The sequence below is a fragment of the Campylobacter sp. RKI_CA19_01121 genome, assembly GCF_025771295.1.
Classification (GTDB): Bacteria; Campylobacterota; Campylobacteria; order Campylobacterales; family Campylobacteraceae; genus Campylobacter_D.
This window is the reverse complement of sequence record NZ_JAKMQA010000008.1, coordinates 57,672-106,360: the sequence shown is the minus strand read 5'-3', so window position 1 is coordinate 106,360 and position 48,689 is coordinate 57,672. Positions and strand designations below refer to the sequence as shown.

The 48,689-nt window shown below is 29.0% G+C and carries 48 protein-coding genes and 5 tRNA genes (1 of these 53 only partly in view); 14 read left to right on the top strand and 39 right to left on the bottom strand.

Annotated features, from left to right (window positions below; all coding sequences use genetic code 11):
• Positions 1 to 61: 61 nt before the first annotated feature.
• From mnmC to L8T90_RS05725, 13 genes are read right to left on the bottom strand one after another with little or no spacing between them, the layout of a single operon-like run.
• Positions 62 to 1,897, bottom strand: a complete 1,836-nt coding sequence (gene mnmC / locus L8T90_RS05785) for a bifunctional tRNA (5-methylaminomethyl-2-thiouridine)(34)-methyltransferase MnmD/FAD-dependent 5-carboxymethylaminomethyl-2-thiouridine(34) oxidoreductase MnmC (RefSeq protein WP_263736966.1) — start codon at positions 1,895 to 1,897, stop codon at positions 62 to 64.
• A complete protein-coding gene (locus L8T90_RS05780; RefSeq protein WP_263736965.1) occupies positions 1,894 to 3,789 on the bottom strand; it encodes an N-acetylmuramoyl-L-alanine amidase family protein in 1,896 nt (631 codons plus the stop codon). Before L8T90_RS05780 ends, mnmC begins: the two co-directional genes overlap by 4 nt.
• Positions 3,782 to 4,879: a nitronate monooxygenase gene (locus tag L8T90_RS05775; protein ID WP_039628221.1), complete on the bottom strand. Its 1,098-nt coding sequence runs from the start codon at positions 4,877 to 4,879 to the stop codon at positions 3,782 to 3,784. Before L8T90_RS05775 ends, L8T90_RS05780 begins: the two co-directional genes overlap by 8 nt.
• Complete coding sequence (gene tyrS / locus L8T90_RS05770; RefSeq protein WP_263682967.1) at positions 4,879 to 6,081, bottom strand: tyrosine--tRNA ligase; 1,203 nt, start codon at positions 6,079 to 6,081, stop codon at positions 4,879 to 4,881. The genes L8T90_RS05775 and tyrS overlap by 1 nt, the downstream gene beginning before the upstream one ends.
• Before the next feature lie 12 nt (positions 6,082 to 6,093).
• Positions 6,094 to 8,283 carry a RelA/SpoT family protein gene (locus L8T90_RS05765; RefSeq protein ID WP_263736964.1) on the bottom strand — a complete coding sequence of 730 codons (2,190 nt, stop codon included), beginning with the start codon at positions 8,281 to 8,283 and terminating at the stop codon, positions 6,094 to 6,096.
• On the bottom strand, positions 8,267 to 8,485 hold the full coding sequence (locus tag L8T90_RS05760) for a DNA-directed RNA polymerase subunit omega (RefSeq protein ID WP_039618002.1): 219 nt from the start codon (positions 8,483 to 8,485) through the stop codon (positions 8,267 to 8,269). Before L8T90_RS05760 ends, L8T90_RS05765 begins: the two co-directional genes overlap by 17 nt.
• An 8-nt stretch (positions 8,486 to 8,493) precedes the next feature.
• Entirely contained in the window at positions 8,494 to 9,219 is a 726-nt protein-coding gene (pyrH, locus tag L8T90_RS05755; protein ID WP_263736963.1) for a UMP kinase, read from the bottom strand.
• A 55-nt stretch (positions 9,220 to 9,274) separates the two neighbouring features.
• Positions 9,275 to 10,450 (bottom strand): murein hydrolase activator EnvC family protein, encoded by a 1,176-nt coding sequence (locus L8T90_RS05750; protein WP_263736962.1) that lies wholly within the window; start codon positions 10,448 to 10,450, stop codon positions 9,275 to 9,277.
• Positions 10,447 to 11,253 carry an ABC transporter permease gene (locus L8T90_RS05745; protein WP_263682972.1) on the bottom strand — a complete coding sequence of 269 codons (807 nt, stop codon included), beginning with the start codon at positions 11,251 to 11,253 and terminating at the stop codon, positions 10,447 to 10,449. The genes L8T90_RS05750 and L8T90_RS05745 overlap by 4 nt, the downstream gene beginning before the upstream one ends.
• Positions 11,240 to 11,896 carry a cell division ATP-binding protein FtsE gene (locus L8T90_RS05740; protein ID WP_039625813.1) on the bottom strand — a complete coding sequence of 219 codons (657 nt, stop codon included), beginning with the start codon at positions 11,894 to 11,896 and terminating at the stop codon, positions 11,240 to 11,242. The genes L8T90_RS05745 and L8T90_RS05740 overlap by 14 nt, the downstream gene beginning before the upstream one ends.
• A gap of 31 nt (positions 11,897 to 11,927) precedes the next feature.
• Positions 11,928 to 13,118, bottom strand: coding sequence for a tRNA (guanosine(46)-N7)-methyltransferase TrmB (gene trmB / locus L8T90_RS05735; RefSeq protein ID WP_263736961.1), 1,191 nt, complete (start codon positions 13,116 to 13,118; stop codon positions 11,928 to 11,930).
• Entirely contained in the window at positions 13,118 to 14,332 is a 1,215-nt protein-coding gene (locus L8T90_RS05730; protein WP_214126385.1) for a fibronectin type III domain-containing protein, read from the bottom strand. The genes trmB and L8T90_RS05730 overlap by 1 nt, the downstream gene beginning before the upstream one ends.
• Complete coding sequence (locus L8T90_RS05725; RefSeq protein WP_263736960.1) at positions 14,286 to 15,248, bottom strand: RluA family pseudouridine synthase; 963 nt, start codon at positions 15,246 to 15,248, stop codon at positions 14,286 to 14,288. Before L8T90_RS05725 ends, L8T90_RS05730 begins: the two co-directional genes overlap by 47 nt.
• 71 nt (positions 15,249 to 15,319) lie before the next feature.
• Here L8T90_RS05725 and L8T90_RS05720 point away from each other — a divergent pair, with 71 nt between their 5' ends.
• Both L8T90_RS05720 and L8T90_RS05715 read left to right on the top strand, forming a co-directional pair.
• Positions 15,320 to 16,429, top strand: a complete 1,110-nt coding sequence (locus L8T90_RS05720) for an FtsW/RodA/SpoVE family cell cycle protein (RefSeq protein WP_263724024.1) — start codon at positions 15,320 to 15,322, stop codon at positions 16,427 to 16,429.
• A gap of 52 nt (positions 16,430 to 16,481) precedes the next feature.
• Positions 16,482 to 16,558, top strand: a tRNA-Ile gene (locus L8T90_RS05715).
• A gap of 623 nt (positions 16,559 to 17,181) precedes the next feature.
• On the opposite strand, the gene L8T90_RS05710 is transcribed toward L8T90_RS05715, so the two are convergent.
• The 5 genes from L8T90_RS05710 to L8T90_RS05690 form a co-directional block, all read right to left on the bottom strand.
• Positions 17,182 to 17,934 carry a hypothetical protein gene (locus L8T90_RS05710; RefSeq protein WP_263736959.1) on the bottom strand — a complete coding sequence of 251 codons (753 nt, stop codon included), beginning with the start codon at positions 17,932 to 17,934 and terminating at the stop codon, positions 17,182 to 17,184.
• A gap of 272 nt (positions 17,935 to 18,206) precedes the next feature.
• Entirely contained in the window at positions 18,207 to 18,449 is a 243-nt protein-coding gene (locus L8T90_RS05705; protein WP_263736969.1) for a hypothetical protein, read from the bottom strand.
• Positions 18,450 to 18,502: 53 nt separating this feature from the next.
• On the bottom strand, positions 18,503 to 18,700 hold the full coding sequence (traN, locus tag L8T90_RS05700) for a conjugal transfer protein TraN (RefSeq protein ID WP_263736968.1): 198 nt from the start codon (positions 18,698 to 18,700) through the stop codon (positions 18,503 to 18,505).
• Positions 18,701 to 19,595: 895 nt separating this feature from the next.
• A tRNA-Met gene (locus L8T90_RS05695) sits at positions 19,596 to 19,671 on the bottom strand.
• Positions 19,672 to 19,684: 13 nt separating this feature from the next.
• Positions 19,685 to 19,759 (bottom strand) — tRNA-Gln (locus L8T90_RS05690).
• Positions 19,760 to 19,869: 110 nt separating this feature from the next.
• On the opposite strand from L8T90_RS05690, the gene L8T90_RS05685 reads away from it, so the two are divergent.
• Positions 19,870 to 20,892: a bifunctional 3,4-dihydroxy-2-butanone 4-phosphate synthase/GTP cyclohydrolase II gene (locus L8T90_RS05685; RefSeq protein ID WP_263736958.1), complete on the top strand. Its 1,023-nt coding sequence runs from the start codon at positions 19,870 to 19,872 to the stop codon at positions 20,890 to 20,892.
• On the opposite strand, the gene L8T90_RS05680 is transcribed toward L8T90_RS05685, so the two are convergent.
• The 5 genes from L8T90_RS05680 to L8T90_RS05660 are packed head-to-tail and all read right to left on the bottom strand — an operon-like array spanning position 20,882 to position 26,249.
• Positions 20,882 to 21,832, bottom strand: a complete 951-nt coding sequence (locus tag L8T90_RS05680; protein WP_318529937.1) for an SAM-dependent methyltransferase — start codon at positions 21,830 to 21,832, stop codon at positions 20,882 to 20,884. The genes L8T90_RS05685 and L8T90_RS05680 overlap by 11 nt on opposite strands.
• A gap of 2 nt (positions 21,833 to 21,834) precedes the next feature.
• Positions 21,835 to 22,641: a M23 family metallopeptidase gene (locus L8T90_RS05675; protein WP_263736956.1), complete on the bottom strand. Its 807-nt coding sequence runs from the start codon at positions 22,639 to 22,641 to the stop codon at positions 21,835 to 21,837.
• Positions 22,638 to 24,632 carry a glycine--tRNA ligase subunit beta gene (gene glyS, locus L8T90_RS05670; protein WP_263736955.1) on the bottom strand — a complete coding sequence of 665 codons (1,995 nt, stop codon included), beginning with the start codon at positions 24,630 to 24,632 and terminating at the stop codon, positions 22,638 to 22,640. Before glyS ends, L8T90_RS05675 begins: the two co-directional genes overlap by 4 nt.
• A 34-nt stretch (positions 24,633 to 24,666) precedes the next feature.
• Positions 24,667 to 24,807, bottom strand: a complete 141-nt coding sequence (locus L8T90_RS05665) for a hypothetical protein (RefSeq protein ID WP_164717489.1) — start codon at positions 24,805 to 24,807, stop codon at positions 24,667 to 24,669.
• Positions 24,807 to 26,249, bottom strand: a complete 1,443-nt coding sequence (locus L8T90_RS05660; protein ID WP_214100050.1) for an alanine/glycine:cation symporter family protein — start codon at positions 26,247 to 26,249, stop codon at positions 24,807 to 24,809. Before L8T90_RS05660 ends, L8T90_RS05665 begins: the two co-directional genes overlap by 1 nt.
• A gap of 222 nt (positions 26,250 to 26,471) precedes the next feature.
• On the opposite strand from L8T90_RS05660, the gene L8T90_RS05655 reads away from it, so the two are divergent.
• Entirely contained in the window at positions 26,472 to 27,224 is a 753-nt protein-coding gene (locus L8T90_RS05655; RefSeq protein WP_263682985.1) for an amino acid ABC transporter permease, read from the top strand.
• The gene (locus L8T90_RS05650; RefSeq protein WP_047208169.1) at positions 27,217 to 27,945 is read left to right on the top strand and encodes an amino acid ABC transporter ATP-binding protein; all 729 of its coding nucleotides are present in this window, start codon (positions 27,217 to 27,219) and stop codon (positions 27,943 to 27,945) included. The genes L8T90_RS05655 and L8T90_RS05650 overlap by 8 nt, the downstream gene beginning before the upstream one ends.
• Here L8T90_RS05650 and L8T90_RS05645 read toward each other — a convergent pair.
• From L8T90_RS05645 to L8T90_RS05630, 4 genes are all read right to left on the bottom strand, one after another.
• Complete coding sequence (locus L8T90_RS05645; RefSeq protein WP_263678963.1) at positions 27,942 to 28,409, bottom strand: tRNA (cytidine(34)-2'-O)-methyltransferase; 468 nt, start codon at positions 28,407 to 28,409, stop codon at positions 27,942 to 27,944. The two genes, L8T90_RS05650 and L8T90_RS05645, sit on opposite strands and share 4 nt — an antisense overlap.
• 13 nt (positions 28,410 to 28,422) lie before the next feature.
• Positions 28,423 to 28,499: transfer RNA gene (locus tag L8T90_RS05640), tRNA-Arg, on the bottom strand.
• Positions 28,500 to 28,542: 43 nt separating this feature from the next.
• Entirely contained in the window at positions 28,543 to 29,559 is a 1,017-nt protein-coding gene (locus L8T90_RS05635) for a sensor histidine kinase (protein WP_263736954.1), read from the bottom strand.
• Positions 29,560 to 29,561: 2 nt separating this feature from the next.
• Positions 29,562 to 30,413: a DUF234 domain-containing protein gene (locus L8T90_RS05630; protein ID WP_263736953.1), complete on the bottom strand. Its 852-nt coding sequence runs from the start codon at positions 30,411 to 30,413 to the stop codon at positions 29,562 to 29,564.
• A gap of 57 nt (positions 30,414 to 30,470) precedes the next feature.
• On the opposite strand from L8T90_RS05630, the gene L8T90_RS05625 reads away from it, so the two are divergent.
• Complete coding sequence (locus L8T90_RS05625; protein ID WP_214115083.1) at positions 30,471 to 31,736, top strand: aminotransferase class V-fold PLP-dependent enzyme; 1,266 nt, start codon at positions 30,471 to 30,473, stop codon at positions 31,734 to 31,736.
• On the opposite strand, the gene L8T90_RS05620 is transcribed toward L8T90_RS05625, so the two are convergent.
• The 6 genes from L8T90_RS05620 to L8T90_RS05595 all read right to left on the bottom strand — a co-directional run bounded on the left by L8T90_RS05620 (position 31,737) and on the right by L8T90_RS05595 (position 37,165).
• A complete protein-coding gene (locus L8T90_RS05620) occupies positions 31,737 to 32,495 on the bottom strand; it encodes a basic amino acid ABC transporter substrate-binding protein (protein WP_263663955.1) in 759 nt (252 codons plus the stop codon). It abuts the gene before it with no gap.
• A gap of 192 nt (positions 32,496 to 32,687) precedes the next feature.
• Positions 32,688 to 33,851 (bottom strand): putative lipid II flippase FtsW, encoded by a 1,164-nt coding sequence (gene ftsW, locus L8T90_RS05615; RefSeq protein ID WP_257397039.1) that lies wholly within the window; start codon positions 33,849 to 33,851, stop codon positions 32,688 to 32,690.
• 70 nt (positions 33,852 to 33,921) lie between these two features.
• Positions 33,922 to 34,728, bottom strand: a complete 807-nt coding sequence (locus L8T90_RS05610; RefSeq protein WP_263736952.1) for an adenylosuccinate lyase — start codon at positions 34,726 to 34,728, stop codon at positions 33,922 to 33,924.
• An 18-nt stretch (positions 34,729 to 34,746) separates the two neighbouring features.
• Positions 34,747 to 35,466 carry an arginyltransferase gene (locus L8T90_RS05605; protein ID WP_263736951.1) on the bottom strand — a complete coding sequence of 240 codons (720 nt, stop codon included), beginning with the start codon at positions 35,464 to 35,466 and terminating at the stop codon, positions 34,747 to 34,749.
• The gene (locus L8T90_RS05600) at positions 35,466 to 35,726 is read right to left on the bottom strand and encodes a hypothetical protein (protein ID WP_263678907.1); all 261 of its coding nucleotides are present in this window, start codon (positions 35,724 to 35,726) and stop codon (positions 35,466 to 35,468) included. The genes L8T90_RS05605 and L8T90_RS05600 overlap by 1 nt, the downstream gene beginning before the upstream one ends.
• The gene (locus tag L8T90_RS05595; RefSeq protein ID WP_263736950.1) at positions 35,723 to 37,165 is read right to left on the bottom strand and encodes an acetyl-CoA carboxylase subunit A; all 1,443 of its coding nucleotides are present in this window, start codon (positions 37,163 to 37,165) and stop codon (positions 35,723 to 35,725) included. Before L8T90_RS05595 ends, L8T90_RS05600 begins: the two co-directional genes overlap by 4 nt.
• 120 nt (positions 37,166 to 37,285) lie before the next feature.
• Between L8T90_RS05595 and L8T90_RS05590 the strand changes: the two genes are divergently transcribed.
• A tRNA-Arg gene (locus tag L8T90_RS05590) sits at positions 37,286 to 37,362 on the top strand.
• A gap of 6 nt (positions 37,363 to 37,368) precedes the next feature.
• Here the strand turns inward: L8T90_RS05590 and tgt are convergent.
• The 4 genes from tgt to folD form a co-directional block, all read right to left on the bottom strand.
• Positions 37,369 to 38,487, bottom strand: a complete 1,119-nt coding sequence (gene tgt / locus L8T90_RS05585; protein WP_263736949.1) for a tRNA guanosine(34) transglycosylase Tgt — start codon at positions 38,485 to 38,487, stop codon at positions 37,369 to 37,371.
• Between the two features lie 90 nt (positions 38,488 to 38,577).
• Positions 38,578 to 39,744, bottom strand: coding sequence for a pyridoxal phosphate-dependent aminotransferase (locus L8T90_RS05580; RefSeq protein WP_263707064.1), 1,167 nt, complete (start codon positions 39,742 to 39,744; stop codon positions 38,578 to 38,580).
• Positions 39,745 to 39,908: 164 nt separating this feature from the next.
• Entirely contained in the window at positions 39,909 to 40,757 is an 849-nt protein-coding gene (gene lepB / locus L8T90_RS05575) for a signal peptidase I (RefSeq protein ID WP_263736948.1), read from the bottom strand.
• Entirely contained in the window at positions 40,754 to 41,602 is an 849-nt protein-coding gene (gene folD, locus L8T90_RS05570; protein ID WP_263736947.1) for a bifunctional methylenetetrahydrofolate dehydrogenase/methenyltetrahydrofolate cyclohydrolase FolD, read from the bottom strand. Before folD ends, lepB begins: the two co-directional genes overlap by 4 nt.
• Positions 41,603 to 41,682: 80 nt before the next feature.
• Here folD and L8T90_RS05565 point away from each other — a divergent pair, with 80 nt between their 5' ends.
• From L8T90_RS05565 to L8T90_RS05535, 7 genes are read left to right on the top strand one after another with little or no spacing between them, the layout of a single operon-like run.
• A complete protein-coding gene (locus L8T90_RS05565; RefSeq protein WP_012661297.1) occupies positions 41,683 to 42,027 on the top strand; it encodes a c-type cytochrome in 345 nt (114 codons plus the stop codon).
• Complete coding sequence (gene hemL / locus L8T90_RS05560; protein WP_039617944.1) at positions 42,024 to 43,301, top strand: glutamate-1-semialdehyde 2,1-aminomutase; 1,278 nt, start codon at positions 42,024 to 42,026, stop codon at positions 43,299 to 43,301. Before L8T90_RS05565 ends, hemL begins: the two co-directional genes overlap by 4 nt.
• A complete protein-coding gene (locus L8T90_RS05555; protein WP_263736946.1) occupies positions 43,298 to 43,576 on the top strand; it encodes an AtpZ/AtpI family protein in 279 nt (92 codons plus the stop codon). Before hemL ends, L8T90_RS05555 begins: the two co-directional genes overlap by 4 nt.
• On the top strand, positions 43,560 to 44,045 hold the full coding sequence (locus L8T90_RS05550) for a hypothetical protein (RefSeq protein ID WP_263736945.1): 486 nt from the start codon (positions 43,560 to 43,562) through the stop codon (positions 44,043 to 44,045). The genes L8T90_RS05555 and L8T90_RS05550 overlap by 17 nt, the downstream gene beginning before the upstream one ends.
• Entirely contained in the window at positions 44,042 to 45,235 is a 1,194-nt protein-coding gene (locus L8T90_RS05545) for an MFS transporter (protein WP_250325593.1), read from the top strand. The genes L8T90_RS05550 and L8T90_RS05545 overlap by 4 nt, the downstream gene beginning before the upstream one ends.
• Entirely contained in the window at positions 45,225 to 47,186 is a 1,962-nt protein-coding gene (locus L8T90_RS05540; RefSeq protein WP_263736944.1) for a flagellar hook-length control protein FliK, read from the top strand. Before L8T90_RS05545 ends, L8T90_RS05540 begins: the two co-directional genes overlap by 11 nt.
• A 2-nt stretch (positions 47,187 to 47,188) precedes the next feature.
• Positions 47,189 to 47,479, top strand: coding sequence for a FlhB-like flagellar biosynthesis protein (locus tag L8T90_RS05535; RefSeq protein WP_039617937.1), 291 nt, complete (start codon positions 47,189 to 47,191; stop codon positions 47,477 to 47,479).
• On the opposite strand, the gene L8T90_RS05530 is transcribed toward L8T90_RS05535, so the two are convergent.
• A complete protein-coding gene (locus tag L8T90_RS05530; RefSeq protein ID WP_263678897.1) occupies positions 47,454 to 48,263 on the bottom strand; it encodes a phosphatidylserine decarboxylase in 810 nt (269 codons plus the stop codon). The two genes, L8T90_RS05535 and L8T90_RS05530, sit on opposite strands and share 26 nt — an antisense overlap.
• Positions 48,264 to 48,689, bottom strand: partial view of a metallophosphoesterase gene (locus tag L8T90_RS05525; protein WP_263736943.1) — the 3' end only. 705 nt of this gene lie beyond the right edge of the window; the window shows 426 of its 1,131 coding nt (coding positions 706-1,131); its start codon lies off the right edge, out of view — the gene reads right to left on this strand; the stop codon is at positions 48,264 to 48,266. It abuts the gene before it with no gap.

Sequence of the window (48,689 nt, the reverse complement as noted above, 5' to 3'; positions counted from 1 at the left end):
GGTATTATGAACGTTTGAATGTGTTGGATAATAGGTGTTTGAAGCATTTAAACACTTAAATTTAATTTTTTCCTTTTCTTAACATTCTAATTAAAAATCTTGCAGGATGAGTAGCATGTAAAAAATCTTTTTCTATTTTTGGCTCATCAAAGATTAATGCGCTAAGTATTCTAGCTCCAATAATAGCACTAGCAAAAGCCCTAGATCCATGAGCAATAGAAAAATACAAAGGAATAAAATCATTTGGCGCTACTTGACTTTTATTTTTATGCCATAAAAGTGCCTTATAATTTTGCATATAAAAATTTTCATCATAGGCTTGACCTATTATGGCAAATCTATCACTAGAATATGATCTAAATCCTACTTTACCACCCATAATTTCTAAATTTTCACCTTGTAAAAATTCTTTTATATTTTCAACATTTTGCAAATCATCATTTTTCAAAAGCGTTGTATCTTGATTAAGTCTATCATAACTTGCACCAATAAGTTGTAAATTTAATTCTTCATTAATAGGACAAATATAGCCTTTTGAAGATAAAGCATGAGAATTTTTTAAAAATGGTTTTAAATGAGTGCATTGTCCTCTAACACTGCTTAATTTCATATGTTTATACTCTAAAAAATTCTTAACATCAGCACCTTGAGCATAAATTAACACATCATAATCTTTCAATGTTTTTTGATTATTAAATTGCAAAGAAAATTTTTCATTTTCATAAGAATAATCTTTAAATTCATGCTCAAAAAATACTCTAGCCTTGCTTTTTTGCAAAAGTGTTTTCACAAGCTCTTGGGGCTTTATACATGTTCCATCTTTTAAAAAAGCTTGATTGTTAATAATTTCAAATAAAACATTATCTTTTTGACTATCAAAACGCTCTTGCATAAGTTCATTATGAGCAAATTCATAAACCCCTTGTGGAATTAAATTTAAAATTTGCCTATAAAATCTACTAGCCTCTAAAAAAGCATATTGTGAAAACTCACCCAATAAAACATCAGGTTTTAAAATCAAAGAGCTTAAAATTCCATTGATATTTCCAGAAGCACCTTTTCCTAATGAATTTTCTTTTTCAAAAACATCTACTTGAACATTTCTTAAAGAAAGCTCATAAGCTATACTAGCTCCGGCTATACCTGCTCCGATGATGGCTATTTTTTGTATCTCTTTTTTCAAACACGGAGTGTTAAAATAAGCAAACTTATCTTCAAATTCAAGGCCATTAAAAACAGCCTGTATCATTTCCCTTTTTCTAAAACCTTTGATTTTTTGTACTTGAAAATTATTATTAATTAAAGCTTTTTTTAAAATGCTTGCAGAGGAAAAGGTTAAAACCTTGGCATTTATTTTTGAATTTTTAGCAACTTTGTTTATAATATCCTCATCAAACATCTCTTGATTTTTAGCAGGGGTAAAACCATCTAAATACCAAATATCGGCTTTAAAATCTAAATTTTGCAACTTTTCTTTAGCATCGCCAAATATCAAATCTAAAAAACAATCTTGAAAATAAAATCTATAAACTCCATCTTTACATGGAGGATAAAATTTTAAAAACTGTTCTAAAAGCTCTTTAAATTCCTCATAAAAACCAAGATTTTTATAAATTTCTCTTAATTTATCTTTTTCTATATAAAAATTTTCAAAACTAAGATAAAATAGTCTTTGATTTTCTTTTTTTTCTTTTATAAAACGCTTTAAAGTAAGGAAAAAATTTAAACCTATACCAAAACCAAGCTCTGCAATGATAGTTTGTTTTGTTTGAAATTCAAAAGCATTAGTGTAGATAAATTCACTCTCGCTTAAACCATCGCTAGAATTAAAATAATAATCATCAAAATCTAAAGAAAAAGGTGCATTGTTTTTAATGATAATATTTGCTTTTTTCATTGATTTTTATAAAAATAACTCTCTATGCCATTAGCAATACCAATAGCTAATAATTCTTGGAAATTTTTATTTGTTAATCTATTCCTTTCACTAGGATGACTAATGTAACCTGTCTCAATCAATATAGCAGGCATTTGCGCACCCACTAAAACCCAAAATGGAGCTTCTCTAACTCCACCATCCACAACTTTATATTTTTTTCTTACATTACTTAAAATCTTTTTTTGAACATCAATAGCTAATTTATTTGAAGCAACGATTTTTTCACGGTTTAAAAAATTTAAAAAGGTTTGTTTAGAAAAATAATTCATCTCTTCAAAATCGGATTGATTTTCCAACTCAGCAGCTTTTTTACTTCTTTCGCTTCTTGCAGGCGATAAAAAGAAGGTTTCAATACCTTGTAAAGTTTTAGCTCTTTGTTTATTTGGAGCTGCATTTGCATGGATAGAAATAAATAAATCCGCCATTTTTTCATTAGCCATAGAGGTTCTATCTCTTAAGTTTATAAATTTATCTGTACTTCTAGTATAATAAATTCTATATCCACGTTTTTTAAGCTCATTACCAAGTTTTAAAGCCACGCTTAAAACTACATCTTTTTCTCTAACACCCTTATCACCCAAAGTACCTGGATCTTTACCTCCATGACCTGGGTCAATTACTATGATTTTACCTGATTTTTTAATGGTAGCTTTTGCCGTTTTTGAAGTAGTTTTTGCCGGTGCTTTCTTAATCTTTTTTTCAAAGCCTATAAATAATTCCTCATCATCTAAATCAAGATTAGTTTTAAAATCACTAGTAGAATTTAAAACAACTCTTACTGTAGTTTTATTAAACTGCACTATTGTGATGGATTGATTTTTATTGATATCGATTTTTTTTCTATCGCCTTCTAAAATAGCTTCAAAGCTTACAATAGAACGATATGTTTTACCATCTTTAAAAGAATTGATTTTAATATCTTCAATATCAATATCATTGTTTAATTTTAAATTAACACCATTTTTATCTTTACTTGATTTTAAAATATATAAAGGCTCATTTTTAACAACTTCTTTTTTTACTTCTGTTTTTTTAATTTCATTTTGTTTTTTAACTATAGGTTTGAGTTCTTCTTTTTTTTCTACTTTTTCAAGCCCCATAAAAAGACTTTGATCTTTAAGCTCTATTTTGATCTTTAATTCTTTTTTTGAACTTAAGACCAAACGCATACTTGTTGGGTTAAATTGCGATACGATAATATCAAAATCTTTAAATTCAAAAGTTCTCTTAGGTCCTTTTAAAATCCCATCAAAATCTGCAACATAACGGAAATTCTTATCGCCTTTGAGAGTAAAGTTTTTAATGTCTTTTTGGCTGATTTTTTCACTTAAATCAAGCAAGATACCATTGTCTGATTTCTTTACATCAAGCACAAAAAGCTCTTTTTGCACCGGAGCTTTTTTATCTTCTTTTTTATCTTCTTTTTTATCTTCTTTTTTATCTTCTTTTTTATCTTCTTTTTTATCTTCTTTTTTATTAATAGGTGATGTGGTATTGGTTTCAATTTTTGTTTGTTCTTTTTTTATTTTTTGATCTTGTATAACTTTTAAAGCATTTTTTAAACGTGAAATTTCTTCTTCACTTACTCCGCTTTCTTTAAGCTCTTGCACATAAGCTTTATCATCAAAGCCTAAAGAATTTGAACTTATGATTAATCTTTTTAAAATCTCATTTTTTTCTTCATTATTATCATTAATCACACTTTGTATATACAAAGATTTTAACTGCTGGTGTAATTGTAGTTTTTCTTCTGAATTAGAAGTTAAAAAATTTTGATCAAATTTCTTAACTTCTGCATTAGCAAAAACACTAAAACAAAATAATAAAAAAATAAAAAATATTCTAAGCATCTTCGCCATTAACTAATTTTTTCATTAGCTCTTCTACACTAATAAGCTTATCTAGTCTATATCCATTAGCCCCTGTAAAAAATAAGCCTGTTTCTTTTTTACCGCTCCAAGCATCATATAATCTATCTGCTATACAATAACCTACCTTAGTAGCTTCCTTGCCTCTACCGCATGGTGCAACACAATTGCTCACACAAGAAATTTTTGGCCCCATTCTTTTATCTACTAAATTTAAAAGATTAGTTCTTACCCCTCTTGCAGGATAGCCAACTGGAGATTTTAAAAGCTCAATATCTTCTTTTTTACAATCTAGCAATACTTGTTTAAAATCATCACTCGCATCGCATTCAAAAGTTCCTATAAAACGAGTTCCCATTTGAACACCACTTGCTCCTAAAGACATCATTTTTTCTATATCTTGCTTATCCCAAATTCCACCCGCGGCGATTAATGGTATATCTCCCCAGTTTTTAATTTCTTGCGCAACTTGTGGTACTACATTTTCCAATTGATATTCATCCATTAAACATTGCTCATAAGTAAAACCCTGATGTCCACCGCTTTTTGGTCCTTCAACTATAACCGCATCAGGCAAGCGATTGTATCTGCTTTGCCATCTTTTGCAGATAATTTTTAAAGCCTTAGCTGATGATACAATAGGTACCAAAGCAACATCAGGATAATCTTGTGTAAATTCAGGCAAATTTGTAGGAAGCCCTGCTCCTGAAACTATCACATTAAAACCAACCTCACAAGCATTACGAGCAATTTGCGCATAATTATTACTTGCATATAAAATATTACAGCCTAAAGGCGCATCTTTACAAACCTTTCTAGCATTATCTATCAAAGCTTTTAAACCTGCTTTTGAGTAAAAATTATCACTACCATAAGGCTTTGCATTGAACTCTTTATCTATATGCGTTCTATTTTCATAATATCCAGTTCCTACCGAAGAAATAATCCCTAATCCACCATTTAAAGAAACTGCAGAAGCAAGTTTGTCCCAACTTATACCAAGTCCCATGCCACCTTGAAAAATAGGATATTTTATCTCATGCTTTCCAATTTTTAAAGCTTTAAAACTCATCATATTACCTTTAATTTTGCAAATTTTCTTTTTCCAACTTGTAAAATATATTCACCGCTTTCTAGTTGGAATTGTTCATCTTGAACTTTTTCTCCATTAACACTTACTGCATTTGAATTAATCAATCTTCTAGCAGCTGAAGTAGAACTTTCCATTTTGCACTCTACTATAGCTTTTGCAAGCCAAATACTACCTTCTAAAGTAAAACTTGGCATATCACTAGGAAGTTCTTTTGCACTATGGACTTTGTCAAATTCTTCCTTGGCTTTTAAAGCACACTCGCTTGAGTGAAAACGCGCAGTAATTTCTAAAGCTAAATTTTCTTTAGCTTTTTTAGGATGCAATGAGCCATTTTTAATATCATCTTTTATTTGTGAAATTTCATTTAAGCTTTTTTCACTTAAAAGTTCATAATATCTAAACATCAATTCATCACTAATACTCAAAACTTTAGCATACATATCTTTGGCATTTTCAGTTACACCAATATAATTTCCCAAGCTTTTACTCATTTTATTTACACCATCAAGGCCTTCAAGCAATGGCATCATCATCACCGCTTGTTCTTTTTGGCAATTATATACTCTTTGAAGCTGTCTACCCATTAAAAGATTAAACTTTTGATCCGTACCGCCCATTTCTATATCACTTTTTAATGCAACACTGTCATAACCTTGCAAAAGCGGATATAAAAACTCACAAATTGATATAGGGCTTTGTTCTTTGAAACGCTTAGTAAAATCATCTCTCTCAAGCATTCTAGCAACACTAAAAGTCGAAGTAAGCTCTACTATACCAGCAGCACCAAGCTCATTTAGCCATTTAGAATTAAAATGAATTTGAGTTTTATTTGGATCTAAAATCTTAAAAACTTGTTCTTCATAAGTTTTAGCATTTTTAAGTACTTCTTCTTTGTCAAGTTTTTTTCTTGTAGCACTTTTTCCTGTTGGATCTCCAATTTGAGCAGTAAAATCGCCTATTAAAAACTGCACTATAGCCCCATGCTTTTGAAGCAAAGCCATTTTGCTCAAAACCACAGTATGACCCAAATGCAAATCAGCAGCCGTAGGATCAAAACCAGCCTTTACAAAAAAATTTTCACCTTTTTCATAGTAATTTTTTACTAAAGAAACTAATCTTTCTTCATCAATAATTTCTGCTATTCCTCGTTTAATTTCTTTAATAATTTCATTAATATCCATAAAAAACCTTTTTTAGTGATTATTATATGCATCATTTAAAGATGTAAAATCTAAAATTTTATATCTAGATTTTAATCTTTCTTTTGCATTCTCAAGATCTATATTATTAGGTAACTCAACTTGTACTTCAAAATAATTTGCAACGACTGGCTCTGAATCAGCTGAGTTAATACTTAAAACATTAATCTGCATTTTAGCTAAAGTAGTTAGAAAATCTGCTAAAGAACCTTTTTTATTTTCTATAGAAACGATGATTTTGTAACTTTTTATCGAACTATCATTCCAAAAAACAAAAACCATTTCTTTGTTATCTTCTATCATTTTCATTGCTTGTTCACAAAGCTTATGGTGTATCGTTGCTCCAGTTGAATGTCTAAAAGCAATGATTTCATCTCCTCTTTTAGGCCTACAACAATAATCAAAATTAATCGTGGTTATTTTATAATTAGAACCAATCACTATGCTTTCAAATTTTTGCTCATTTTGTTCAAATTTAGCTGCTTGATTTTGCCCCATATATTTTCTTAGAGCAATAATTACATCTTTAAAATAATTAAAATCCAAAGCAATTTGTCTTAGCTTTTTATTAAAATTTTCTTTTTCAAGCCATTCTTCTATAAGTTTAGAATCTTTATTAAAAACAGTAGATAAAAGATTAACAGCAATTTTGTTATTTAATTCTTTTTTCTTTTGCTTGCAAAAATCTCTTATACTAGCTCTAGCCTTTCCTGTTTTAACGCTATCTATCCATGAACATCTAAAAAATTCTTCTTCGGAAGTTTCAATGCTAACTATATCTCCATTTTTAAGCACGGTTAAAAGTGGTACTCTCATGCGGTTAACAAACGCAGTTTTTGCATGAAGTCCTACTTTGGTGTGAACTTCATAAGCAAAGTCCAAAGCCGTAGCCCCGCGCGGCAAAGTAAAAATTTCACCCTTTGGAGAATATACTGCTATATCTTCTATATATAAACTATCTTTTGCATATTCATAAAGTTCGATAGCATCACAATCTTGCACAGCATTGCCATCTTCTTTACCATGCATAGAAATATCTGCAAGCCAATCTAAATTTGGTGTTGTTATATTTCCTTCTTTATATTTCCAATGCGCTGCCACACCAAATTCAGCAGTCTTATGCATATCAAAGGTGCGAATTTGAGCTTCTATGATATTTTTTGCATCAAAAAGCGTTGTATGTAAGGTTTGATAACCATTTTGTTTTGGCAAAGCTATATAATCTTTAAATCTTGAAATTAAAGGATTAAAATGTGTATGTAAAATTCCTAAAGCCAAATAACAATCATAAACTTTTTCAACCAAAATTCTTACACCCAAAAGGTCTAAAACTTCATCAAGTCCTACACCTTTTCTTTGCATTTTTAAATAAATAGAATAATTATGTTTAATTCTTTTGTGTATAACAAAATTACCTTGTCTAAACCCATTTTCCAAAAATAACATTTCTATTTTTGAGATAAATTCATTAAATCCAAGTTGAATTTGTTGATCTTTTGCATTTATATAATTATCAATTTGTGCATATTCATCAGGTAATAAAAACTTAAAACTTAAATCCTCAAGCAAATTTTTTATACTTGAAATTCCAAGTCTATGAGCTATAGGTGCATATACCACCAAGGTTTCTTCGCTGATTCTTTTTTGTTTATCTTCTCTTAAAAAATTTAAAGTAAGCATATTGTGCAATCTATCACAAAGCTTTATTACAAGCACGCTCACATCTTCAACACCAGCTAAAAGCATATTTCTAAAAGTCAAAGCAGATTTTGCAAGCTTTTCATTAGAATTAGAGCGTGTAAGATGATCTTCTCTAATACTGACTATTTTGGTTAAGCCTTGAACTAATTTGGTGACTTCTTCACCAAAATTTAAACTCAATTCTTCTTCATTGCAATTTGTATCTTCTAACACATCATGCAATAATGCAGCGATAATCATAGACTGTACAGGGCTTAAAAATGCCACAAAAGAAGCCACTAATATAGGGTGAACCGCATATGGTTCTCCGCTTTTTCTAAATTGTCCTTCGTGTTTTTGGATACAAAAATCTACTGCTTTTTCTAAAACAGCAGATTGTGGGAAGACCATAAAAAGGATTTCTTTTGCTCTTTGTAAATCCTTACAATTTTTAACATCATCAACAAGTTTATCTAACAATAACTCATCATTTACTAGCTTCAATAAATCCCTCTAAAACGATTTTATCTTCTGCTATTTCATGTAAAGCAATGTCGGTATATTTGTATTTATTTTTATCTAAATTTACCAAAGGTTCTGCACCATTTGCAAGCTCTTCAGCTCTTTTAGCTACTACAAGAGCTAGTTTATATCTATCATCTTTTAGTTTTTTTAATGCTTTTGCAGCTATTTGTTCTACTCTCATTTTTATCCTTAATCTTGATTTTTAACAATAGAGCATAAACTCATATCGCCTTGGATGATTTTTAATAAATTTCCTTCTTTAAACATATTACATACCACAATAGGTAAAGCATTATCTTTAGCTAAGGCTATTGCAGTATCATCCATAACTTTAATATTATCATGCAAAGCTCTTTCATAACTTAGCTCATTAAGCATAATTGCATCATCATATTTTTTAGGATCTTTATCATAAATTCCATCTACCTTAGTTGCTTTAATGATCATATCTGCTTGAATTTCCACTGCTCTTAAAGTCGCAGCAGTATCTGTAGTAAAATAAGGATTGCCTGTGCCACAAGCAAAGATAACTATACGTCCTTTTTCTAAGTGTCTATGTGCTCTTCTCATGATATAAGTTTCACAGAATGCTTCCATTTGAATAGCGCTTTGAACCCTTACATCAAGCCCAGTGCTTTCTAATGCTTCTTGCATAGCTATAGAATTAATCACAGTAGCAAGCATACCCATATGATCGCCACTTGTTCTTTTTATAAGTCCATCTCTTGCAGCAGATACCCCTCTAATGATATTTCCACCACCTATTACTATACCTACTTCAACATTTTCATTAATCAAGCTTTTTATTTCAGAAGCTATGTATTTTAAAATAGAATTTTCTATACCAAACCCATTTTCTCCAGCCAAAGCTTCTCCAGAAAATTTAACCAATACTCTTTTTCTTTTATTGTTCATTAAATTTCTCCTTTGATTTGAAACTATATCAAAATTCGCATTAAAAAAAACTAATTTATTTAATCATCTCTAAAGGATTGATATGAAAATTCTTTTGTGTTACTTCAAAAGTTAAATCACTTTCAACCCTACCTATAATATAACCTTTTTTGATATTTCTACCCACTTTAACCCCAGGTGCAATTTTATCTAAATGCGCATAAATAGTATGTATACCATCTTTATTTTCAACAATCACAACTTGTTTTAAAGTTGGAGTTGCTTTTGCAAAAACTACTTTACCATCTAAGACATTTCTTACTGCAGCATTAGCACTGTCACTTTTTAAAACCACATTTTCATTATAAATTTTAATATTATAAATAGGATCAATATAATTTCCAAATTTTTGCTTTACCGTGTAAGATTCTAAAGGAGCGATTGTCTTAGGACCGCTATAGCGCTTAACACTGCTTGTCTGATAACTTGAGCCTACTTGTTTAACATTTGAGCTTGGTTTTTTGTCTTCTTTTTTTTGTGCTAATTTTTCTTCTTCTTTTTCTTTAATAATTTTTAATTTATTAAGTGTTTTTCTCAATTCTTGTTGTTGGGCTTGTAAATTAGAAAGTTTTCTAGTATAAATTTCTTTATCTGTTTTTTGCTTAGCTATTTCTTGTTCTTGCTTTTTTCTAAGATTTTTAAGCTCATCGATTTGATCTTTATAGGCTTTTAAATTATTATTGATTGCGGTAATTTGAGTTTGTTTTTCTTCTATTTTTTTACTTATATTTTCATAATCTTTTGAAATTTGATAAAATTCTTCTTTGAAAATTTTATCCAAAACTCCAACTAATTCTAAAGCTATGATACTATCTTCACTTTCAATATAATTTTTAGGAATTGCTAAATCATAAGCAAAATCTTTAGCAATTAAATCAATAATCTTCCCTTCTATTTTGTTTTTATTTTGCAAAAGATCTTTATTTTGTGCATTGAGTTGCTCTAGCGCTTTTATTTGAGTTTTTACTGAACTTTCAAGTTTAGAAGTTTTTGAAGTTAAAGTGCTAATTTCTGAAGCAATTTTTTTTAGATTTTTTTCATTATCTAAAATTTCACTAGCTAAATCCTCTAACTTTTTAGAAAGTTGCTTTACTATGCGCTCATTTTCTTTAATATCTTTTTGTTTTTGTGCAATTTCATTTGCAAATAAAACAGAAAAAGAAAACAAAAAAAGCAAAAAGCATTTTTTCATTTTCTAACCTTAAACATTACAAAATTCACACAAGCAAAACAAACACAAAGCATTGCTAAAAAAATCAAAAACAAATGTGTGAAAATACTTATTTTAGGTAAGCTAATGTCCACACTTTGTAAAGCTAGCTTGATAGACTCAAGATCGTAAACTTGGGTAAAAAATAATACAAGCAATAAAAATGCTATAAAACAATCAATAAAAACAATCTTATAAAGCATAAAAGATCTAAACCAAAACGGAGCTCCAAGTAAACACATGATTTCTACTCTTTGAGTATGCTCAAAAAGCCAAATTTTCATTTGCTTAAGCAATAATACAAAGCTAAGCAATATTATAATAAACAAGAAAAACCATAATAAAAATTTCACTAAAACCAAAAGTTTGTAAATTTTTGTATGCGTTTTAGCAAAAGTCTCCACTCTAGTAATATTAGGATTTTTTAAAAGCTTATCTTTTAAAGTATTTAGCTCATCTTCTGATAAAAGTTTATTGAGTTTTAAAGTATAAAATTTTGGCAATGTAGCCTTTAAAACTTCTATATTTTTAGCTGATATATCATTTTTAAGTCTATCTATCATTTCATTTGGATTTAAAATTTCTAAAGACTGAAAATGATTTACCTGATCTTCTATGCCTTTTTTATCTAAATGAGTTTTACCTACTAAAATAATATTATAATCTTTATTTAAAAGTTTTTCATAATGCTCTATAGTTTTGTTTGTAATGATTAAAAACTCAAAAGCAAACATCATTACCATTAAAGCAAATATCAAAGAAAGATGATTTTTAAAAGATTTCATTCATTCTCCCATTTTCAATATTAAAACGACGATAATCAAGTCTTAAATTAGTAGGAATTCTATGCGTAACAACTACCACACAAGTTCCAAGTATTTCTCTAGCTGATTTTAATAAAGTCCATATAATATCTGAAGAATACTCATCCAAATTTCCCGTTGGCTCATCGCATAAGAGTAATTTTGGATTATGTGCTAAAGCTCTTGCCATAGCCACGCGTTGTTGCTCTCCACCTGAAAGCTGAGCTGGCTTCTTATCAGCTTTGAAAGTTAAATTTACATGCTTTAAAAGCTTTGCGGCTTGTTCTTTGCATACATTCTTACTATAACCTTTAATCATCAAAGGTAGCATTACATTTTTTTCTACACTAAATTCTTGAACTAAACGATAATCTTGAAAAATAATTCCTATTTTTTGCCTAAGCTGTAAAAGCTCAGCATTAGAAATATCCACTAAATCATTATTGCAAACTTTTAAATTCCCACTTATTGGTTCCAAATCTCCATAAAAAGATTTTAACAAAGTTGACTTTCCACTACCACTTTTTCCTGTAATAAAAACAAAATCATTATCTTTTAGCGAAAAACTAGCATTTTCTATAACAAGTTCATCATAACCAAGACAAAGCTTTTTAGCTTCTATCATCACTGCTTTTCCTTATTTGTTTTATAAATGATTATTTGATATAAGAATACAATATTTCTCTTAATTTTTCTATAGCTTTTAAATTTTCTTTAGTTTTAAAAGGCTGTTCAAAAATAAATTCTATCTTTTGCGCGTTTAAAGCTATATAAACATGCTCAGGCTTATAAAAAGCACCAAAAGCTATTTTAATGATAAGCTCGTCATCCTTAATATACATTTTTTCAAAATGCAAGAAAAAATCCTCACCTTTAAAAACTTCATTTTTAAAATTCTTTTTTATACAAGCTAATTCTTCTGCGTTTAATCTTAAATCTTCAATGACAAATTTTTGATCTTTGCTTAAACTTTCACTCTTGCTAAAACCACTAATGATTAAATCATATATATCTTTATTTTGTCTTTTCCAGCGATCTTCATATTTGCTTGAAATTTCTAAATTTTCATTTTTTTTGATTAAAGCTTTTAAATGCGAAAAAGTTAAAAAAGTTTCTAAAGTAAAATCAAAATACAAAAAACTATCTGTTCTAAGTTCAAATTGCCCATTTTCTTTTAAAACCCTAGCGCATTCATTTGCAAAATTTAACCCCACTACCCTACGATGAGGCTTTTTATCCCAAGGAACAGGAAAATGCAAAAAGATTTTATCTATCAAGTTAGACTCAAGTACGCTTAGCAATAATCTTGCATCAGTTTCTATTAATAAAACATTATTTAAGTTTTCACTTAAGGCAAGTTTAGCTACTTGCTCTAACGCAGGGGTGTAAATTTCTATACCTATAATCAAAACATCAGGATTTAATCTTGCTTGATAAAGCAAATGCCTACCACTTCCAAAACCTATTTCAATAAAAATTTGCTTTTTGTTTTTTATTTGCTCTAGTAATTCTTTTAAATCATTAGCAATTAAAGGTGTTTTTTGGATTAACCTTGTATGTTTTAATGCTACAGCTTCACAAACTACATCTTGAGTAAAGTTTTCTTTAAACACAAGTAAAGCTTTTTGCAAATATCCAATTTGCGAAGGCTTAGTGTGTTTTTCACCCTTAATAAGCCATTCTTGTTTTTTTTCATCTTTTTTAATCTGCAAAAAAAAGTTTTCTTGCTTTATGCGCGTAAAAAGTAAGTCTACATTTTCACCTTTAGCAAGCCATAAAAATTCAACCCCATCTTTTTCAAAAGGAAGTTGAATTTCTTTTAGAATTTTACACTTAAAATTTGGCATTATTTCACCGCTGTAAATTTATCAGAAGCTTTTGATTCTATACCATTTGCATCAATAGCTATAACTTCATAACTATATACTTTTCCAGGAACAGCTGTGATATCTTTTAATTGTTTAGATTTAATCTCTTTAAACACAGCATTACTTCCACCTCCACTTCGTTTAACTATGTATTCTTTAGCTCTATCGTCATTATCAACCCATTCAACTCTAATACCATCATCTTCAACAGCACATAAAATAATACTTGGTGCTAATGGTGCCCCTAAGGTAATACCTTCTACAGGCTCACTTGCTATAGGACTTTCTAAGCCATCTTTATCGACCATACTCACTTTATAATATCTTTTTTCAGCCACGCCTTTAACCACATCTTCATAAGTATTTTCAGAAGTTTTAGCTACCACGCTAAAAGGTAAAAAGGTAGTTGAACTAGAATAAATTTTATAATAAGCAAAATCAGCATAATCAATTTTATCCCAAGTTAAAATGATTTTTCTTGGCGCGTCTTTACTTGCTTGTAAATTACTTACCATAGGAGGAAGTGCTTTGGTGGTTGATTCTACTATTTTACTTGGAGTACTTTTAATACCATCATAAGTTAAAGCTATGATTCTATATTGAAAACTCTCATCAGGCTTTAGTGAATCATCTATATATTCAGCACTTAAGCGATTTTTAACCCTAGTTAATTCTTTAAATTTCATATCTTTCATATTTGCACGCTCAATGATGTATGAATTTACTCTTACATCAGGGTGTGGTCTCCAAACTATTTTTACACGATTTGGCAAACCCACAATAGCTTGCACAAAAGGCACTGGATCAATCACTCTATTGGTAAAAGCTTCTATGCTTACACCATCTTGAGAAACTTGCCCAAGCTCATTAAAAGTTTTCATAGAATAATAATATCTTGTATTTGGCTCTAAATTTGTATCAGTATAATGAGTTTGAAATTTATTTTTAATTTTTGCTATAAGCTCCATAGGTGCACCAGCTGCATTTGCCCTATAAATATAATAGCCTGCTATATTTTGATCATACAATGGTTCCCATTCAAAAGCTATACTTGTAATATCACTTATACTTTTAATATTTGAAATTTTTGGTAAAGTATCATTTACTTGAGCAATTTGAGGCGAACTCATAGTTGTACTACAAGCACTAAAAGCCAAAGCAGAACTTAAGATAATCCAGTGAAGTTTTTTCATCTATCTCTCCTTGTGTAAAATTTTCTTTTAAAATTTGATAAAAATCATCAAACATAGGAGCTTTTATAAACATTAACTCTTTAGTCCTAGGATGAATAAAATAAATCAAATACGCATGAAGCATTACTCTATTATACTTTATTTTTCCTTTATATCCGTATAATTCATCTCCTAAAATATAGCGATTAAAATCTGCTAAATGCACCCTGATTTGATGGGTTCTTCCTGTATATAATTTAGCAGCTATTAAAGAGCAGTTTTTAGCACTTAATAAATTTATAAAATCTGTTTTTGCATATTTTGCTAAAGGATTTTTGGTATTTGTAGTAATTTTTTTAAGCCTATTATTAGGACAACGCATAATAGCTTTTTCATTGCTCATTTTATCATTTTTCAAAGGCAATTCACTCAAAGCAAGGTAAAATCTACCCATACTTTTATCTAAAAGCTGATTTGCTAAAAATTGATGTGCTTGATTGTTTTTAGCTATGATGATAGCTCCGCTTGTGCCTTTATCAAGTCTATGCACAAGCCCTGCTCTATGCTCTCCATTTAAATTTGATAAAGCATAGCCCTTATGCAAAAGCCAATCCACCAAAGTCGCTTCTTTAACACTACTTGCACCATGTACGACAACATTAGGAGCTTTGTTTAAAACTAAAACATCATCATCTTCATATAAAATTTCTATATCAAACTCAGGCGTGTAGCTTTCTTTAGCTTCTTTTACTAAAGGTAAAAAAATACTTATTTCATCTTTTTGTTTTATTTTTTTAGAACTTTTATTTTCTAATTTTTCATTAATATATATGCAATTTTCTTTGATAAGTTTAGCAACTTGCGAACGACTTTGTTTAAGTATATCTGATAAAAAAATATCCAATCTTTCTTCACAAAGTGATGAAATTTTTAGCATATTATATTTCCTTGTGATAAAATTTGCAATTTTAGCATATAATTACACAATATTTTGTAAAAAGGTTAGCTTTGATAAAACTTGATAGAAGAATTCTAACGCATTTTGATTTTGTTCAACCTCTTTTAGTGTTACCTATCATAGCTATATCTTTTCTTTTAATTTATGAAGCAAATACACGCTTAGCCGAAAAGCAATTTATCTATACTTTAGTAGGTTTTACAGGCTTTGCATTTTTTTTCTTTTTACCTTTAAGAAGATTGATGTGGCTTATACCTGTACTATATTGGATTAATATAGCTTTACTTTTGAGTGTGGATATTTTTGGTGTTGAAAAACTTGGGGCTAGAAGATGGCTTGAGATACCTTTTACACATTTTACCATACAACCTTCTGAAATTTTTAAGCCTTCTTTTATTTTAATGTTAGCTTATTTGATTTATCAAAACCCACCACCTCATAATGGCTATGGTTTAAAACAATTTTTAAAGCTAAGTTTTTATATTTTACTTCCATTTTTACTTATAGCAGGAGAACCTGATTTAGGAACAGCTTTAGTGCTTTTAATAGTGGGTTTTGGAACGCTTTTTATCATAGGAGTAAATTATAAAATTTGGCTTAGTATTTTTTTAGCTATAGCTATAGCTTCGCCTATTATTTATAGTGATTTTTTAAAACCTTATCAAAAACAAAGAATTCATGATTTCTTAGCTGAAGAACCAAGTTACCATGTAAAACAATCCATCATTGCAATAGGAAGTGGTGGTTTGAGCGGAAAAAAGGCTGATGAAGCCACACAAACACATTTTAAATTTTTACCTATTTCTACAAGTGATTTTATCTTTGCATATTTGTCTGAAAGATTTGGTTTTATCGGTGCGGTTGTAATCATATTACTTTATACCTTACTCATTTTTCATTTATTGAGTTTAAATTATAAGCTCAAAGATGATTATTTTACAAGAGTAGTGACAAATTGCATTGCTTTATTTATTTTCATATATGTAGCAGTAAATATATCGATGACCATAGGTTTTGCTCCTGTTGTTGGCATACCTATGCCATTTTTTAGTCATGGGGGAAGTTCTTTTGCTACCTTTATGATTTTCTTTGGAATTTTACAAAATTTAATAACTTTTAGATATTTAGCAATAGAAAAAGCAGTAAAAATAAAATTCTAAATTTAAATTAAGGAAATAAAGATATAATAACATTTTTATTTTAACTTCTGGCGGATTTATAGCTCAGTTGGTTAGAGCAACCGGCTCATAACCGGTTGGTCGCAGGTTCGAGTCCTGCTAAATCCACCATTTATTTTTTACTCCCGAGTGTTTTTTGGCAAATTATATTCAAAATATTAAAAAAGAGTTTTTATATTTTCAAAAATAGCTTTTTGTATATTATATAAACAACCATAATAATAATTTATTTTACACCTAAATTATATATTAGGTATAAATCTTTTTCATAGATAAAACTAATTATACTTATCATACTTTATAATATTTTCTAAAGCTTTGAAAAATCACTAGGAATTTTGATAATCAAATTTTCATTTTTTAAGTTTAATTTCTTAAATGATAGGTTTTATTATCATAGTAAAAACTTTGGTTTAAAAATACTTTTTTAAAAAATACATAGTCTTTATAAAAAAGCTTCTTGGTAAATTTTATTTAAAATTTATATCCAGATTGATATAAACCTTTATATCAATCTATGTTATTGATTTAATATCATCATATAAAACTTCATCTTGTGAATTTGGATTTGTAAAACCTTGTTTTAAAAGCATATATCTATTAAACCTAGTTACATTACCCAAATTCTTTAAAACATCTCTCTTGTATTGCTTTTAAAATCTTGCTATTTTTTAAATCAATTACAAAGTTTTTATTTTAATTAACAAATCACACCTGCTAAATCTATCATTTACCTATTTCAACCTCACATTCATAATCATATTAGATAAAAAGATACTATCTTTATCAAAGCTTTTTAAGTTATATTCTAGTTTTAAGTTTCTTTTTTGTATATCTTGCATTAAAGTTGAGAGATTGTATAAACTTAAACTTTCTAATATATTTATAAGTTCTATCTTGCTTAAAGTATTAAAATCATTTAACAAGCTAAGATAATTACTTATAATAGAAGAAGAATTGATATTATGAAATATAATTTTATTTTTTATATCTTCTTTAATAAAAAATTGATTATTTTTTATATAAAAATAATCTTTAAGATGATGATTACTTAATATTTGATTATAAAAACTTAAAAGACTTTCTTTGCTATTTAAGTCTATAAAATTTAAAAATATATTTTCTTTTAATAATACTTCTTGTAATTGTTTTAAGTTTTTAAAAGCTTGATTTATACTAGAAGTATTTTTTAAAGCATAAATGATATTATCATCTTTAGAAATTTTTCTATTTATATTATATTGCAATAAAGGATTTTTATAAAGTGTATCACTATTGATTAAGATATTGATATGAAAAGATTCTTTACTTTTATTAGCTAATTGAAGCAAAAATATAACATCTTTTATAACTTGTAAAATATCATTTGCTACTTCACCATAGCCCCAAGTAAAGATAATATGATTATCATCTATATTTGTAGCACCAAATAATAAAGAAGGTGCAAAAATTAAAGCACTAAGGAATAAAATGTAAAATCTTTTCATCAATTGTATTAAAGAAGTTAAAGAGTTTGTTTGATATAATTATATTAAGGGTGCAACGCCAAAGGGGCGCAACCCTTTAGCGTTAATTTACCGCCCAGAAGGGAGGTGAGTCGAATGACTAAAATTATCCTAGTAATTATATTAGTTATGCTTTGTTTTGTCAAGGCATGCTAATTCCCCCTGCTTTTGCAGGGTTTAGGATAATCCCTTTGGCTTTTACCAAACAAACTTTTAACTAAACTCTATCTCCTTTCTATAATTTTATTTTCTTTTTAATTAGTAGGTTTTCTTGTTAAATTCTCAAGATTGCTTTCAATCTTTTCTTGTATTTTTATAGAATCAGCTTGTATTTTATCTACATCAATACTTCCAACAATATCAGCAATAAATTCACTTAAATCTATTTCACTAAAATCTAACTTTTGAAATTCTTCTGGAGTAAATCCTCTACAGTCAGGACTCTTTGGAGAACCCCAACCTCTTCCAATTTGTGGGCATCCTTGTTCATTAAATATTCTTGCTAATTTTGAATTAAAACAACAATGTATTTTTTTATGCTGAATACAAGCTATGAATTTAATTTTTTAGAGCAATATTCACCAACTTCTACACATCTATTTTGCTTATTGAGTTTGGCTAGCTTTTTTTCATCTTCTTTACAAGGTACAAGCCCTATAAATACTTTATCTTTATCACAGCAACCACCACCAGTTAAACCAAAAAATTTGTCTTTAGAGCGACATCTATTATCTTTTCCATTAAAGATAAAAATTTGTCCTCTATAAGAACCATCATCTTCCCAACCATTATTATTTTCATCATTAATACCAACTTGAGTATCATCATCTTCGATATGGCTAGTGCTTTTTTAAAACACAACTATTACATTTAAAATAGTTATCGTTTTAAACATACAATATCTTTACTAACTTCTAAAACTATCTAAAGCATAGCATTTATATTTTATTTTACAGTATAAACAGGACATAAAATAAAATATTTAATACAGTATAATGTAGAATTATAGATATTAGAAAAAATTTAAATGGTAATGATTTTAAAAAATGTTTATAGCTTTGAAAAAATAGCTAAATTATACTAGGGGTTAAATCTTTAAAATAAGATTTAATCTACTTTAGCAATTCATATAATAGCAAATATTCTATTTTTGAAATTGTTTCTTGAATATATTAAACACTTACTCTTCATTAGTCAGGCAGTATTTTTCTTTGTTAGAATTTAAATACGCAATATTCTTTCCTTGAAATTCACACTCTAAAAATTTTAATATATCACCTATTTAGCAAAACAATATCACTTTTTTACACATTTTTACAATAAAATACAAAGTATGTGCAAAAGTATGTGCAAATGAAAAATATTTCATTAAAGTATGGATATTTAGGAGTTTAGTTGGTAAATTACACGCCTGCTAAATCCACCATTTTATTTAATCTCGTATTTTTATTCTGGTTAAAAACTTTCTTTTAAATTACATTCTTATTTTAATTATTTTTTTAAGTGTTTTATATTAAAGCTAAATTCAAATTTCTTATATGTTAAATTAGAGTATTAAAACTAATGAAAATCATTAAAAGTAAGATTAACAATATTTTTATTTACTATTAATTTAAATTCTTTGAAAAATTTTATTAGGAAATTGGTTGCGAAGGGGAGATTTGAACTCCCGACCTTCGGGTTATGAGCCCGACGAGCTAACCACTGCTCTACTTCGCGGCATCATATGAAGTGGATGGGGTAAAGGGATTCGAACCCCTGAATGACAGGACCAAAACCTGTTGCCTTACCGCTTGGCGATACCCCAATAAATGAAGTAATTTTTAAATTAAAAGTGGTATTATATATTATTTTTTACATAATGTCAAGAAAAATGTTATATAATTTCTTAAAAAAATAGAAAAAAGGAGATTATTAGTGGGATATATTAGTGTAGAACAAGCTATAAAAGAACTTCAAGATGGCAAAATGCTAGTTATGGTAGATGCAGAAGATAGAGAAAATGAGGGAGATTTGATTTTCCCTGCACAATTTAGCTCACAAGAAAAAGTAAATTTTGCCATTACTCATGCAAGAGGTGTGGTGTGCGTAGCATTGAGTGAGAATTTGGCTAAAAAATTTGAACTACCTTTAATGGTGCCTAAAAATACATCAAATCACGAAACAGCTTTTACCATCACTGTCGATGCAAAAAATGCAACAACAGGAGTAAGTGCTTATGAAAGGGATATGACTATACAAATTTTTGCTGATGATAATGCAAAGGCAAGTGATTTTGTGCGTCCTGGCCATATTAATCCTTTGATAGCAAAAAAAGGTGGGGTTTTAGAAAGAACAGGTCATACAGAAGGAACAGTGGATTTATGTCGCTTGGCAGGATTAAAAGAAGCATGCGTGATATGTGAGATTGTTAAAGATAATGGAGATATGGCTAGAAGAAACGATTTGCTTGAGTTTTGCAAAAAACACGATATTAATATGATTACTATTTCAGATTTAATCGAGTATCGTTTAAAAAATGAAAGTTTAATTTCTTTAATCAAAGAAGAAGACAGTATTTTAGCGGGTTTTAAAGCTAAAAAAATGACTTTTAAAGATCACAATGAAAATGAACATATAGCTTTTAGCTTTGGCACTTTGAAAGAATGTGAGAATGTTAAATTTTATCTTAGCGGAAGCGACTTTGAGCTTCTAACTTCTAATAAATTTAATGAATTATTAAAGCAAATTGAGTTTTTAAGCCAAAAAGGTGGTGTAATCATTTTCATGAAAAATGAAAAACAAGAAAACACACAATATAAAAATTACGGCATAGGAGCGCAAATTTTAAGGTATTTAAAAATTTCAAAAATCAAACTTCTAAGTCAAAATACCGATAAAGAATTTATAGGTTTAAAAGGTTTTGGGCTTGATATTACAAGCAGTGATTTTAAATCTTAAATTCTAAAAACTTAAACTTATCGCCAAAGTTAAACATCAAATTTTTACTTTGGTTGATAAAGTTTTTATAAATTTGAGGGTTAGTATTTTTAGCGTGTTCGATAATTTCTTCCAAACCAAAGTCAATTAAGGCTTGATTTTGATTTTTATATTCTAACACCTCAAAGCCCTCTTCTTTTAAAACTTGTAAAAAATGGTCAAAATTTACATTATATGTAATATCGCTTTTAGCAAAAAAATCTTTTAAATTCTCTTCAAAAAGATTATACACTTGGTGATTTTTATACATTCTAATACTAATTTTTTCTTCTTTTTTTGCATAATCAAAACATGCAAAAGTTAATTTTTCACAAGTTTGTTTTAATTTGGATAAAAAAGGTTTATAAGAGATACAAAGCTCACTATTGGTGATAGCATATTTTTTACACTCTTTCAAAAGATCTTCATTCATAGGCTTAAAAACAATGTTTAAATCATCATCAACATATGCCATTGTTCTATCTTTTATAAGTTCACATGCAAAACAATCAAATAATTCATTAGCATAAAAAAAGGCATTTTTAAAATGACATTCTTCTAAAGAATTATAAATTTTTACATCCAAATCATACTCATCAAAAAGTTTTTTTTGAACACTTCTTAACTTTTCATGCGGCTCTATGACAAAACACTCAATCTGCTCTAAAACATCAGCTCTAAGAGTGTATAAAGCTTGTATGAAATCAAGCATTAAATGCCCTTCATTTGCTCCTATTTCCACAACTTCAACCGGTAAAGTTAGTTTTTTATCATCTATAAGTTTTAAAAAATGATTAGCTAAGAGTACTCCAAAAAGATTTCCCACGCTAACTGCGGTATAAAAATCTCCATTTTTGCCAACACTCACAGCTTGGGAGTAATATTTATCAATCCAATTTTGAAAAAACTCACTAAAAGCTATCATTATAAAGCATTAAATTTAGCTATAAAATCAAGTGGATCAACTTGCACACCATTGACTAAAATTCCAAAATGCAAATGTGGTCCTGTAACCCTACCACTAGCTCCACTCAAACCTACAAGCTCGCCTTTTTTTACCTTTTGTCCTACTTTTACATTAAGTTTTGATAGATGATAATATTGAGAATAAATCCCATATCCATGATCAATCACTACTGAATTTCCCGCATAGTAACGATTTGAAGCAATCCTTACAATACCATCATTACTCGCATAAATTTTTGTCCCACTTGCTGCTCTAAAATCAGTTCCACTATGATAACTTTTAAGAGTGTCGTTAAACAATCTTGCTTTTCCAAAATCACTTGTAATTTTACTTTCTAAAGGGTATGTAAAATTGCCTTCAAATAAAGCTGTATTAGTATAAGTATTATAAACCTTAATAGCTTCTTGATATTCTTTGCTAATGCGATCAAGTGTTTCTTTAGGTGGATTGACCTTAGAAGCGCTAACTTTTAAAAATTCTTTTTTATAATTTCCTTCGCTAAATTTTATATTAATTTCCTCTTTGGAATTATCTTTAAATTCAGCTATTAATTTTCTATCTTTGGGGTTTTTATAAGGCATAGCTACACTAACAATAACTTTATTTTTATACTCAAAAAAAGGAAGTTTTTTAGAATTTGAACTAACTTGTAAAAAATTACTTTTATCAAATTCTAAAAAAACTACTTGCCCTTTTACAAGCTCAATCTCTCTAGCTTCTAATGCAAACACCAAAAAACAAAGCAAAAAAAGAATTTTTCTCATATACTAAGCTCTTTAATATCAGCTATTTTTAAAAACTCACGATAAATTGCACATACTAAAGCTTGACGATTGTTTTTAATATTTTCATCTTTGTCATTAATCATCACTTTATCAAAAAAAGCATCAATTTGCGGTTTGAGCGCAAAAAGGCTTTCTAAAAGCTCTTGGGTATTATTTTCTTTTGTTTTACACTGCATAAAAGCTTGATATAAATCTTTTTCTTCTTGAGTGTTAAACAAATTTTCATTAATTTGAACCTCGCTTAATACTGCAATATTCGCCAAACGCTTAAAAGTAGCAAAATTTTGACTAAAATCTGCCTTATTTGCACTTTGAATCAAAGCTTTAATACAAGAATCAATATAAATAACATCATAAGTTTTAGAGCTAAGCACAGCTTTAACAAAAGAAGCATTTACTTCATAAAAAGTATATAAACGCTCTAAGATAAAATCTAATAAAATTTTCAAATCAAAGCTTTTATACTCACTAGCTATTGCTTCTAAAAATATCTTAAGATCAAAATTTTTATTTAAAGCTAGAATAATTTTTAAAACACCATTTGCTGCCCTTCTTAAAGCATAAGGATCTTTTGTGCCGCTTGGGATTTTCCCCATTGAAAAAAGCCCCATAAGTGTATCAAATTTATAAGCTAAAGCTACAATAGAACTAAATTCATTACTTGGCATAGCTGAATTATCGCCATTTGGAAGGTATTGTTCTTTAATCGCCAAAGCAAGCTCATCGCTCATACCCATAGCCTTAGCATAATAAGATCCCATAATGCCTTGAAGATCAGTAAATTCATACACCATTTGAGTACTTAGATCAGCTTTTGAGTATTCTATGGCTTTTAAGATTTCATCTTTTTGGGTATTAGCAAAAACCTCACAAAGCTTAGTAGCGATTTTTTGTTCTCTAATGATTTTATCTTTTAAGGTTCCAAGTCCTTCAAGATAGACCATTTGGCTTATTTTATCATTATTTAAGCCCTGCGCTAAGTCATTTTTCCAAAAAAACATCGCATCACTTAATCTTGCTCTTAAAACCCTTTCATTTCCATTAATGATTTTAGAATAATCTTTACAAACTGCATTAGAAACTACAATAAAATGATTGCTTAAAGCATTGTTTTTAAATACTGCAAAATAGCGTTGGTTTTCTCTCATGGAAGTGATGATTACCTCACTTGGGATTTCTAAATACTCTTTTTCAAAATGCCCTAATAATGCCTTTGGATACTCTGTGATAGCTACAACCTCAGCTAAAAGCTCATCATCTTCTGCAATAATAATATCATTTTCTTTTTCAAGCGTCTTTAACTGTTCAATGATAAGCTTTTTTCTTTGTTCTTGATCTAAAATAATATAATTTTGCTCTAAAGTTTTAAAATACTCATCAATATTCGCAAAAGCTATCAAATCATAACTAACACTTCTATGTACAAAAGTACTTTTTGCACTTTTAACACCATAACTTTCAAATTTAATCAACTCATCATTTAATACACAACAAAGCGAGCGAATAGCTCTAATAAATTCAAAACTACCATCACCCCATCTCATAGTTTTACCAAAGCTCAAGTTTTTTAAGAAAGCTTCGATCATTTGAGCTAAAACCGCTTTACTCTGTAAGCCTTGCACTTGTTTTTGACAATACAAGACTTCTTTACCTTTAATTTCTTTAAATTCAAGCTCTTCTTCTTTTAAACCACTTTTTTCTAAAAAACTAAGCCCTGCTTGAGTAAGCTTTCCATCTTTATAAGCTATCGCCCTAGGTGCGCCTATAAATTCCACAAAAGAATCATCTTGTTTTTCTTTAAAATTTTCATGGATAAAAACCAATCTTCTAGGAGTATAGAAAAATTTAAATTCAGATTCTAAATGATACTCTTGTAAAATCTTTTCCCATTTTTTAGTAATATTTGGAAGTTCTTTTAATAAGGGAATAGCAGGAAGTTCTTCTGTGCCTATTTCTATTAACAATTTCATTTTACACTCTTTTTTAAAAATTTTTTAGTGTATTTTACCTATTTTTTTTAAAATCTTTCTTTGTTTTTAATTTTTCTTCTCTTTGTTTGGCTTTTTCTTGCATTTGGCGGTTAAAGCCAAACACAAGAAAAACCATAAAAGCTATAAACAAAGCAATAATAATATAATCTATCATTAGTCCCAACACTCTGCGTTTTTAATGCCAAGCTTTGAAGCGCTAAACACTGGATCTCTACCTTGTCTTTTTTGCTCGCTAAAATCTTTTAATACCTTTTTCACTATACCACCAAGCAATAAAATAGAAATGATATTAATCGTAGCCATAAACGCCATGGTAGTATCAGCCAAATCCCACGCAAATTTTAAATCCATATTTGCACCAATAAAGATCATAAGCACAGCACTTGCTTTAAAAAGATTGATAATAATAGGATTTTGAGTAAGGTATTTAATATTTGCTTGAGCATAATAATAATTTCCTATCAAAGAAGTAATAGCAAATAAAACTATACTAACAGTAGTAAAATGTACACCTAAATTTCCATAATATTCTTTCATAGATTCTTGCACCAAAGGTAGTGCTGTTAAAATAGGCTTACCATCTACGCCGATATTATTTGCATAAGCAAGTGAAAATAACACTAAAAATCCTGAACTTGTACAAATAATCACATCAATTAATACAGAAAATGCTTGAATAACTCCTTGTTTTGCAGGGTGAGTTGTAAGAGCTGAAGCTGCTGCATTTGGCGCTGAACCCATGCCTGCTTCATTAGAAAATAATCCTCTTTTTATACCTATAACCAAAGCAGAACCTGCAAATCCACCAAAAATAGCTTCAAAATCAAAAGCACTTTTAAAAATCATAGAAAACACTTCAGGAATTTTATCAAAATTCATAAACATTGCTATGATAGATAAACCAACATAAATCATCGCCATAATAGGAACTATAACTGAGCTTACTTTACCTATTTTAGTATGATCACCAAAAAACATATAAGCAGCAAAAACAGCTAAAATTGCTCCTATTACAATAGGCCACCAGCTTTGAGCAAAGCTTACTTCGCTAGCATCAACCATGCCTTTGTAGTAAAACTCAAATGCTGAAGTCATGGTTTGACTTTGAAGACCATTAAATCCATAAGCATAAGTAATGATTAAAATCACCGCAAAAACAGCTCCAAGCCATTTTAAATTTAAAGCTTTACTAATATAATAAGCAGGACCACCTTTAAAACTTTTACCATCACGGCTTTTATAAACTTGCGCTAAAGTACTTTCTGCAAAAGCTGAGGCGCCACCAAAAAACGCCATAGCCCACATCCAAAATAAAGCACCTGGTCCACCCAAAACAACTGCTACTGCGATACCTGCGATATTTCCTATACCAACTCTTGAAGCTGTTGAAATCATCAAAGCTTGAAAAGGAGTAATATGGTGTTTTTCATGCTTTTCTTGCTTTTCTGTTAAGATATCAAACACATAAGGAAGCATTCGAAATTGCACAAAACCAGTCAAATAACTATAATAAAACCCCGTGACAATAAGTAAAATTACTAAAATAGAATAATACTGATTATTCACAAAGGCAACAAATTGGGATATTAAATCCATATTTATCTCCTTTTTTATAAATTTTCAAATACAAATTTATCATAAAAAAATGAATTTGTTATAAAAAAATATAATTTTAGGTTAAATTTATTTTATTTTTTATAGCTATGTGAAATTTTAACTCAAAATATTAACAACAACATCACATAAAACACCTTTAAGTAAAAAGAAAACTTAATTTTTATACACTTAGATTTTTAAAAATTTATCAAGGTGTGCAAGTTGAAACAAAATACGATGAAACTTTTTGTATTTTTTGCCATTATTATTTTTTGGGCTTATTTCTCATTTCCTATTGAAATTTTACAAGTCAAAGATCAAAATGGTTTAGCCACAGGTGAATATGCTTATACCATAGAAGCTAAAGCTTATGTTCATAGTTATTTCACAACACTTGGTTTAACAGTGGGTGGGATTTTAATAGGAATAGTGTTTGGTTTTTTCCTAGCATTTTTAAGATTTTTAGAAATCCAAAGTTTAAATTTTATTATAGATGAATACATAGACATCATACGCGGAACCCCTTTACTTTTACAACTTTTGATTTTTTCAGTAGTGATTTTTGCTACTTGGAGTGATAATTTTTATGTGGCTATTATCGCACTTGGACTTAATAGCTCTGCTTATGTAGCTGAAATCGTAAGAAGTGGAATTCAAAGTGTAGACAAAGGACAAATGGAAGCAGCAAGAGCAATGGGACTTAATTATTCTGCTTCTATGAGACTAATCATCTTCCCGCAGGCAATTAAAAACATTTTACCTTCTTTGATGAATGAATTTATTTCTTTATTTAAAGAAACTTCAATAGTAGGTTATATTAGTGTTATGGATATTACCATGCAAAGTAAAAGCTTGCAAGCAATTTATTATAATCCTAAACCTATTATTTTTACAGGACTTGTATATTATATAAGTGTTAAAATTTTAACACTTATCGCAAGAATTATAGAAGTGAGATTAAATAAACATGATTAAAATAGAAAATTTAATTAAAAAATACGGAGATTTAGAAGTCTTAAAAGATATTAGTGTTGAAGTACATAAAGGTGATATTATTGCTATTATAGGGCCTAGTGGAGGTGGAAAAAGTACTTTTTTACGCTGTTTAAATAAACTTGAAACACCAGATAGTGGTAATATTTATATCAATAATGTTAATATACTTGATAAAAAAGCAGATATCAATAAAATTCGTCAAAAAGTAAGCATGGTATTTCAACATTTTAATCTTTTTAATAATAAAAATGTTTTAGAAAATTTATGTCTAGCGCCAGTACAAACAAAAATCATGAGTAAAGACGAAGCAGTAAAAAAAGCACGAGAACTACTCAAAAAAGTTGGCTTAAGTGATAAAGAAAGCTATTTTCCTCACAAACTCTCAGGCGGACAAAAACAGCGTATTGCCATAGCAAGGTCATTAATGATGAATCCTGATGTGATTTTATTTGATGAACCAACTTCAGCTTTAGATCCTGAAATGATAGGTGAAGTTTTAAACATCATGAAAGAAGTAGCTAAAGAAGGTCTAACCATGCTTGTAGTTACACATGAAATGGGATTTGCAAGAAATGTAGCTAATCGAATTTTCTTTATGGATAAAGGCATTATAGCAGTAGATGAATGTCCTAAAATAGCTTTTGAAAACCCAAAAAATGAAAGATTGAAAGAATTTTTAAATCAAGTTTTAAATCATTAAAATTTTTCAAAAGAGGCAAAATTTTGCCTCAAAGCCTCATAACTCACTATACCTACACTTGTAGCTAAATTTAAACTTCTACCACAATCTTTCATCGGTATAGTAATGGCATTTTCCCATTTTTTTTGCATTAAATCCATAGGCAAGCCAAAACTTTCACTTCCAAAAAACAAAAAATCACCTTTTTGATAATTTACGTCAAAATAAGCTTGAGTGGTTTTAGTTGTCGCAAAGAAAAATCTATCTTGAAATTTTTCATATTCTTTTAAAAAATCTTCTAAATTATTCCATAATAAAGGATTTAATTTTTTCCAATAATCAAGCCCCGCTCTTTTAACTGCCTTTTCATCGATACTAAAAAGTGGATTGATAATATGTAAAGTAAATCCCGCATTAAAACACATTCTGCCTATACTTCCTGTATTTTGTGGTATACGAGGCTCAACCAAGACTATATGAAACATCTTTTTCCTTAAATGGTGTCCCCAGCAAGGTTTGAACTTGCGGCCTCAGAATTAGGAATTCTGCGCTCTATCCAGCTGAGCTATGAGGACAAATATTTTTTATTATTTTAAGAAAAAATTTATTTTATAGAGCTTAAATTTTAAGCTCTATAAAAAAACATTTTGGATTTTCATCAAAACCTAAAATTCCATTATGTGCATCAATAATTTGTTTTGACAAAGAAAGTCCTAGACCATTACCTTTTAACTTAGTTGTTTTAAAAGCTTCAAAAACCATTTTTTTATCTTTGATACTTACCCCGTTATCATAAACTTTGATAAAGATTTTATCTTCTTTTTGCTCACATTTAACTTTTATACAACCATCATCATTTTCACTTTCTTCAATAGCATCTATGGCATTATAAAGCAAATTTTGCAAAACCAAAGCAAGCAAAGATTTATCTGCGTTGATTTTTAAATCTAAAAATTCAAATGTAAAATCAATATTAGCTAGATAATTATAAGCTCCAATAGCTTGTTCGCATTCATCTTGCAATTCTTTTAAATTAAATTCATTTAAATTAACATGCACTCCTTTTGTAAAAAGCAAAGTAGAATTTACAATACGCTCCACCCTAGAAATAGCTTTTTGAATTTCTAATACTATATGCTTATTTTTTAACTCACTTCTTTCAAACAAAGTAGAACTTAACAAAGAAATAGAACCGATAGGATTGCGTATTTCATGTGCTAGGTGTGCTGCTACTGTACCCATACTGGCTAATCTTTCATTCCTTTTTTCATCGCTAATATCAGTGGCGCTAACTATAAGTTTATCCGCATGAGAGGTGACTTTTATTAAATAAAATTTATGATCAAACTCAAGCTCATAATGAGTTTTTTCAAGATCAATTTTTTCTAAAAGTTTTGGTTGTTGATTAGCTAAGTTATTTTGAAGTGTTATCTTTTTATTAGTATCTAAAACCCACAAAGCCATTGGTAAGACTTCTATAATTTCATTCATTGTTTGCATTAACTCTGTATGATTTTTTATCAATTGATTGTAAGCATTTTCTACTACAAAAGTTTGCTCTATTAAAAATTTTAAACCTTTTTGGAAATCTTCCTTTTCACTAGAATCTAAACTTTTTAAAATTTTCTCATCCACACTTAATCCTTAATTAAAAATTGAAAATCTTCTAAAGTATATAAAAGCAAATTACGCTCCCTATTTAGAATAAGCTCTTTACTAAAGCCACTCTTTGAAAAAAGCACATATAAATTAGGTTGAATTTGCAACTGTTTTGCTTTGTTTTTTAAGGTATTTAAAATATTTTTACATATTTTTCTTTCTTTAAATTTAACCTCACCTAAAACACAAAAATTTTCTTTTTTATAATAAAGATCTATCTCACAATAATAATTCCAAAAACTATACACCTGCTTTACCTTAAGCTTTTTAGCTAAAAATTCTTTACACAAAAGCTCAAAAGTAAAGCTTTGATATTTTTCTAAATTTTCTTGGATTACTTCCATTAGCTCGTTGTATCTTTTCATCGTAATTAAGTTTAAATTAGGATATATAAAATAAAAGAAAAATCTCAATCCTTGATTTTTAAAAACAACCTTATCTTGAATGCTATATGAGCGTAATTCTTTTTTAATCTTTTGTCTTTTATTTTTCACAATAGGCTTTTCTTGACTTTTTTCCAAAGTCAAAATATTTTTTTCTAAAAGTTTATTAACAAGTCCTAGAGCTTGAAAATGCGGAATAGATTTATTGATAGAATAGCGTTTTCTATCATTTTTACTTAAAACGCTCAAAGCCTTCAAAGCATTATCATCTAAATTTAAATAAGATAAAATATCAAAAGCTTTTAAAATAAAAACATTTAAAATATTATCATATAAATTTAATTTCAAATCAAATTCAAATTCATCAAAAACACTATAAAAATCAAAAACACTTTTAAGCTCTAAAGAACCACAATGCTTTGAAAATTCACTAAATTTTATAGTCATATCCTTATTTTAAATATTTTGTATGTTATAATTTTAACAAATTTTTAGGGGAATTTTTTGAATATTGAAACATTAAAAAAAGATATTATTTTAAAAAAAGGCATATATTATTTTGACTTTACAGCCAGTGCTTTAGCTCTAAAAAGCATAGAAAAGGAAATTAAAAAAATTCTTATTACCTATGCAAATACACACTCAGATAGCTCTTTAAATTCTTTCATTACACAGCAACATTATGAAAATGCAAGAATAAATTTAAAAAAATACCTTGAATTAGATGATAGCTTTGCTCTTATAGCTTGTGGGAGTGGATCTTCAGCTGCTATTAAAAAATTTCAAGAACTTTTAGGTCTGTACATACCCCCGCTTATTAAAGAAAAATATTTTAAAAATACAGATAAAAACACCTTGCCTTTGGTTATAGTAGGACCTTATGAACATCATTCTAATGAACTTTCATTTAGAGAGGCTTTATGTGAATGCGTTCGCATACCCTTAGATAAAAATGGCGAGTTAGATTATGCTTTTTTAGAAAAATTACTAAAAAAATCTAAAAACAGACAAATCATAGCAAGCTTTAACGCAGCTTCTAATGTTACTGGAATTTTAAGTGATTATAAAAAAATCTACACTCTAATCAAACAATATAATGGCGTAGTTGCTTTTGATATTTCTACTTTAGCTCCTTATGCTAATTTAGATTCTAAATTTTATGATGCAGTGTTTATCAGTTCTCATAAATTACTTGGAGGTGTAGGATCTTGCGGTTTGCTTGCTATTAAAAAAAGTCTATGTGGTAATACCCCTAGCTTTGCTGCAGGTGGAACTGTAGGCTATGTTTCAAGAACCTCTCAGCAATACTTATGCGAAGTTGAAAATTTAGAAGAAGGTGGTACACCTGGAATTATTCAACTAATTAGAGCAAGTTTAGCTTTTAAAGTACGCAATGAAATAGGTTTAAAAAATATAGAAAAAAAAGAAAAAGAGCTTTGTGAGTATTTTTTTAAACAATGTGCAAATTTTCCAAAAATGATCTTATATGCAAAAAATATCACTCATAGATTACCTATTTTTGCTTTTAATATAGAAGGAATTTCTCCTTTTGATTTAGCTTATAAATTAAGCAAAACCTATAAGATAGAAACAAGAGCAGGTTGTGCTTGTGCAGGACCTTATGGGCATGATTTACTCAATCTAAAAGACAATCAAGAATTAAAATCTAAACCAGGATGGCTAAGAGTGGGTTTTCATTATACACACACAAAAGAAGATATAGAGTATTTTTTTAAAGCCTTGAAAGCAAGTATCAAGGCTTTAAGTTGATTATTGTAAATCGTATTTTTCTACGATTTTTTGGTAAGTACCATCAGCTTTAACTTTTTCTAAACCTGCATTAATTTTTTGAACAAGCTCAGTTTGTTTTCCTTTATCAAAAGCTATACAAAATCCTGAACTCCCATCATTTTCTTCTAAAAATGCTTCTAACTCTTCATTAGTTTTTAAATAACCTTTACCGATATCTTTATCTGTCAAAACTGCATCAACTTTACCAGCTTTTAAAGCCAAAATTGCAGCTAACATTTCTTCGCTAGCCACCACTTGAGCATTTGGAATAGCCTTAGCAGCACTTTCTTGGATGGTTCCAAGTTGAACACCTATTTTTTTACCTTCCAAACTTTGTTTATCGCTAATGCTAGAATCTGTTTTTAGTTTTAAATATAAATTTTTAGTATTAAAATAAGTATCACTAAAATCCATACTAGTAAGTCTTTGTGGTGTTGAACTCATAGCAGAAGCTATCATATCAATCTTTCCAGCTTTTAAAGCAGGGATCAAACCATCAAAACTCATGTTTACCCACTCAAGTTTTAAATTTTCTCTTTTTGCAATCTCTTCTAGTAAATCAACATCAAATCCGGTAATTTTTGCATCTTTAACAAAATCAAAAGGAGGATAATTTGCAGCTATACCTACTTTATAAACTTTTTCACTAGAAGCACTAGCTTGATTTTTATCGCTTGAGCAAGCACCTAAAGCCAATATACCAAATAACGCCAAAACAACATATAATATTTTTTTCATTTCTTTCCTTTGTTAAAAATTAAAAATAAAATTGATAAATGATTATAATGTGTTTAAACGCCTATATTTCTTCATATCCGCCTCCTTGTATAATAAATATAGCATAATTATAGCAGAAAAAAGTTTTTTGTAAAGACTTGATAGCAAATATTTTTTATTTAAGTTATTTTTTATATATTTTAATTAACAAATTTATATTTTTACCTTTTTACTAATCATTAAAACATAGCCTATTCCAAGACAAATAGACCACATTGAACTACCTCCATAGCTTAAAAGCGGCACAGCAACACCTTTTAATGGAGTCAAGGAAATAATTCCAAAAGCATTCATAAAAAATGAAAATAATAAAAGCAAAGCTACACCCGAACAAAACAAAAAATGAACTTTATTTTCACAACGCCCTGCTATTCTAAAAATTCGAAGTATTACCATCAAATATATAAAACAAATAATACTTAATCCCAATAGTCCTATCTCTTCAGTAATCCCTGATAAGACAAAGTCTGTATGAACCTCACTTAAAAATCCTAGTTTAAAAGTTCCAAGTCCTAAACCCTCTCCAAAAAATCCACCATGAGCTATAGCATTTAAACTATGTGAAATTTGATAAGGCTCTGAGTTGTGACTTACTCTTAAAACACTTGCTAACCAATCAGGAAAGAAAGGTAAAAACGCATCTTGGATATTTCCCCACCAAGCAGAAATACGCTGAATTCTTCTTTGATTACTTAAGATTACCAAAACTCCAATCATTCCAACAATAACCACACCAAAAGCAAAAAGTCTTTTACTAGCTCCTGCAAAAAAAGCTAAAGCAAAAACCAAGAAAAAAGAAATAACGCTTTGCCCTAAATCATTTTGTGTCATATAAATATAACCAATAACAAAAGCAGCTAAAATAAAATAAGGAATTAAAATTAAAACTTCATGTTTGATTGCTTTTTTGCTATCATCAATTCTTCTTGTATAAGACCAAGCAAGGAAATAAATCAAACCTATTTTAAAAAATTCAACTGGAGAGATAGATAAAGGGCCAAGCCTAATCCACCTTTTAGCACCACCTGCTGCAGTAGCAAGAAAGGTAGGCAGAAAAGGTAAAATAAGTATAAATAAAAAAGAGATGAGTAAAACGCTTATCATCAAATAATGCGCCATTTTACTATCAGGATTTAATCTTGAAACAAAATAAATAATAGCTATACCACTAAGCCCAAAAAAAAGTTGTCTGATAAAAAAGTGAAATTCATTATATTCTAAATAAAGAACAGTAAAAGCACTTAAAGAATATGAAAAAAGTATTCCTATAGTTATAAGAATGCAACTTAAAAAAAATAACTTTCTATCAGCAACCAATATTATTCCCTAAATTTTTATAAAAAATTAATTTTAATAAATTGCAACTTAAAATGATGTTATTTTAGCATCAAGTATTATTTTTATATAAAGATTTTAAACTCTCATAAGCAAGCTGAATTTTCTCAAATTCTTCACGGCAATAAGCTTGTTCGATCTTACTTTTACCTTGATGGCGATCAGGATGATAAATTTTAACCAAATTAAGATAATTTTGTCTAATAGTAGCAAAATCATCACTAGAATTACATCCTAGTGTTTGAAAATAATTTTCAAAAAGCTTTGCCAGAGCATTAAATTTCCAATTAGTACTAGCTTTGTTTTTCATTTTATTTCTAAATTCTAAAAGCTGAGTTTCATTAATCGTAAAATCAACACAATATTTCAAATGCTCATTTACACTAGCTAAAATTTCTAAAAGATTTAAAGTATTATCATCTTTGTATTCTACTGAAAAAATACAATTTTTTTCATCATACACGCTTTTATGATCTTTAAAATACTGCTCTAAATACACAGCAAATAATTTTTCATTCGAACTTAGTGTGATTAAAATATTCTTTTGTACAAAGCCTATTTTAGCAAAGATTACAGGCTTTAAAGTATTTGCTTGAGCAAGATTTAATTTAAAGGTTTTATAATGTGCAAAAGCAAGATTATCAATTTGATTTCCAGTATTTTTTTTATATTTATGATTAACAAGTTTTAAAAAATATCTTCTTTGAGGAATTTCATTTTCTACAAAAAAAGACAAGGTTTTATTTTTATTACCTATAACTTTGGAAAAATTTTTACGGATAAGATCTTGAAAATATTTAAACATTAAAAAATCATCAGTATTAACACTAACTGATTCTAAAGTTTGCACTACTTGCATAAAATCCTCTCTATAAACCTAACTCCACAAAAATGCTTGCTCATTTAAAGCACTAGTGTGTTTTAAAATTTCATTTGGAGTATAATCGGCTTTATATGCTAAAGATTGACACCCTTTTACAAAATATCCCAAATAAATATATTTTAATTTTTTTAATTGTGCAAGTTTAATTTCTGTTAAAAGCGAATATTTACCAAGACTTAGATGGGAAAAATCTGGATCATAAAAACAGTATATACTAGAAATTCCATCTTCTAAAATATCAATCAAATCAACACAAACTAACTTATTGTCTATATAAAAATCAAGCTCATATCCAAAAGTACCCGCATTATCTACATAAAGATTATAATATTTTCTAAAATTTAAATCATAAATTTTCCAATTTCTTTTATCTTTTTGGTAATGGTGATATTTTTCATAAAGCAACAAATGCTCATCACTTAAAGAAGGTTTTTGTAGGATTATTTTAGTGGCTGTATTTTTTTTCAAAACCCTGCGATAACTTTTGCTAAAATGAAAATTTTCTACTAAAATACGTAAATTTTGACATTCATTGCAATCATTACATATTGGTCTTGAAAAATACGAACCAAAGCGACGCCAACCTCTTGAAACTAGTTCTTGATTTTGTGTTTTTGTAATAAAAGATATATAATTATACTCATTTCTACAGTACCTATTTTCAAGATAAGGGCATTCTTCTTCTAAAGTACAAAAACCAATAATATTATTCATTAGATCTTTTTAATATCGCTATTTTTTACAAATTCCATAAATTCATTAGCCAAACGCTCTTCTTTTAAAAACATATCTTCAAATTCTTGCTCTTGTTTTTTATCTTCCTTTTGTTTAGCTAAATCTTTTTGTATAGCATCTAAGTCAGTATTTTTCATACTTACTCCACTTTTACTCGCTTTAACCTTTTCTTTTTTTGTTTGACCTTGTTCTTTTTGGAGTGCTTTTTTTATATCTTTTAATTCATCTAAAAAACTCATGATTGTCTACTTTCTTTTATCTTTTGTAAAGTCGCAGCTATTGCAGCAACTACTTCTTCTTTGTTTTCTTGGTGTCTATCTTCTGTTTTTTCTAAAAGCTCTTCCATATGTGTTTCTATAAAAGAAGTATCAAAATACCCTCTTCTAAATTCTCTTATTTTGGTAATTGCAATCAAAAATGGCACAGTTGTTCTAATATCATCAATCACAAATTCTTTCAAAGCCCTCTCAAGTCTATTAACCGCACTATCATAACTTGAACCTTTAACGATTAATTTTGCAAGCAAAGAATCATAATAAGGTGGCACAGTATAGTCTTTATACAAATGACTATCCACTCTTACAGATGGCCCTAAAGCTGGAAAATATTCTGTAATTTTGCCCGGACTTGGAATGAAATTTTTCCATACATTTTCTGCTGTAATCCTAGCTTCTATCGCAAAACCTCTTGGTTTTATATCGCTTTGCTCAAGATCTAAAATTTCCCCATTTGCTATACGAATTTGTCTTGTGATAAGATCAATTCCTGTGATTTCTTCTGTGATTGGGTGTTCTACTTGAATTCTTGTATTCATTTCCATAAAATAAAATCTATTATAATCATCAAGTAAAAACTCAACCGTCCCAACATTGGTATAACCCACAGCTTTTGCAGCAGCTACTGCGGTAACTCCTATGGTTTTTCTTAGTTTTTCTGAGATACTTGGACAAGGTGCTATTTCAATGATTTTTTGATGTCTTCTTTGTATTGAACAATCCCTTTCACAAAGATGGATGATATTACCATAATTATCTGCTAAAATTTGAAACTCAATATGCCTTGGATTAATAACATATTTTTCCATAAAAACTTCATCATTTTTAAAAAAGCTTAATGCCTCTCTTTTGCACGCTTCAAAAGATTTTTCTAAATCTTCTTCTTTATGTACTACACGTATACCTCTACCACCACCGCCACCACTGGCTTTTAAAATCACCGGATAACCTATTTTTAAAGCTTGAAGTTTTATCTCTTCTAATGTACAATGATTTAATTTTTCAGTACCTGGAACCACAGGAATTCCATTTTTTTTCATTAAATATCTTGCTATATTTTTATTTCCCATTTTACGGATAACATCTGATTTTGGCCCTATAAAGATAATCCCTGCTTCTTCACATTCTTTAGCAAACTCATAATTTTCACTTAAAAAGCCATATCCAGGATGTATAGCATCGGCTCCACAAGCTTTAGCAATTTCAACTATTCTTTTACCATCTAAATATCCTCTTATAGCATCAGTTCCTATTCTATACGCTTCATCAGCAACTTTTACATGCAAACACTCATGATCAGGTTCAGTATAAACAGCAACGCTTTTTATATGTAAATCTCTACAAGCACGGATTACCCTTACTGCAATCTCACCCCTATTAGCTATTAAAATCTTATGTATCATTACTTTGCCTTAAGCTAAAATATTATTCAAAGAAGATTAGCATAAAAATATAAAAATTCTATAAAATTACTTATTTTTGCTAATTTTAAGAATTTTTTGATAAAATTACTCTTTTATTTTGCGCCCATAGCTCAGCTGGATAGAGCATTTGATTGCGGTTCAAAAGGTCAGAGGTTCGAATCCTCTTGGGCGTACCACTTTACTTACATTCTTTGTCTATAAAATTCCTTTCTAAAATTTTCAAATTCATCTTTGATAATAGCTTCACGCATTTGCTTTACTAAATTTAGATAATAATGCAAATTGTGAATACTTGCAAGTCTAAAAAAGGTTAATTCTTTAGCTTTAAATAAATGATTTAAATAAGCTCTTGAAAAGTTTTTACATGTATAGCAAGAACATTTGCTGTCTATAGGAGCATGATCAGTGATAAATTCTGCTTTTTTGATATTAAATTTTCCAAAGCTAGTAAATAAAGTTCCATTTCTTGCATTTCTTGTTGGCATCACGCAATCAAACATATCAACACCTCTTGCTACATTTTCTACTAAATCTTCAGGTGTGCCAACTCCCATTAAATATCTAGGACGATTGTTATCCACATAAGGCATCATAGCTTCAACCGTATCGTACATAGCCTCATTTTCTTCTCCTACGCTCAATCCACCTATAGCAAGTCCATCAAAATCCATCTCACAAAGTGCTTGAGAACAAATTTTTCTAGCTTCAAAATCCGTTCCACCTTGGATAATACCAAAGATATTTTGCCCTATTCCTACACCTTGGCTTTGCTTTAATTTATGATAATCAATAGCTTCTTTTGCCCATTTTATAGTACGTTTTAAAGAAAGCTCTATCCTTTCTTTACTTGCAGGCAAAGCCACTAAATCATCTAAAATCATCATAATGTCTGAGTTAAAATCATACTGAGCATCTAAAACACTTTGCGGGGTAAAATAATGCAAACTTCCATCAATATGACTTTTAAATTGAATTCCTTTTTCATCAGGTTTGGAATTTTTACTTAAAGAAAAAGCTTGAAAGCCTCCACTATCTGTTAAAAAAGATCTATTAAATTTACTAAAACCATGCAAGCCACCCATTTGTTTAATCACCTTAGATCCTGGTCTTAAATACAAATGATAAGTATTTGCTAAAATGATTTTTGCGTTTAAAATCTCACTCATATCAACAGCATCTAAGCTTTTAATCGCAGCCAAAGTTCCAACTGGCATAAAGATGGGAGTTAAAATTTCACTATGTGTAGTTTTTATACGACAAGCTCTAGCATTTGCACTTTTATATTGAACTTCAAATTCCATTGATTTTCCTATATTTTTTTGCATAATCATACCAAAGACTTGCTTATAAGTTTTTTTGAAAGAAAGCCTGTTTTTAACAGGCTTAAGATTTTAGTAATTTTTTACAAATTCAACGATTTTTTCACAACCTTCAATGATATCTTTTTCATTAGTTGCATAAGAGAGCCTAAAATACCCTTCCATACCAAAACCTATGCCTGGTACTAAAGCTACTTTTTGCTCTTCTAATAATCTTTTACAAAATCTCATAGAATCACTATCAACTTCTTTACAAGAGATAAATAAATAAAAAGCTCCTTGTGGAATTTGTTCTAATTTTAACTTATCGCTTTTAGCTAAAATTTCACACGCTAATTCTCTACGCTTTAAAAAGGCTTGTCTCATCATTTCAATATCACTATCTGCTTTTCCAAGTAAGGCTGGTAAAGCTGCATGCTGAATGATTGAGCAGATATTTGAAGTGCTTTGTCCTTGTAGTTTTTTAACAGCATTATTAAACTCACTCATTTTACTTGCCATATAACCAAAACGCCATCCTGGCATAGCACCGCATTTACTAAGACCATTAATACTTACAGTTCTATTTAAAGCATCTTCACTCACTTGCGCAAAAGCACAAAATTCTCCATCATAAACTAATTTTTCATAAATCTCATCACTCAAAACTACGATTTTAGTTCCTTCTAAAACCTTAGCTAAAGCAGTAATTTCTTCTTTAGAATATATAGCACCTGTAGGATTTGATGGGGAATTAAACATCAAAACCTTTGTTTTTGGAGTAATAGCTTGTTTTAATTGCTCAGGAGTGATTTTAAAGCCATTTTTTGCTTCACCTTCTATAAATACAGGAGTTGCGCCTGCAAATTTCACCATTTCAGGGTAACTTACCCAATAAGGACTTGGTATAATAACCTCATCACCTTCTTCAACTAAACACTCAATTGCCATAAACAAAGAATGTTTAGCACCAACATTGGTAATGATTTCGCTTGCTTTATATTCTAAATTATTATCATTTTTAAATTTATATTGTATAGCTTCTATAACTTCTTTTATACCCACAACTGGCGTATAAGCCCCGCAACCTTTTTCAATAGCTTCAATTGCTGCTTTTTTAATGATTTCTGGAGTATCAAAATCAGGCTCACCTGCTGAAAAACTAATAACTTTTTCACCATTTGCTTTTAAAGTTTTGGCTATATCAGTCATTACTAAAGTTAAGGATTCTCCTAAATTTTGAGATCTTTGACTTAGCATTTTTTATCCTTTATTTTTTTGCTTTGATTTTTATTTGTGTTAATTGTTACAACTTGGAGCTTAAAAAAATCTACGAATAAAATTAAGAGTGTATATTTTTATAAATTTGTGTAGAAACTATACATTTTCTACACATAAAAATTTTATATTGTTTCTTTGAGTAATTATTCCAAAGCTTCTATATCGCTTTCATTATGATGGATAAAACGCTCATCTTTTTCTATAGTTTCAACCAAACGCCCTACTCTTTCCCATCTAACTTTTTTATTTTCATCCCATGAAAAATAAATAAACCAAGGTTGACCAACTATATATTTATAATCTACACTCCCCCAAAATCTACTATCACTAGAGTGATCACGATTATCACCCATCATAAAATACTCATTTTCAGGAACTTTATAATAATAAGCATTAAAACCATAAATATTATTAGCACCTAATTCATCAAAAGAAGCGGGCTTCATAGCAAATTGACCTAAATTTAAATAGCGAAAAAATACACTTTCTATATCCACTCTAGAATCATAATGTATTCCTTTTTCTACAAAAGGTTCTTTTACAAAAAGCCTTCCGCCTATGATTTTTGTTTTATTAGGATAATAATCTTTCATATATTCATCACCCTCAACCATACGCACATATAAGGTTTTATTTGCAAAAATTACCTCATCTCCGCCCTTAGCCACACATCTTTTTACATAGTGGATTTTTGGCTCATGCGGATATCTAAATACTACAATATCTCCTCTTTTAGGACCTTCAGCGCTTACTAAATGTCCATTTTTATTAAAATCAGGTAAAACAGGTATTTCTATCCAAGGAATATGTGGAGTTGGAATACCATAGGAGAATTTTTTTACAAATAAAAAATCTCCCACTAATAAAGTATTTTTCATAGAACCACTTGGTATGGTAAAAGCTTGTATAAAGAAAAATATAATCAATAAAACAACTATTAAAGTTCCTGTCCAAGATTGTGTGAATTTATAGATTTTTTTGAAAAAATTCATTTTTTAATCCTATTTTTAGCTGATTTTATAGTATTTTCTAAAAGCATTGCTATAGTCATAGGTCCTACTCCACCTGGTACAGGAGTAATATAACTAGCTTTTTTGCTTACATTTTCAAAATCAACATCACCTACTATTTTTCCATTAACCCTATTAATCCCTACATCAACTACTATCACACCCTCTTTAACCATATCTTCTTTTAAAAGATTTGGACAACCTGCTGCTACGATGATAATATCAGCATTTTTTGTATAAGCTTTTAAATCTTTTGTATAAATATGACAAATACTTACACTAGCATTAGCATTTAATAAAAGCGTAGCCATAGGACGACCTACTATATTAGAAGCTCCTATTACAACTACATCAGCACCTTGTAATTTTATATCATAATACTCCAAAATTTTCACAACACCCAAAGGCGTACACGGCAAAAAACCACCTTTTAAATTTAAATTTAAATTCCCGACATTAAAAGGATGAAAACCATCTACATCTTTATTAAAATTAATACTTTCTAGGATGATATCTTTATTAATATGTGCTGGTAATGGAAGCTGAACTAAAATTCCATCAACACTATCATCATGATTTAAGGTATTAATCAAAGCCAAAAGTTCATTTTGAGTTGTGTTTACATCAAGCCTATAAACCAAAGACTTAATCCCACATTGCTCACAAGCCTTTACTTTAGAGCCCACATAAGTAGCACTAGCAGGATCTTCACCTACTAAAATCACAGCCAAACAAGGCTCTATACTTTGGGTTTTAAGTTCTAATACTTCTTGTTTTAGATTATTTTTTATCTCATCACTTAGCTTTTTACCATCTAAAAGTGTCATTTCTTTCCTTAAATTTATAGCTTTCTTTAACTTAAAAAATTGTATCATAATAAAACTTCTTTTTTTGTTAAAGGTGATAAATGAAAATTATTTTATTTTTGTTTTTTATAGTTTATGGTGTTTGGGCTGAAGATTTTATCTCACCTAAAGAATACCAAGAATCCCTTTACAAAAATCCAAGAGGCATAAGTTGTGCTAAATGTCATGGTGATGGAGGACAACAAATACTAGGATATTATACTAAAAATGGAGAAAAAACTCCTTTTATAGTGCCAAGTATTAAAAACACTCCTTATACACGTTTTAGAGAAATTCTAAGCCAACCTCAAGAGGCAAAAAGCATTATGCCAACCTACTCATTAACAGAAGATGAGATGAAATCGCTTTATGATTATATTACTAACAACAAAAGGAGTAAAAAATGAAAAATAATAAAAAAGCCTTTGAAGAAGCTTGTGAATATATAGCGGGTGGGGTTGATTCTCCTGTGCGTGCTTTTGCTAGCGTGGGTAGCAATCCTTTATTTATCAAGCAAGGAAAAGGTGCTTATATTAGCGATATAGAAGATAATACTTATATAGATTATGTACAAAGCTGGGGACCTTTACTTTTTGGACATTGTGATGAGGATATTGAAAAAGCTTGCAAAAAAGCATTAGAACATGGTTCAAGCTTTGGCGCACCAACCCTAGCTGAAACCAAGTTAGCTAAATTTATCTTAAAAGATTGGCCGCATTTAGACAAAATACGCTTTGTAAGCAGTGGCACAGAAGCTACTATGAGTGCTATTCGTCTTGCAAGAGGATTTAGCAAAAAAGATAAAATCATCAAATTCGAAGGATGTTATCATGGGCATTCTGATTCTTTACTAGTAAGTGCTGGAAGTGGCGCCGCTACTTTTAATACCCCAAGCTCACTAGGAGTATTAACCGATGTAGCTAAAAATACTCTAGTAGCTATTTATAATGACATTGATAGTGTTAAAAACTTAATCAATAATGATGATAATATAGCTTGTATCATTATAGAGCCAATTGCAGGAAACATGGGCTTAGTACCTGCTAAAATAGAATTTTTACAAGAGCTAAGAAAACTATGTGATGAACATCAAATTCTTTTAATTTTTGATGAAGTTATGAGTGGCTTTAGAGCTTCATACCTAGGCTCTTTTGGAATTAATAATATAAAAGCTGATATAGTAACTTTTGGTAAGGTTATAGGCGGAGGTATGCCTGCGGCTGCTTTTGCTGCAAGAGCTGAAATTATGGATTTATTAAGTCCTTTAGGTGGAGTATATCAAGCAGGAACACTAAGTGGAAATCCTCTTGCTATGGCTGCAGGCTATGCGAGCTTAAAAAAAGCAAGAAATTATGAAGGTTTATATGAAAAATTAGAAAAACTAGGCAAAAGACTTACTCAAGGCTTTAAAGAAGCTGCAAATGATTGCAAAATTCCTTTGCAAGTTAATTGCGTTGGTTCTATGTTTGGATTTTTCTTTTGTGAAAACCCTGTTAATAATTATCAAGATGCTTTAAAATCAGATACTAAATTATTTGCTAAATTTCATGCACAAATGCTAAGCAAAGGCGTGTATTTGGCACCATCTCAATTTGAAACAGGTTTTATATGTGAATGTATGGATAAAAAAATCATTGATAAAACCATACAAGCAGCACAAGAAAGTTTTAAAGCCCTATGAATAAAAGACAAAAAATCATTCGCAAAGGTATAGAAGCTGCAGATGGATTAAGCCTTGGCATATCCATGGTTGTAGCTGTTTTAATCGGGGTTGGTATAGGCTATTTTTTAAAAAATTTAACTGGTACAGCTTGGCTTTTTTGGATAGGAGTGTTTATAGGAGTAGCTGCGGCGATTTTAAATGTTTATAAAGCTTACAAAGCACAAGTAAAAAGCTATGAGGAATTTAAAGAAGAAAATCGCTATAAAGATTTAAAAAATGATCCTAAAGCCTAAAATTTTACTAAAACTCTTGCTAGGATTAAATTTACTTTTCTTAGCAGGAGTTTTTTTCTATAAAGAATTAAGCTTTAAAACCTTTATAAGCTTTGAATTTGGATTTTTAGCTCAAAATTTGATCATTTTATTTTCTTTTTTAAATTACAAAAATTTTATTTATAAGGCTGCTAAAAATTACACTTTTACTCAAAGACCCTTGCAAATTTTTACTAAAAAACAATATTTTTTGCCAAAAATTATAAAATTTATCCATATAGATGACGATTTAAAACCAAAATTTAAAAGTATTTTTAAAAACGCATTAGCTTTTTTTTCTTTGTTTAAAATTTTTGCTTATGTGTTTTTAATAGCAGGATTTTTATTTTTAGAGTTTCAAGGCTTAATGAGTATTTTTGCCTTGTTTTGTGCAATGTTTGTCACACCCATAGCGGTATTAATATATAATTTTTTAATAAGAAAATGTTGAGCTCAAAAAGAACGATTAGATCATTAACTGCATTGTTTTTTGGTATGATTTTTGTTTTTATAGGAAGTGCTTTAACGGTAAATTCTATAGCAATTATTTTAAAACATAACGATGTTAGTAATTTTTATATAGGGATAATAGGAAGTTGTTATTTTCTTGGTGCTATGGTAAGCACTATTAGTGCTCATAGGATAGTCTCTAAAGTAGGACATATAAGATCTTTTGGAATTTTTGCCATCATTTTTGGTATAGCTACTATGCTTCATAGTTTAAACTCTAATCTTTATTTTTGGATGGTTTTGAGATTTTTGCTTGGTTTTTGTTACTATGCACTTTTAATGGTCATAGAATCATGGCTTAATGAAAAAGCAAAAAATGCTATTCGCTCAAGAGTAATAGCCTTTTATGAAGTGGTATTTTACTCATCATCAGGCTTTGGAATTTTACTTATGTCATTTGACTTCCCAAGCAATACAGTATTTATTTTAAGCGCTAGTTTTATTATGTTTGCCTCTATTCCTTTATTTTTAATCCGTATTAAAGAGCCGGTTTTACCACAAAAAACCAAAATTTCCATCCCTAAAGTTTTTGATATAGTGCCTTTAGCTTTAGTGACAAGCTTTATAGCAGGTATGCTTTTAAATGGATTTTTCTCTATGGCTTCTTTATTTATACTTATACAAGGATTTGGCGCAAAAGAAGCTTCGATTTTTATATTTTGTACCATGCTAGGAGGGTTTATATCTCAACTTTTCATCGGAACCCTTTCTGATAAAATTAGTCGTAAATTTGCTATTATTTTATGTGCTTTTACGGCTTTAAGTGCTATGCTTTGTATTTTATTATTAAGCTATAATATTTATTTAAAATACTTTTTTGGCTTTTTACTGGGTATGGGAATGTGTTGTTTATATGCTCTTTCTTTAGCTAGAGCAAATGACATGCTTGAAGATTCCAGCAAAAGAGTTGAACTTGGCAGAGCCGTTCTTTTTACTTATTCTTTTGGTGCTTTATTTGCGCCTGCTGTGCTTGGAACTTTAATGTATTATTTTGAAGGCAATGGTTTTATGTATTTTTACATCGTTTTATTAACTGTTTTAATTGCCTTTGCTATAGATAAACCAAAATTTAAAAATCTAACCAAATTTAAAAGAAAACCAGGTAATATGGTAATGCTAGATGATAACTAATATTTCTAACAATCAAAATCAATTTGCAAAAAACGAAACAAATAAAGACAACAAAAGCGAGAAATCAGACAAAAAAACCTCACTTAATGATGCTTTAAAAAATCCTTTATTTTCTAAAAATGATCCTGAAGTCAAATTGCCTAAAGACTATGTAAGCAAAATCGATCAAAAATTACAAGAATTATTAAATAAACTCTTAGATCAAATCAAAACCAACAAAGATCCTGATTTAGCAATATTAAAAAATCACAAAGATTTAAATTTTGCGCCTAATTTTGCTAATGAAGTTAAAAAACTTCAAGCAGAGCTTTCTAAAAATCCTGAATTTGAAAAACTACTTAAAGTTTTAGAAGATCTAGTTAAACCTGCTAAAGATATCAACAATAAAAATCTTTCATCCTTGGTAAAAAATTCAGGTGTTTTTTTAGAAGCAAAACTCAATCATTCTTTAAAAGAACAAAATTTACCACAAAGCTTTTTTAATCTTTTAAATATCATAAAAGGGGCTACTAGTGAAAATCTAAAACGCGATATAAGTAATTTAGATCTTAAAAATCTTGATACCACAAGCACCTTAAAAGAACTTATTCACATCTTACAAAATCACAAAAAAGATAATAAAATTTCTTTAGAAAATACAAACTACAAGACACTTTTTAAGCTATTTGATAAAATAGAAAATTTTAAAAACTATATCAATAAAAATCCAAATTCCATTAGCCAAGAAAAGCTACAAAATATTGCTAATAATTTCATTAAAAATCTCAGTAAAAATTTAGCACTTATCAACAAAGAACTAGCCAAACCTGAAAATATAAAAATTCAAAATACACATATATTAAAAGAGCTTAGCCAAAGCATTAAAGATCTTATAACACTTTTAAAAGACATAAAAAATCATAAAAACAAAACTGAAATAACACAAGAAAATTTAAATAAAACTCCACATACTAAAGACATCAAAGAAGAGTTAAAAGAGGAAATAAAAACTCCGCAAAAAAACACAGAGGACAAAAAAGAAACTCAACAAAAAAAAGAAAGTACGACAAAAGATAAAGAAATTCAAAACACAAAAGAAGAAAAAACGCCACAAAAAAATACTGAAGAACCAAGCAAAAATGATAATAAAAGTCAAAATTTACAAACAAATAACACTAAATTAGAAGATATATTTAAAAGTACTTCAGGTAAAATTTTACTAGAAGATATTTTCAAACAAAATGTAAGTAAAAATCTTAATTTTAGTCAAAATTTACAAGAAGAGCTTTTAAATAATCTAAACAAAGAACTAGGCTTAATAGGAAGAAAACTCAATGAGGTTTTAAAAGCTTTAGATCCTAAAAATTATGAAGCAAAAAATTCTTTAGATGATATAAAAAACATAGAAAAAAAATTAGAACTTTCTATAAAAGATCTTGGAAAAATTACTCCAAAAGATACTGCAGAAATTTCTTCAGAATTGCAAAAAGATATCAAATCCACTCTTTTGCAAGTTTCTAATCTGGCTAAAAATTTAGACAATGAAAGCATATTAAATCAAGCAAATCGTCTTATAGCTCAGCTTGAGTTTAATCAGCTTTTATCTTTAGCCAATAATAGCATTCATACTTTTTTACCTTTCTTTTGGGATGATTTAGAAAAATCTAATGTAGTTTTTAAACGCGGTAAAAAAGATAAATTTTATGCACAAATTAATCTTGAATTTGAAAAATTAGGAAAAATCAATGTATTTTTATCTCTAAGTAATGATAAATACATTGATATAAATATGATGATAGAAAATGCTAATTTTAGAAAAAAACTTTACGAAAGAGCACATGAGCTAAAAAAAGCCTTAGTTAAAGTAGGACTTCTAAGCTCTAATTTTTTCATCAGTGATATAGTTAAAAGCAAATTTCATAATCAAGAAGAATACAATGACTTTAATATGGGTTTTGATACAAGGGCTTAAAAATGGCTAAAAAAACAAAAAAAGCCGTTGCGCTAGGCTATAACAAAGAAGATCAAAATGCACCAAAAATTCTAGCTAATGCTAAAGGTGAAAACGCTGCTAAAATCATCTCTTTAGCTAAAGAAAATGGCATACCCATAAAAGAGGATAAAGACTTAGTAGAAGTTCTTAGCAAGCTTGATCTAGGCGATGAAATCCCACCTAATATGTATAAAGCAGTGGCTGAAATTTTTGCCTTTTTATATAAAGTTGCTAATGAAGATGAGACTAAGCAAAATCCGCAATCTTCTTAGAAAATTCAACTTGCTCATAAGCGTTTTTACTAAATTTTAAAAACCCTTTTTGAGCAATTAAAACTATCGTCGAACCTAGCTCAAAATTTCCAAGCCTTTGACCTTTTTTTGCAAAAAGCCCATCATAAGTATGAGTAAAATCAAAATTTGCAGCATTAGTTTGTATACTAGTATCAAAACTAAAATGCATTTTACCTACATTTAGCGCACCCACAAATACCATCCAAAGTATAAATTTTCCTTCCACTAAGCACTTTAAAACTACTCTTTCATTTTTAGTATAAAGGTTTATAATCTTAGCTAACTTTGCCTCACTCACACTAAATAAAGCCCCACTCATATAAGTAGCACTTAAAATTTGCATATTACAAGGTGCGTGATAATGATGATAATCTTTTGGAGATAAATAAATATTTGCATAATCTATGCCATTTTCTAATTCTTCTTTGCTAGCTGAGTTTTTTAAAAGCTCTTCTATACTATAACTTGAACCTTTAATGCTAAAGGCTAAATTTTCTTTTAAATCATTTTGAAAACTACTTCCAAGTTCTAAAATTTTACCATCACTTGGACTTACAAAGCCATCTTCTAATTCTCGCTCATTTAACAAAGTTCTTGTAAATAAAGCATTTAAGCTCTCATATTCTTCTAAGGATTTAAATTCACTCATATTGATATTAAAAGCATTCACATAAGCTTTATTAATGTTTTTTTGTATGATTTTTGGAAATTTATATTTTGCTATGATTCCAAACATTTTTGAAGCACTATTGCTAAATCCCACTTATTCTCCTTTTAATCTAATCAAAGCTATCTCACTAGGAGCTAAAAATCTCACAGCAGGCCCCCAAAATCCAGCCCCACTGCTTACATAAAGCAAACTATCTTTGCTTAATTTATAAAGCCCATACACAAAGCCTTGCTCTAAATATACTAGCAAAGAAAAAGGGAAAATTTGTCCTGCATGAGTATGTCCTGATAAAATCAAATCAAACCCATTTACATCATAAGTTTTTACATATTTTGGCTGATGCGTGATTAAAATATTAACTTTTTCTTGATTGATTTGAGTTTTGATTTTTTCTATATTGCTTTCTTTAAAGCCCAAACGTTTAGCAGCCAAATCCAAAGTCCCACTTAAAGTAAAATCTCCAAAATCAATACTTTCATCTTCTAAAACTTTGAAATTCTTAAGCGTTTTAAGCTTTTT

Excerpts from the sequence above, each read along its gene's own strand:
- mnmC (WP_263736966.1), bottom strand. The coding sequence starts at position 1,897 with ATGAAAAAAGCAAATATTATCATTAAAAACAATGCACCTTTTTCTTTA.
- L8T90_RS05780 (WP_263736965.1), bottom strand. The coding sequence starts at position 3,789 with ATGCTTAGAATATTTTTTATTTTTTTATTATTTTGTTTTAGTGTTTTT.
- L8T90_RS05775 (WP_039628221.1), bottom strand. The coding sequence starts at position 4,879 with ATGAGTTTTAAAGCTTTAAAAATTGGAAAGCATGAGATAAAATATCCT.
- tyrS (WP_263682967.1), bottom strand. The coding sequence starts at position 6,081 with ATGGATATTAATGAAATTATTAAAGAAATTAAACGAGGAATAGCAGAA.
- L8T90_RS05760 (WP_039618002.1), bottom strand. The coding sequence starts at position 8,485 with ATGAGAGTAGAACAAATAGCTGCAAAAGCATTAAAAAAACTAAAAGAT.
- pyrH (WP_263736963.1), bottom strand. The coding sequence starts at position 9,219 with ATGAACAATAAAAGAAAAAGAGTATTGGTTAAATTTTCTGGAGAAGCT.
- L8T90_RS05750 (WP_263736962.1), bottom strand. The coding sequence starts at position 10,450 with ATGAAAAAATGCTTTTTGCTTTTTTTGTTTTCTTTTTCTGTTTTATTT.
- L8T90_RS05745 (WP_263682972.1), bottom strand. The coding sequence starts at position 11,253 with ATGAAATCTTTTAAAAATCATCTTTCTTTGATATTTGCTTTAATGGTA.
- L8T90_RS05740 (WP_039625813.1), bottom strand. The coding sequence starts at position 11,896 with ATGATAGAAGCTAAAAAGCTTTGTCTTGGTTATGATGAACTTGTTATA.
- trmB (WP_263736961.1), bottom strand. The coding sequence starts at position 13,118 with ATGCCAAATTTTAAGTGTAAAATTCTAAAAGAAATTCAACTTCCTTTT.
- L8T90_RS05730 (WP_214126385.1), bottom strand. The coding sequence starts at position 14,332 with ATGAAAAAACTTCACTGGATTATCTTAAGTTCTGCTTTGGCTTTTAGT.
- L8T90_RS05725 (WP_263736960.1), bottom strand. The coding sequence starts at position 15,248 with ATGCTAAAAATTTCATCACTTTGTGAAGAAAGATTGGATATTTTTTTA.
- L8T90_RS05710 (WP_263736959.1), bottom strand. The coding sequence starts at position 17,934 with ATGAAAAGATTTTACATTTTATTCCTTAGTGCTTTAATTTTTGCACCT.
- L8T90_RS05675 (WP_263736956.1), bottom strand. The coding sequence starts at position 22,641 with ATGAGAAAAATTCTTTTTTTGCTTTGTTTTTTGGTGTTTGCATTAGAA.
- glyS (WP_263736955.1), bottom strand. The coding sequence starts at position 24,632 with ATGAAATTGTTAATAGAAATAGGCACAGAAGAACTTCCTGCTATTCCC.
- L8T90_RS05665 (WP_164717489.1), bottom strand. The coding sequence starts at position 24,807 with ATGATAGATTATATTATTATTGCTTTGTTTATAGCTTTTATGGTTTTT.
- L8T90_RS05660 (WP_214100050.1), bottom strand. The coding sequence starts at position 26,249 with ATGGATTTAATATCCCAATTTGTTGCCTTTGTGAATAATCAGTATTAT.
- L8T90_RS05650 (WP_047208169.1), top strand. The coding sequence starts at position 27,217 with ATGATTAAAATAGAAAATTTAATTAAAAAATACGGAGATTTAGAAGTC.
- L8T90_RS05645 (WP_263678963.1), bottom strand. The coding sequence starts at position 28,409 with ATGTTTCATATAGTCTTGGTTGAGCCTCGTATACCACAAAATACAGGA.
- L8T90_RS05630 (WP_263736953.1), bottom strand. The coding sequence starts at position 30,413 with ATGACTATAAAATTTAGTGAATTTTCAAAGCATTGTGGTTCTTTAGAG.
- L8T90_RS05620 (WP_263663955.1), bottom strand. The coding sequence starts at position 32,495 with ATGAAAAAAATATTATATGTTGTTTTGGCGTTATTTGGTATATTGGCT.
- L8T90_RS05610 (WP_263736952.1), bottom strand. The coding sequence starts at position 34,728 with ATGCAAGTAGTGCAAACTTTAGAATCAGTTAGTGTTAATACTGATGAT.
- L8T90_RS05605 (WP_263736951.1), bottom strand. The coding sequence starts at position 35,466 with ATGAATAATATTATTGGTTTTTGTACTTTAGAAGAAGAATGCCCTTAT.
- L8T90_RS05600 (WP_263678907.1), bottom strand. The coding sequence starts at position 35,726 with ATGAGTTTTTTAGATGAATTAAAAGATATAAAAAAAGCACTCCAAAAA.
- L8T90_RS05595 (WP_263736950.1), bottom strand. The coding sequence starts at position 37,165 with ATGATACATAAGATTTTAATAGCTAATAGGGGTGAGATTGCAGTAAGG.
- tgt (WP_263736949.1), bottom strand. The coding sequence starts at position 38,487 with ATGGAATTTGAAGTTCAATATAAAAGTGCAAATGCTAGAGCTTGTCGT.
- L8T90_RS05580 (WP_263707064.1), bottom strand. The coding sequence starts at position 39,744 with ATGCTAAGTCAAAGATCTCAAAATTTAGGAGAATCCTTAACTTTAGTA.
- lepB (WP_263736948.1), bottom strand. The coding sequence starts at position 40,757 with ATGAATTTTTTCAAAAAAATCTATAAATTCACACAATCTTGGACAGGA.
- folD (WP_263736947.1), bottom strand. The coding sequence starts at position 41,602 with ATGACACTTTTAGATGGTAAAAAGCTAAGTGATGAGATAAAAAATAAT.
- L8T90_RS05565 (WP_012661297.1), top strand. The coding sequence starts at position 41,683 with ATGAAAATTATTTTATTTTTGTTTTTTATAGTTTATGGTGTTTGGGCT.
- hemL (WP_039617944.1), top strand. The coding sequence starts at position 42,024 with ATGAAAAATAATAAAAAAGCCTTTGAAGAAGCTTGTGAATATATAGCG.
- L8T90_RS05555 (WP_263736946.1), top strand. The coding sequence starts at position 43,298 with ATGAATAAAAGACAAAAAATCATTCGCAAAGGTATAGAAGCTGCAGAT.
- L8T90_RS05550 (WP_263736945.1), top strand. The coding sequence starts at position 43,560 with ATGATCCTAAAGCCTAAAATTTTACTAAAACTCTTGCTAGGATTAAAT.
- L8T90_RS05540 (WP_263736944.1), top strand. The coding sequence starts at position 45,225 with ATGATAACTAATATTTCTAACAATCAAAATCAATTTGCAAAAAACGAA.
- L8T90_RS05535 (WP_039617937.1), top strand. The coding sequence starts at position 47,189 with ATGGCTAAAAAAACAAAAAAAGCCGTTGCGCTAGGCTATAACAAAGAA.